Raw genomic sequence first — 56,694 nt, forward strand, 5'->3', positions numbered from 1 at the left:
CCTCGGGCTGGTCTCGATACTGGATACGATAAACCGACTTAACCGTATAACCTGAACCGCCGTATACGGAACCGTACGTACGGTGGTGTGAGAGGACGGCGGATGTGAATCCGCCTCCTACTCGATCGTGGCTTATTTGCGGGCCTTGAGAATCACGAATTTAGGGGTTGCCGCCACCTGCTCCACCCCGCGGAACAGCCGCGCCAGCTTGCTGTGATAACCCAGGTGACGGTTGCCGACGATATACATCGCGCCGCCAACTACCAGCGCTTCGCGGGCCTGCTGGAACATGCGCCAGGCAAGGAAATCCCCCACCACCTGCTGCTGGTGGAACGGTGGGTTGCACAGCACCACATCCAACGATTGCGGCGCCTGGTCCGCCAGGCCGTCGCCGGGGCGAATGGTCACGGGGCGATCACCCAGGGCCGTGTGCCAGTTCTCGGCGGCTGATTGCACGGCCATGTAGGACTCGTCCACCAGGGTGTACTGCGCCTCGGGGTTTTGCAGGGCGCTGGCAATCGCCAATACGCCATTGCCGCAACCCAGGTCTGCCACGCGTGCGCTGCCCAGGTTGTGCGGCAGGTGCGGGAGAAACACCCGAGTGCCGATGTCCAGGCCCTCGCGGCAGAACACATTGGCGTGGTTGAGCAACTCGATGGCTGGGGTGTCCAGGCGGTAACGCGTGGGGTAGGGCGATACCGCCTGGGGCCGGTCGGCCAGGGTGGCAATCAGCAGCCGTGCCTTTTTCACCGCCAGTGACGCGTGCATCGGCCCGATGTAGCGCTCCAGCAGTTCACCGGCGGCGCGCGGCAGATGCTTGACCATCGCGCCGGCGATCACTTCGGCGCCGGGTGCCAGTTGGCCTTGCAGGCGGATCAGCTGTTCTTCCAGCAACGCCAGGGTTTTTGGCACCCGGATCAGCACACGATCGAAGGGCCCGCGCGGCACCTGGCTGGCTGGCACGATCGACACGGCATCGAAGGTCTTGTGGTTGCGCACCAGGTTTTTTTGCAGGGCCTGGGTGCCCAGGAACGAATCGCCGCTGGTGGTGACACGCACATGCCCCTCAAGGCTGGCCGCCAGTGCGCCGAAACTGTCATTGAGCACCAGCACGCGGGTACTGCTGGCCGGTTGCTGCTCGGCCAGGTAGGCGAGCATATATTCGTCGGCCGCATCGAAGGCTTGCAGTGGTTCGTTTTGCTGCTCGGGCTGGCGGATCAGGTCGAGTTGGGCGAAGGGGCTATCGAGCAGGGGCATGGCGGGGGAAACTCTGGATAATCGACGGGTGTTCCGGGCCTGGGCGAGGAACCTTCTGAGTGGACTGCGACGCAGGCTTTGATGGGCGGCGTCATCACTCAGAACTGGTCGTAAATGTTACGTTTTTTTCACGGGGATTACATTCGGTGTTTTCAGTCGGATCGATGCAGGGGGCACTAGAAAAGGCCATGCCTCATGGCCGTGAACACGGCGGCAATCTTATTGGTGACCCCCAGCTTTCTCATGGCGCTGCTGATATGAAAGCCGACGGTACGCTCTGAAAGGCACAGGATCGTTGCGATATCGGCTGCGGTCTTGCCCATGGCCGACCATTGCAGGATCTCGGTTTCGCGGTTGGTGAGTTTATTGGGGCACTGGAACACCGGCTCCTTGGCATAGGTCTGGGCGACCACGGTATGCAGGGCATGGCATATCCACAGGACCTGGCCCGCTTTCTCGTAGAGTTCATGGGCGCACACCGGACGCTCGCGCCGCCCCAGGCGGATCATGCTGAAAAAACCCCGGAAGTCATGCACCGACTGGGCCCAGCCATAACTCAGCCCTTGGGTTTGTACGTGAACCCACATGTCAGGTACTGCTGAAAAGGTCTTCTCTTCCCAGACGAGCGGTAGCACATCGCGTCTACAGTGAGAGACCAAGGGATCTATTTCAAAGTAGTTTTCTGCTTTGTAGATTCTGTTCCATTCATCTGGATAGTTGTTGAGGTGGATGTTCCTGTTCGGCCGGTAAAGAGCATTGGAGCCCATTATAAAACCGCAATATTCAAAGCCTAGCTCATATGTAATGTTCAGAGCGGCGTCAAACATCGTGGTCACCTCATCCTCACCTTCAAGTTTGGGTACGCGTGTGTTTCGCCAGTTGACCATCGATCACACTCCATGAGTCATATCCTGATTGTCTGTAACGAACGTCCTGATAGCGTTACCGGATCGAGTGTAGGACAGCATCCAAAACCAGGATGGGAATTTTCGCACTTAGCAGGGCGTTTCTTAGCGGAAATGATCGTTGGCGTGTTGTTGAACAAATGTGCTTGGGTGGGCGCGCAAGCTAGAGGTTTTTATATTTTTCATAAACTTATTGAAGGTCGCTAACGCATGCGGCACATGAAGGATAGTTGGAGGTAACGCCTATGGGCAGGAGCTAATAGCTAAATAGTTTTAGTTGGCGTCATATTGCCATCTCTTTATGTTCAGCCTATTGACCCTACCGCGAATCGGGTTTTTTGCCCCCCGTAAACAACCTCAATGGCACACTTGGCTGGATGTCACTACAAACCAGCGGTGTTTCCGGGCGACGCTTTGGGGGACACTAGGGGTTACCTGTAGAGCGGAGCCCCCCATGACGGCCAGTGCGGAAAAATTCACACGCCAGACCCTGATCGATGTGCAGTCATTGACCCCCAGCCTGTTTACCCTGCGCACCACCCGCGATCCGGGTTTTCGTTTCACCGCCGGGCAGTTCGTGCGCCTGGGCGTGACCAAGCCCGATGGCAGCCTGGTGTGGCGTGCCTACTCGGTGGTGTCGTCGCCCTTCGATGAGTTCCTGGAGTTTTTCTCTATCGTGGTTCCCGGCGGGGAGTTCACCAGTGAGCTGAGCCGCTTGCGCGTGGGCGATGAGCTGCTGGTGGAGCGTCAGTCCACCGGCTTCTTGACCCTGAATCGATTTGTCGATGGCCGCGACCTGTGGTTGCTGGGCACCGGCACGGGGATCGCGCCGTTTCTGTCGATTCTGCAGGACTTTGAAGTCTGGGAAAAATTCGAGCGCATCATCCTGGTCTACAGCGCCAGGGAAGCCCGGGAGCTGGCCTACCAGAGCCTTATCAAGCAATTGGGCGAGCGTGAGTACCTGAGCGAATACGCCCATAAACTCACCTACCTGCCCCTCGTGACCCGTGAGCAGCATCCAGGTGCATTGAATGGGCGGATCACCACCCTGATCGAGAATGGCGAACTGGAGCGTGCAGCAGGCGTGGCACTGACGCCGGAGCATTCGCGGGTGATGATTTGCGGCAACCCGCAGATGATTGATGACACCCGGCAATTGCTCAAGCAGCGCGATATGCAGTTGAGCCTGACGCGTCGGCCAGGGCAGGTGGCGGTAGAAAACTACTGGTAAAAAAAGGCGCCCGGTGAGAGGCGCCTTTTTGATTCAACGGCCGACAGGGGTTGCGGGCCGGCTACAGGGGCTTGTTGTTCTGGGCCTTGAGCAGATCGCGGATCTCTCCCAGCAGTTCCTCTTCCTTGGTGGGCACCGGTGGCAGGCTTGGCGCGGCAGCTTCTTCACGCTTGAGACGGTTGATGGCCTTGACGCCCATGAAGATTGCGAACGCGACGATCACAAAGTCGATGATGCTCTGGATGAATTTGCCGTAGGCCAGGACCACCGCCGGGACGTCGCCCTGGGCTGCCTTGAGCGTTACCGCCAGATCACCGAAGTCCACACCACCGATCAACAGGCCGATGGGAGGCATCACCACGTCGCCTACAAAGGATGAAACAATTTTGCCGAAGGCTGCGCCGATGATAATACCGACGGCCATGTCGACCACATTACCTTTGACCGCGAAGGCCTTGAACTCACTGATCACGCCCATAGGTTATTCCTTGTTACAGTTGAGAGGAGAGGAAGTCAGTGTAAGTCAGTCTGCAGTGGCCTGCTTGATACAACTGCTAACACTGTTCGTTGTAATCGACACATTAAATCGCAAATAGTTTGCAAAGTGCCATCAATCGCGCGCGAAATAGCCGGCATTTCAACGCTTTACCACACTATTTTTTCAATCGGCTTGGTATGTGTTTTCTATTTATCTTCTGGCGCCAGGATCACTAGCCTCTGGCAAGCACCTGTAAAAGTGCATTACAAAAAACCAGAGGATTGCTTGATGAAAAACCTTACTAGCCGCAGGTCTATTGCTGCGCGCAATCTGCTGTTGATTGCCAGTACCAGCCTATTGTCGTTGTCGGTCAGCGCCGCCAACCTGACCCGCGATAATGGCGCGGCCGTAGGCGACAACCAGAACTCGCAAACCGCCGGCGCCAACGGCCCGGTCCTGCTGCAGGATGTGCAACTGATCCAGAAGTTGCAGCGCTTTGACCGTGAACGCATCCCCGAGCGTGTGGTGCATGCCCGTGGCACCGGCGCCCACGGCACCTTCACCGTCACCGATAACCTCAGCGACCTGACCAAGGCCAAAGTGTTTGCCGCCGGCGAGACCACGCCGGTGTTTGTACGTTTCTCCGCTGTAGTCCACGGCAACCACTCCCCGGAAACCCTGCGTGACCCCCGTGGTTTCGCCACCAAGTTCTATACCACCGAAGGTAACTGGGACTTGGTGGGCAATAACTTCCCGACGTTCTTTATCCGCGATGCCATCAAGTTCCCGGACATGGTGCATGCCTTCAAGCCGGACCCGCGCACTAACCTGGATGACGACTCCCGTCGCTTCGACTTCTTCTCCCATGTTCCAGAGTCCACCCGTACCCTCACCGAGTTGTATTCGGACTCCGGCACCCCGGCCAGCTATCGCGAGATGGACGGCAATAGCGTACATGCCTACAAGTTGATCAACGCCAAGGGCGAAGCGCACTACGTCAAGTTTCGCTGGAAGAGCCTGCAAGGCATCAAGAACCTGGATCCCAAACAAGTTATCGACGTCCAGGGCCGTGATTACAGCCATATGACAAACGACCTGGTGACCCATATCAACCAGGGCGACTTCCCCAAGTGGGACTTGTACGTGCAAGTACTCAAGCCCGAAGAACTGGCCAAGTTCGATTTCGACCCGTTGGACTCCACCAAGATCTGGCCCGATGTTCCCGAGCGCAAAGTCGGGCAAATGGTGTTGAACCGCAACCCGGGCAATGTATTCCAGGAAGTCGAGCAAGTCGCCATGGCCCCGTCCAACCTGATACCGGGTATCGAACCGTCGGAAGACCGTATGCTGCAAGGCCGGTTATTCTCCTATGCCGATACGCAAATATACCGTCTGGGCGCCAATGCCCTGCAACTGCCCATCAACGCGCCACGGGTCACCGTCAACAACGGTAACCAGGATGGTGCAATGAACGTGGGCAAGACCAGCACGGGCGTGAACTACCAGCCAAGCCGCCTGGAACCCCGGCAAGAGCCGCAAGGCGCGCGCTACAGCCAGATGCCCCTGGCCGGTAGCACCCAGCAGGCGAAGATCCAGCGCGAGCAGAACTTCAAGCAAGCAGGCGATCTGTACCGCTCCTTCAGCAAGAAGGAACGCCAGGACTTGATCGAGAACTTCGGTGGTTCCCTGGCGACCTCGGATGACGTCAGCAAGCACATCATCCTGTCGTTCCTCTACAAGGCCGACCCGGAGTACGGCACGGGCGTGGCCAAGGTGGCCAAGGGCGACCTGGCGCGGGTCAAGGCCCTGGCGGAAAAACTGACGGACTGATCCAGCCCTTCTGTAGGCGCGAGCACGCTCGCGCCTACAGAAGCCGTAGAGGAGGTTGAAGATGCGTAGCTTTATAGGGGCACTATTGACCTGCTGGTCCTTGAGTGTGTTCGCCGACCCGCAGGCCCTCAAGGCGCAGTTACAGGATTACTACTTCGACGCCGCCCGGCGTGGCGACGTGGAAATGCTCACGACCTTTATCGAATCGGGCTATTCCTTGAATACCGTCGATGACAAGGGCTACACCGCGCTGATCCTGGCCGCCTATCACGGGCACGAACCGGTCGTGGAGCAACTGCTGGCCGCCGGTGCCGATGCCTGTGTCCAGGACAAACGTGGCAATACGGCACTGATGGGTGCGATCTTCAAGGGCGAGCTGAGCATTGCCCGACGCTTGCTGGGCACCGCCTGCAACCCCGACCAGCGCAACGGCGCCGGACAGACGGCGGCCATGTACGCCGGGCTGTTCAAGCGCGTCGAATTGCTCGACGCACTCAAGGCCCAGGGCGCCGACCTGGACGCCGAAGACCCGCTGGGCAACAGCGCCACACGATTGGCCAACGGTGAAATCCGTACCGCAGCGCCACGCTGAGCTATCATCGCGGTTTTTCGGTTGGAGGTTCTCAGATGGCAAAGGCCAAGCGCATGTACGGCTGCACGGAGTGCGGCGCGACCTTTCCCAAATGGGCGGGCCAGTGTGGCGAATGCGGGGCGTGGAACACCCTCACTGAAACCATGATTGAAAGCGGCGGCGCAGCGGCACCCAGCGGTCGCTCCGGCTGGACCGGGCAACAAGCCCAGATCAAGACCCTGGCAGAAGTCAGCGTCGAAGAAATCCCGCGTTTTTCCACGGCGTCCGGCGAGCTCGACCGGGTACTCGGCGGTGGCCTGGTGGACGGCTCGGTGGTACTGATCGGCGGCGATCCGGGCATCGGCAAGTCAACCATCCTCCTGCAGACCCTGTGCAGCATCGCCAGCCGCATGCCGGCCTTGTACGTCACCGGCGAAGAGTCCCAGCAACAGGTGGCCATGCGCGCTCGCCGCCTGGGCTTGCCCCAGGACCAACTGCGGGTCATGACCGAAACCTGTATCGAAAGCATCATTGCCACCGCCCGTGTGGAAAAACCCAAGGTGATGGTGATCGACTCGATCCAGACAATCTTCACCGAGCAACTGCAATCGGCGCCGGGCGGGGTGTCCCAGGTGCGTGAGAGTGCAGCGTTGCTGGTGCGCTACGCGAAGCAGAGCGGCACGGCGATTTTCCTGGTGGGCCATGTCACCAAGGAAGGCGCGCTGGCCGGCCCGCGGGTGCTGGAGCATATGGTCGATACGGTGCTGTATTTCGAGGGTGAGTCCGATGGACGCCTGCGCCTGTTGCGGGCGGTAAAAAACCGGTTTGGCGCGGTCAACGAGCTGGGGGTGTTCGCCATGACGGACCGGGGGCTGAAAGAAGTCTCCAATCCTTCGGCGATCTTTCTGACCCGCGCCCAGGAAGAAGTGCCGGGCAGTGTGGTGATGGCAACGTGGGAGGGCACCCGGCCGATGCTCGTGGAAGTCCAGGCCCTGGTGGACGACAGCCATCTGGCCAACCCGCGCCGGGTGACCCTGGGCCTGGATCAGAACCGCCTGGCGATGCTGCTGGCGGTGCTGCATCGCCACGGCGGGATTCCGACCCATGACCAGGACGTGTTCCTCAACGTGGTCGGCGGGGTCAAGGTGCTGGAAACCGCGTCGGACCTGGCCTTGATGGCGGCCGTGATGTCGAGCCTGCGCAATCGGCCGCTGCCCCATGACCTGCTGGTCTTTGGCGAGGTGGGCCTGTCGGGTGAAGTGCGCCCGGTGCCCAGTGGCCAGGAGCGGCTCAAGGAAGCCGCCAAGCATGGCTTCAAGCGCGCCATCGTGCCCAAGGGCAATGCGCCGAAGGAGGCGCCGCCGGGGTTGCAGGTGATTGCGGTGACGCGGCTGGAGCAGGCACTGGATGCCTTGTTTGAATAGCCCGCAACACTAGAAAACCAATGTGGTTGGGCGGTCAGAGGATCAGCAGCTCGCCCAGCTCCCGATGCAGCTCTTCCTCATCTCCCAGGTTCAGCTCGATCAACCTGCGCAAATGGCTGATCGAATCCAGGTCGATATGCGTGCACACAAACCCCAGTTGCCCCTTGTCGTCATGGGTCAGCCGCACTTGCATGCTCACGTCCGTGTCGGCGTCCAGGTGAATGTCCACCTCAAAGGGCTCGTCGTCCTTGCCCAACCAGGGCGCAGGCTTTTGCACCAGCAGCCCCTTGAGCGATAAATCCACCAGTTGCACCTGCCATTGCTGGCCGCCTTGCTTAAGCTCGGTCTTGGCATTGAAGGCAATCCGCCGAAAACGGCGGCGATCTGACGGCTGGTCGCTCATGGTGAAGCCCTCTGGAGATACAAGGATTGTAGCCTTACCGCATTATCGGGCGTTTATTTCGTTTTTTTCGCCCCGGCAAGGCTCTAGACCAACGTAGGGGGCTGGTCTTTAGGGCCCAGCGCGCTAAACTCGGACTGGCTGTCTTTCTGTCCAACCTGGCTGGAATATAAAAATGAAAAATAATAATAGCCTGCTCCGCCACCTACCCTGGCTGTTGCTGGCAATCGTAGGCGCGTGCGCCCTGGGCGTCGTGGCTTTGCGGCGCGGCGAGGCGATCAACGCCTTGTGGATTGTAGTCGCGGCAGTCGCCATTTATCTGGTGGCTTATCGTTACTACAGCCTGTTCATCGCCAATAACGTGATGCAACTCGATCCACGGCGGGCCACCCCCGCAGTGATCAACAACGACGGTCTGGACTATGTGCCGACCAACAAACATATTCTTTTTGGTCACCACTTTGCCGCCATTGCTGGTGCGGGGCCTTTGGTCGGCCCGGTACTGGCGGCGCAGATGGGCTACCTGCCAGGTACCTTGTGGCTGATTGCCGGCGTGGTGTTGGCGGGTGCGGTGCAGGATTTCATGATCCTGTTCCTCTCCACCCGTCGCAACGGCCGTTCCCTGGGGGACATGGTCCGCGAAGAGATGGGTCGCATTCCCGGGACCATCGCGCTGTTTGGCTGCTTCCTGATCATGATCATCATCCTCGCGGTGCTGTCGCTGATCGTGGTCAAGGCCCTGGCCGAAAGCCCGTGGGGCATCTTTACGGTGATGGCGACCATCCCGATCGCGATGTTCATGGGCGTGTACATGCGCTACATCCGCCCGGGCCGCATCGGCGAGATCTCGGTCATCGGCGTGCTGTTGCTGCTGGGGTCGATCTGGCTCGGCGGGCAGATTGCCGCTGATCCGGTATGGGCCAAGGCCTTCACCTTCACCGGGATCCAGATCACCTGGATGCTGGTCGGCTACGGCTTTGTGGCGGCGGTCTTGCCGGTGTGGCTGATCCTGGCGCCGCGTGACTACCTGTCTACATTCCTGAAAATCGGCACCATCATCGCCCTGGCGATTGGCATCCTGGTCACCATGCCCGACCTGAAAATGCCGGCGCTGACCCAGTTTATCGATGGTACTGGCCCGGTGTGGAAGGGCGGCCTGTTCCCGTTCCTGTTCATTACCATCGCCTGTGGCGCGGTATCGGGTTTCCATGCGCTGATTTCCTCGGGCACCACGCCCAAGCTGTTGGCCAATGAAGCCCACTCGCGCTATATCGGTTATGGCGGCATGTTGATGGAGTCGTTCGTGGCCATCATGGCCATGGTTGCCGCCTCGGTGATCGAGCCAGGCGTGTACTTCGCCATGAACAGCCCAGCGGCGATTGTCGGCACTGATGTGGTGACCGTGGCGCAAACCGTTAGCAGCTGGGGCTTTGCGATTACCCCCGAAGCGCTGCAGGCAGTGGCCAACGATATCGGTGAAACCACCATCCTGGCCCGTGCCGGCGGTGCGCCGACCCTGGCGGTCGGTATTGCGCAGATCCTGCACAGTGTGCTGCCGGGTGAAAACACCATGGCGTTCTGGTACCACTTTGCGATCCTGTTTGAAGCGCTGTTCATCCTGACCGCCGTTGACGCCGGGACCCGTGCCGGGCGCTTCATGCTCCAGGACCTGCTCGGCTCCTTCGTGCCGGCGCTCAAGCGTACCGAATCCTGGACCGCCAACCTGATCGCCACCGCAGGCTGCGTGGCGATGTGGGGCTACTTGCTGTACCAGGGCGTGATCGACCCGCTGGGTGGCATCAACACCTTGTGGCCGCTGTTCGGCATCTCCAACCAGATGCTGGCCGGTATCGCGCTGATGCTCGCCACCGTGGTGCTGATCAAAATGAAGCGCCAGCGCTATATCTGGGTGACCCTGCTGCCGGCGGTCTGGCTGCTGATCTGCACCACCACCGCAGGTTTCATCAAGCTGTTCGACGCCAACCCGGCGATCGGCTTCCTGTCGCTGGCCAAGAAGTACAGCGATGCGCTGGCCAACGGCCAGATCCTGGCCCCGGCCAAGAGCATCGACCAGATGCAGCATGTGATCTGGAACGCCTACACCAACGCGACGCTGACGGTACTGTTCCTGTTCGTGGTCTTCAGCATCCTGTTCTATGCCATCAAAGTCGGCGTGGCCGCCTGGGGCACCAAGGAACGTACGGATAAAGAAGCACCATTCCAAGCCATGCCGGACGCGTGATAGAGGGTTGCAAGCATGTTCAATGACATCGGTCGCCTCGGTAAATACCTCGGTCAGGCTGCGCGCCTGATGGTCGGCATGCCCGACTACGACACCTACGTCGAGCATATGCAAACCAAACACCCGGACAAGCCGGTGATGGACTACAAGGCGTTCTTCCGCGAGCGCCAGGAAGCCCGTTACGGCGGCAAGGGCGGGCCCAAGTGCTGTTGATCCAATAGCGTTGGGCCTATGTAACCCCCTGTGGGAGCGGGCTTGTGTGGGAGCGGGCTTGCTCGCGATAGCATCACCTCGGTATACCAGGTAGACCGAGTTGCCTGCATCGCGAGCAAGCCCGCTCCCACACAAGCCCGCTCCCACATTTGTTTTGTGTTTCCTCAAGGAGAATATTTTGTCCTCTCCCATCCCCGTCACCGTCCTCAGCGGCTTCCTCGGCGCTGGCAAGACCACCTTGTTGCGCCACCTGCTCAAGGCCGAGCACGGCTTGAAAATTGCCGTGATCGAAAACGAATTCAGCGACGCTGGCATCGACACCCAGCTGCTGGGCGATGAACCGGTCCAGGTCATGACCCTGTCCAACGGCTGCGTGTGCTGCACCATCCACACCGACCTGACCAAGGCCCTGTACCTGCTGCTCGAACGCCTGGACAGCGGCGAGATCGCCTTCGACCGCCTGGTGATCGAATGCACCGGCCTGGCCGACCCGGCGCCGGTGGCCCAGACCTTTTTCATCGACGAGGAACTGCGCGAGCGCTATCTGCTTGACGGCATCATCACCCTGGTGGACGCGGCCCACGCCGAACACCACCTGAGCCAGACCATCGCCCAGGCGCAGATCGGCTTTGCTGACCGCCTGCTGGTGAGCAAGCGCGACCTGGTGGATGACGCCAGCTTCGAGGCCCTCAGCCAGCGCCTGACTCGCATCAACCGCCGTGCGCCGATCCGCGTGGTGGAACATGGCAAGATCGATTTGGCGGAACTGCTGGATGTGCGTGGCTTCAACCTCAACGCCGGCATGACCTTGCGCCCGGTCAGCCAGGCGCCGTCCATCGACCGTATTTCCAGCCTGGTACTGCGCACCGAGCAGCCACTGGATATCGACCGTCTCAGTGAGTTCATGAATGAACTGCTGGAAGAACATGGCAAGCAACTGCTGCGCTACAAGGGCGTACTGAACATCGTCGGGGAAGACCGGCGCATGGTGTTCCAAGGCGTGCTCAAGCTCTACGGGTTCGATTGGGACACCGAATGGGCCGAGGGTGAGCTGCGGGAAAGCGTGATTGTGTTTATTGCCGATGAGTTGCCGCAAGAGAAGATTCGCGCGGGCTTTGCGCGGGTTTACCAATCCTGACTTGAAACGCGACCAGTGTAGGAGCTGGCTTGCCTGCGATAGCGGTAGACCAGTCAATGATGAGTTGGCAGACCCACCGCTATCGCAGGCAAGCCAGCTCCCACATGTTGACCGCGTTCCAACAGGCATAAAAAAGCCCGGCTCAAGCGCCGGGCTTTTCATTCAAGCAACTGCAATCAAGCGCCGTATACCGGCAGCTTCTTGCAGATGGCCTTGACCTTCTCACGTACCGCGTCAATCACGGCTTCGTTGGAAAGGTCAGCCAGGATGTCGCAGATCCAGCCAGCCAGTTCCTTGCACTCTGCTTCCTTGAAGCCACGAGTGGTCACGGCCGGGGTGCCGAAGCGCAGGCCCGAGGTGACGAATGGCGAACGTGGGTCGTTCGGGACCGAGTTCTTGTTCACGGTGATGAAGGCTTTGCCCAGGGCCGCGTCAGCATCTTTACCGGAGATGTCCTGCTTGATCAGCGACAGCAGGAACAGGTGGTTCTCGGTGCCGCCGGACACCACGTCAAAACCGCGCTCGATGAACACAGTGGCCATGGCCTTGGCGTTTTTCACCACTTGTTGCTGGTAAGTCTTGAACTCAGGTTGCAACGCTTCCTTGAAGCAGATGGCCTTGGCCGCGATCACGTGCTCCAGCGGGCCGCCCTGGGCGCCCGGGAAGACTGCGGAGTTCAGCTTCTTCTCGATCTCGGCGTTGGCGCGCGCCAGGATCAGGCCGCCACGTGGACCGCGCAGGGTTTTGTGGGTGGTGGTGGTCACGACGTCAGCGTAAGGCACCGGGTTCGGGTAGATGCCTGCGGCGACCAGACCGGCCACGTGGGCCATGTCGACGAACAGGTAGGCACCCACTTTGTCGGCGATTTCACGGAAACGTGGGAAGTCGAGGATCTGCGAGTAGGCAGAGAACCCGGCCACGATCATTTTTGGCTTGTGCTCGACCGCCAGGCGCTCGACTTCGTCGTAGTCGATCAGGCCGTTGCCGTCGATGCCGTACTGGACGGCGTTGTACAGCTTGCCGGAGGAGGATACGCCAGCGCCGTGGGTCAGGTGACCGCCGTGGGCCAGGCTCATGCCCAGGATGGTGTCACCGCCTTGCAGCAGGGCCAGGTAAACGGCGCTGTTGGCTTGGGAGCCAGCGTGTGGCTGGACGTTGGCGTAGTCGGCGGCGAACAGTTCCTTGGCACGGTCGATGGCCAGTTGTTCGACGATATCGACGAATTCGCAACCGCCGTAGTAACGCTTGCCCGGATAACCTTCGGCGTACTTGTTGGTCAGAACCGAACCTTGAGCCTCCATCACCGCAGGGCTGGTGTAGTTTTCCGAAGCGATCAGCTCAATGTGCTCTTCCTGGCGCACGGCTTCTTGCTCCATGGCGGCAAAGAGATCGGCGTCGTACTTGGCAATAGTCAAATCACGGCTGAACATGGCGGTCCTCAAGGATCGGGGGCAGAAAAGAGGGGCATTCTAACCCAATGGGTTTTAGATGGCATATGAAAGGACATCATGTCGCAGACAAGTGGCGTTCATGGTAGCCAGATCGTTCCCACGCTCTGCGTGGAAATGCATCCAGTGATGCTCTGCGTCAGGGCTTAAAAGCGGACGCGGAGCGTCCAGGGTGGCGCTCCCACGCAGAGCGTGGGAGCAATCAGTTTTGTGTAGATACCTATGCCGCGATGAGGCCATCTGCCCCACCACATGATTTTCAGTCGAACATGAAAAGCGCATCGTTACAGAACTGCGCCTCAAACCGATTGGCCGGCATCGGCCGCCCGAACAGGTAGCCCTGCACCTCGTCACAGCCATGCTCGCGCAGGAAGTCCAGCTGCTCATGGGTTTCCACGCCCTCGGCGATCACCGCCAGGTTCAGGCTGTGGGCCATGGCAATGATTGCCCGGGCAATCTGCGCGTCTTGCTCGCCGGACGGCAGGCCGTCGACGAAGGTGCGGTCGATCTTCAGCACGTCGATGGGGAATTGCTTGAGGTAGTTGAGCGATGAGTAGCCGGTGCCGAAGTCGTCCACGGCGATGCTCAGGCCGAGGTTTTTCAGGCTGGCGAGGATCTGCAGGGCCTCGTTGACCTCGCGCATCAGGATGCTTTCGGTCAGCTCCAACTCCAGGCACGCCGGCGGCAGGCCGGTTTCCTTGAGGATGGTGGCGATCCGCGTGCCCAACTGCCCGTCGGAGAACTGCCGCGCCGAAATATTCACCGAGACCTTGGGCACCCGCACCTTGTTCTGGTGCCAGGTCTTGAGTTGGCGGCAGGCCTCGTCGATCACCCAGTCGCCCACATCCACCACCAGGCCCAACTCTTCGAGCACTGGGATGAAATCCCCCGGCGGCACCAGGCCACGGCGTGGGTGACGCCAGCGCAGCAGGGCTTCGGCGCCGGTCAAACGTTTGCCATCGCCACTGAACTGCGGCTGGTAATAGAGCACGAATTCGTTCTGGTCCAGGGCATGGCGCAGGTCGCTTTCCAGCTCCAGGCGCTCCAGGGCGCTGGCGTTCATGTCGGCCTGGTAGAACTGGAAGTTGTTCTTGCCGCGTTCCTTGGCGTGGTACATCGCCGTGTCGGCGTTTTTCATCAGTTGGCTCAGCTCGTTGCCGTCCTGGGGGCTCAGGGCGATACCGATACTGGCGGTGACAAAAAACTCGCGACCTTCCAGCACAAACGGCCTCACCAGGCTGGCGAGGATTTGCTCGGCCACATGAATCGCCCGGTTCAGTGCCATTTCGCGGCTGACCCGTGGTTGCAAAAGCAGGGTGAACTCGTCACCGCCCATGCGCGCCACGGTATCGTCCTCGGCCACGCAGCCGAGCAGGCGGGTGGCCATTTCCTTGAGCATGCGATCGCCGGCGGCGTGGCCCAGGGAGTCGTTGATCGGCTTGAAGCGGTCGAGGTCGAGGAACATCAGCACCACCCACGACTTCTGCCGTTCGGCCGACTGCAAGGCGGTGTGCAGGCGGTCCTGGAACAGCGTGCGGTTGGGCAGGTGGGTCAAGGCGTCGTAGTAGGCCAGGCGGTGGATGCGTTGCTCGCTGGCCTTGCGCTCGCTGATATCGCTGAAAAAGCACACGTAGCTGGCCAGGTCGCCTTCGTCATCGAGCACCGCCGTAATGCCGACCCAGGCCGGGTAATGCTCGCCGCTGCGGCGCTTGAGCCACACTTCGCCTTCCCAGGTGCTGTGCTGGTGCAACTGCTTGAGTACGTAGCGCAGGTGGGCTTCCTGTTGTTCGTCGACTGTGAGCATGTTCGGCAACTGGTCGAGCACATCGGCCACGGCATAACCGCTGACCCGGCTGAAGGCTTCGTTGGCTTGCACGATATAGCCGGCCGGGTCGGTGATCAGGATCGCCGACGTTGAGTGCTCGAATACCGTGGCCGCCATGCGCAGGTCTTTCTCGGCGCGGCGTTGCTGGCTGATATCGCGGCCCACGCCGAGGATGCCCTCGAACGCGCCGTGCTCGTCCCACACCAGCACCAGGCGCAGCTCGATCGGCACCTTGCGCCCGTCGGCCCGCAGGCAATCGAACAGGAACAGCTGGGTCTGCACATCATCGCGCAGCAGGGCCAGGGCTTCGGGCTGGTCCAGGGCGCGGCTGACCCGTTCGACCAGGGTGTAGATGCCGGTCAGTTGCTGCGGGTTGGCGATGGTCGATTGCCAGCCGTTCTTGAAAATCCAGTCGACTTCATAGCCCAGCACCGCATTCACCGACGGGCTCACGTAGTTGAGGGCCAGTTTGCTGTCGGTGGAGAAAATCACGTCGCTGATGCTTTCGGCCAGCATGCGGTAGCGCTGCTCGCTGTCGCGCAGGGATTCGCTGGCTTCGATCTGGTCGGTGATGTCCTTGGCCACGCCGATAATCCGTGTGACCTGGTCGGTCTTGTCCCGGGCCAGGGCCTGTTCGCGGATCTCGAAGCGCCGCCACTGGTTGTTGCGGTGCCGAAAGCGCAACTGGCATTGCAACTGCGCCAGGTAACCGGCAGTGCGTTGTTGCTGGCGCAGGTCGTGATAGTGCTCGGCGTCTTCGGGGTGCAGCAGGATCTCCCAGAAATACTCGCCCATCTGCTGCAGTTCGTGCTTGTTGTAGCCCAGGGTGTGGCCCAGGTGGTGGTTGCTGAAGATCATGCGCTGGCTGATCACATCCTGCACATACAGGTGGTCAGGCACGGTGCGCACCACGTCCGACCAGAAGGCCTCGCGCTCCACCAGCGACAGCTCCACCAGTTTGCGGCTGGTGATATCGCTGATGCTGAGGATCACCGCCTTATAGTCGTGCTGTTCTTCCGGCAGGCGCATGACCAGCCACAGGTACTGGTCGTTGCCCTGGATGTCGCTGATTTGAATCTCCAGCTCTAGTTGTTTGTGCTCGGTCAACACAGCCTCAAGCACCTGGTAGCCAATGGCGCTGGTGTTCAGCGGGCAACCGTCGATCAAGCGTTCCCAGGCCTGTTCGCAGGACGCCACGTTCAGCAGGCGCACGGCGACCTGGTTGACCTCGGTGATACGCAGCTCCTTGAGCAGTTGCTGGCGTTGCTCGGGGCTGTTTTGCAACCAGTCCTGCAATTGCTCGCGGGTGTGCAACTGGGCTTTGTCGAAGAAACCGCGCAGGCCCGACAGGTCGAGCACGCACAAGGCCACGCCGGTGCCGTCGAAAATATCCTGGTAGCGGCGCCGGCCCTCGTTGACCTGGCGCTGGCGGCGCCGCATGTTCAGCAGCACCAGCACCGGGATCAGCGAAAAGGCCAGGCCCAGCAGGCATTTGCCGATAAACGCCGGCAGCAGTTGCTCCAGCACGGCGGCGCGATCGAACAGGCCGCGCAGTTGCCAGTCGCTTTTGCTCAAGGGGGTGACCAGAACGGTCTTGTTCAGCTCTTCGGGGGTCAGCCCGGCCGACCACTGGCTGGGCATGCCGCTGTCGCGGCTGACAACCTGATGGTTAAACTGGTTTTCAATCACCCACATCGGCCGTGGGCCCTGGCCGTCCTGGCGGGTCAGGTTGGCCAGGTAATTGGGGGCCAGGCGCAACGCCCAATAGAGCTTGGTGCCGCCGCTGGGTTGGTGCAGTAGCAGGTAGATGACCGAGCCATCGCTGTTATTGCTTAGGTAATAGGACTGGGCATGGCTGTGCTTGACCAGCTCTTCGAGCCAGGCGCTGTCCTGGCTGTTGTCGGCCGTGTCACTGATGATTGCGCCGCTGGGGGCAAGCAGGGCGACGCTGCGCAGCTCCGGCAATGAGCGCTGCAGGCTGCGCATCAAGGCCTGGTGTTGTTCTGCGTTGCGCGGCGGCTCGATGATCGGCAGCAGGTTGAGGGCGATTTGCGCGCTCAGGGCCATGTTCAGGCTGATCTGTTCGGCCAGATCGGCGCTGTAGTCGATGGTGTATTGCTGCTGGTTCTTCTGGTTTTGCTGCAGTTGGTCCAGCAGTTGCCAGAACAATAGAGCAAGCAACAGCAGGACCAGCGTCGCCAACGCGCCCTTGAGAGTTCCGTGCAGGGGGGCACCCGGCGCAATATGGGCTGCGCGCAAGGGGCTTGGCTTTGTTACGTTGGTCAAGCTGTGATCCTGCGGTTTGGCTGGACTGGCGCGCGACGTGCACTATAGGCCGGACGCCCGGAGGGCGGTTAGCATGCCCTGAGTTGTGGCAAAGTGCCAGTCCCGCCTGGCGGGACTATCAGGTCGGGCCAGTACTGATCAAGGCATCCGCCAGTCTGAATAGAATCCCTAGTGCAAAGCAACTGATAACCACAGCAGCTGTGCGGTTTATTGTCCGCGGCGTCAGCCAGGCATGCCCGCTGCGTCTGAGGCGCGCGCCGAACAGCACCCAGGCGCAGCCAACGGGGATCACCACCGCCGTGAATTGCATGACGAATTGCCCATTTTTTGGGTGGCGCGTTGCCGGGTATTGTGCCCTATCTGGGCTACAGCCGGAAAAAGCGCGGCTCAAAAGCGCCTGTCAATCTGCCCGCCGCCGCTGACTTAGGTTAACCTTGATCATTCGATGTGCTACGTACAGCGCCATGACGCTACGCAGGCCCTGTTCTCATCTTTTTACGAGGTCCACATTTTGGCTCAATACGTTTTCACCATGCATCGGTTGGGCAAAGTTGTTCCACCGAAGCGGGAAATCCTGAAAAACATTTCGCTGTCCTTCTTCCCGGGCGCCAAGATCGGCGTGCTCGGTCTCAACGGTTCGGGTAAGTCCACGCTGCTGAAAATCATGGCCGGCGTCGACACCGAATTTGAAGGCGAAGCCCGCCCGATGCCCGAACTGAACATCGGCTACCTGCCGCAAGAGCCGATCCTGGACCCGTCCAAGACCGTGCGTGAAGTGGTCGAGGAAGCCGTCAGCGTGATCAAGGACGCCCAGGCCCGCCTGGACGAGGTCTACGCCGCCTACGCCGAGCCGGATGCCGACTTCGACAAACTGGCCGCCGAACAGGCCAAGCTCGAAGCCATCCTGCAGGCCGGCGACGGTCACAACCTGGAGCGCCAGCTGGAAGTCGCCGCCGATGCCCTGCGCCTGCCGGCCTGGGACGCCAAGGTCGAGCACCTGTCCGGTGGTGAAAAGCGCCGCGTGGCCCTGTGCCGCCTGCTGCTGTCGGCCCCTGACATGCTGCTGCTCGACGAACCGACCAACCACCTGGACGCCGATTCCGTGGCCTGGCTGGAACACTTCCTCCATGACTTCCCGGGCACCGTGGTTGCGATCACGCACGACCGGTACTTCCTGGACAACGTCGCCGGCTGGATCCTGGAACTCGACCGTGGCGCCGGTATCCCTTACGAGGGTAACTACTCCGGTTGGCTGGAAGCCAAGTCCGACCGTCTGGCGGCCGAATCCAAGCAGCAGTCGGCCCATGAAAAGGCCATGAAGGACGAACTGGAATGGGTGCGCAAAGGCGCCAAGGCCCGCCAGTCGAAATCCAAGGCCCGTCTGCAACGCTTCGAGGAAATGCAGTCCCAGGAATTCCAGAAGCGCAGCGAGACCAACGAAATCTACATCCCGGCCGGTCCGCGCCTGGGTGACAAGGTCATCGAGTTCAAGAACGTCTGCAAGGGCTATGGCGACCGCGTGCTGATCGACAACCTGTCGTTCTCCATGCCTAAAGGCGCCATCGTCGGCGTGATCGGCGGTAACGGCGCGGGTAAATCCACGCTGTTCCGCATGCTGATGGGCAAGGAACAACCGGATTCGGGCACCATCGAAGTCGGCGAAACCGTGCAGTTGGCCTGTGTCGACCAGAGCCGCGAAGACCTCGACGGCAGCAAGACCGTGTTCCAGCAGATTTCCGACGGTTCCGACCAGATCCGTATCGGCAACTATGAAATCCCGTCGCGCACCTACGTGGGACGTTTCAACTTCAAGGGCGGCGACCAGCAGAAGTTCGTCAAGGACCTGTCCGGTGGTGAGCGCGGTCGCTTGCACCTGGCCCTGACCCTGAAAGAGGGCGGCAACGTCCTGCTGCTCGACGAACCGTCCAACGACCTCGACGTTGAAACCCTGCGTTCCCTGGAAGAAGCCCTGCTGGACTTCCCGGGCGCCGCGATTGTGATCTCTCACGACCGGTGGTTCCTTGACCGCGTGGCCACGCACATCCTGGCGTACGAAGACGACTCGCAAGCGGTGTTCTTTGAAGGCAACTACACCGAGTATGAAGCCGATCGCAAGAAGCGCCTGGGCGAAGCGGCTGCCCAGCCGCACCGGGTACGGCACAAGAAACTGGCCTGAATCGGGTCGGTGGTTTGAAAAGCGGAGCCTTCGGGCTCCGTTTTTTTTGGCGCAATAGAGAGGGGCCGAGGTGACTTCATCGCAGGCAAGTCAGCTCCCACATCAGATCGAGTACCTCTGCTACGACCCGGTCAAATGTGGGAGCTGGCTTGCCTGCGATAGCGGTTTAACTATTGGTGCATCTCTGGCATTGAAATCCCTGTTGGAGGGCAGAAAATCAGGGTTATTTATATCTATTGCACCATTTAAATTCACAAAAGCGACATTTTGCCCTGTCACGGTGCGACATGAATTGATAAAGTCCTGGGCAAATCGCCATTAACGACAATAAATCTGCCGAGACTTTTCATGATCGAATCCGTCGAATCCTTCCTTGCCCGCCTCAAAAAACGCGACCCGGACCAGCCGGAATTCCACCAAGCTGTGGAAGAAGTCCTACGCAGCCTGTGGCCTTTTCTTGAAGCCAATCCCCACTACCTGACCTCGGGCATTCTGGAGCGTATCTGCGAGCCGGAACGGGCCATTACCTTCCGGGTATCGTGGGTCGATGACCAGGGCAAGGTCCAGGTCAATCGCGGTTTCCGTATCCAGATGAACAGCGCCATCGGCCCCTATAAAGGCGGCTTGCGCTTTCACCCGTCGGTCAACCTGGGGGTGCTGAAATTCCTCGCTTTCGAGCAGACCTTCAAGAACTCCCTGACCTCGCTGCCCATGGGCGGCGGCAAGGGCGGCTCGGACTTTGACCCCAAGGGCAAGAGCGACGCCGAAGTCATGCGTTTCTGCCAGTCGTTCATGAGCGAGTTGTACCGCCATATTGGCGCGGACGTGGACGTACCGGCCGGCGATATCGGCGTGGGTGCCCGGGAAATCGGTTTCCTGTTTGGCCAGTACAAGCGCCTGAGCAACCAATTCACCTCGGTATTTACCGGCAAGGGCATGAGCTACGGCGGCAGCCTGATCCGCCCGGAAGCCACCGGTTTTGGTTGTGTGTACTTTGCCGAGGAGATGCTCAAGCGCCAGGGCCAGCGCGTCGAAGGCAAGCGTGTGGCGGTTTCCGGCTCAGGCAACGTCGCGCAATACGCGGCACGCAAGGTCATGGACCTGGGCGGCAAGGTGATTTCCCTGTCCGACTCCGAAGGCACCCTGTACTGCGAGAGCGGCTTGACCGAGGAACAATGGTCGGCCCTGTTGGAGCTGAAAAATGTGCAGCGCGGACGCATCAGCGAACTGGCCTCGCGTTTCGGCCTGGAATTCCGTGCCGGCCAGGCCCCCTGGGAACTGGTGTGCGACATCGCCCTGCCATGCGCGACCCAGAACGAACTGGACGCCGAAGCCGCCCGCACCCTGCTGCGCAACGGCTGCATCTGCGTGGCCGAAGGCGCCAACATGCCCACCACCCTGGAGGCTGTGGATATCTTTATCGAAGCGGGCATCCTGTTCGCCCCGGGCAAGGCGTCGAACGCCGGCGGCGTGGCCGTGAGTGGCCTGGAAATGTCGCAAAACGCCATGCGCCTGCTGTGGACCGCCGGTGAAGTGGACAGCAAGCTGCACAACATCATGCAGTCGATCCACCATGCCTGCGTGCACTACGGTGAAGAAAACGGCCGGGTCAACTACGTGAAAGGCGCGAACATCGCCGGTTTTGTGAAAGTGGCGGATGCGATGCTGGCGCAGGGCATTGTCTAAGGCGCGACCTGAGCGACACCGATGATCCCTTGTGGGAATTGTCGAGCCCCAGCGAGGCTGCGATAGCGGTAGGTCAGTTACAGGTTGACTGCCTGGCCCAGCGCAATCGCAGCCTCGCTGGGGCTCGACAGCTCCCACATTCGTTACTGGCTGCGATAGGCCCGTGCCGCGTCGCGATCCTTCTCCTGCTGCCAGGCGCGTTCGCGCTCATCCCAATGGCGTTCCCTATACTCATTGCGGTCTTCGTTCTCACGCATGGCCTTGCACTGGCGAAAGCCATCTTCCCAGCCTTCGGCATAGGCGCGGTCTTTCAAATAGCGCGGGACGTTTTTGCGAAACGTCCCGGTGATCACCCCGGCGGCCTGGCGCCCACTGGTGCAGCCATCGTCAAACCCGTCGGCGAAGGCCGGTGGATACCCCTTGGCCAGTAACTCATCATGGGTGGATTGGCAGCCTGAAAGCGCCATCACCACCCCCAGCATCACCGCGAACCGCCACATCTCATACTCCCTGGCCATTAAGTGGCCCATATGGGAAGTCTAGAAGGGGATTCGTCGGGGAGATGTGAAGGCCGGGTGAGCAATTTGTTGGGGGGATATTTTTTGTGGTGAGCGAGCAAGCCCGCTCGCCACAGGGATCCCAGGCCGTCTGCTCGTCAGTCGTAATACCCTACGGTTTTTTTCAGGTGATCTGAGTATTCGTAAATCTCATCGATGGATGAAATTGCATGCCGGGTTTCATTCTTTTCTTCATCAAAAATACCGATGTATTTCTGACTGCGGTTGAAGTGAAGTCGGCAAATGGGCTTGCGATTATTATCGTCGAGCAAAATCCCGAAGTAGCTTTGTGTATCTCGTTGTACGATCCGCTTGGCATCGACCACTGAGCGCACGACCGCTCTTACGATGTGATAGCCCTCAAGTTCTTCAAGTGTTGTCAGAACTTTTTCCTCTGACTCGTCGCGTTCAGTGCTGGCTGTATTGGCGCTGGCAGAGACGGGTAGAGAGGTTATGGTTGGCTGGATAGCGCCACTCATGGCTGATTTGAGTCGATCATTGATTTGGTCGTTGAGAAACTGGCTTAAGGCTTTTCGGGTCAGCTCATAAAATTGCTCACGGACTTTTTGTGTAATGACGCCTTCATACACCCGAGACGCGAACACTTTGACAAAGTCATCCTCGGGCTTGCTGACCTGTGATGCGATGACCTTTTTGATTTGACTGACGTACTTCAGCTCACCAGCTGCATTGATGATTGAGTCGACATCAAAGGCAGACTTCGTCAGTTTGGTCAGTTCCGGGACTGAGTACTCATCGATGTCTAGAAGGTCCAGCTCGAGAAACGGCTTTTCATCCATTTTGTTAGGCGCATCCAGGTCCGTAAAAAACTTATAGACCTGACCGTTGGTGAGAATTGAGATTCGTGCACTCGTAACATGAAAGTAGCGAAACAGCTGCGACGCGTGATTGAGGTTCAATGGCTCACCGATTTTTTTGCATTCGATGAGTATTTGAACCTCGCCTTCCTTCATGATTGCGTAATCAATTTTTTCACCCTTTTTTGTCCCGATATCACAGACAAATTCGGGGGTCACTTCCTGGGGATCAAAGACGTCGTAACCCAACACCGTGTTGATAAATGGCATGACAAACGCATTTTTTGTAGCTTCTTCTGTTTGAATGGCAGGCCCCTGCAAGCGAACTTTTGCGGCCAGACTGGTGAGCTTTTCGAAAAATTCCATATAAGCCTCTTACCTATTCAGATCCGTGTATAGACATGGTGGCAATTTGATTGCTAGCCGATACTAGACACAAAACCCCACAAAGAGAATTGAGTAAGAGCAACTTTGTGGTAACCACAGAAAAGCTAAAACTTTCCTGAAATTTCCTTCTTATATATCAATGAGTTGGGATCTGACGAAAAATATGATTGTGTTTGCAGCGAGAACTGTTCGCTGGACCGGGATGAGTTCGTCCGACAATGAGCCCGAAAGGCACGGGTGGGGTTATGCGGTGGGTTGCGCGAGGGCAGCGTGTTCGGCCAGTTCCTGCTGGATGAAGGCGGCAATCATCGCGCGATACACCTGCTCGGTGACGTCGGGGTTGGCGCCAAGGGTTTGCGCCAAATCGCGAACCTTGCTGATGACCTGTTCGACGCGCTGGGGCGCCTTGACCCCATCGCTGTCTTTTTTGAAGTAGGCGGCCTGGGACACGAAACTGCCGCGCTCGGCCAGCAGGGCGACGATCTGGCGATCAAGGCGGTCGATGTTTTCCCGGACGTGTTCAAGGCTGGTGCAGGTAACGGCCATGTCGTAAGAACTCCTGGATGTTAAAAATGTGGGAGCGGGCTTGCCCGCGATGGCGGAGTGTCAGTTAACACGTGTGCTAGCTGACCCTTGGTCATCGCGGGCAAGCCCTAATGCCAGTCAGTTAAGCGGATTCTGCTTTCTGTAGGAGCGAGCTTGCTCGCGAAGGACGTCAACGATAACGCGTGTTTGCTAGGTAAACGCGGCGCTCTCAAGTTCTTCGCGAGCAAGCTCGCTCCTACAAAAAGGCTTAACTGACTGGCATTAGGGCAAGCCCGCTCCCACACTGGAATTTCAGTGGCCTTTGGGGCCGCTCAGTAGTGATACCACTTCAGCTCAAGCATCACTTCGTTCACCGGCGTTGCCAAGTGGCTGAACTCGCGCTGCGCACTCAGGCGCACACCCAGGTTACGTGACACTTCCCACTGTTGATTGAGGCTGATACTACGCCGTACCTCGCCATTGGTGAAAAAGTCGCCCTTGGCCTCCAGGCTCAGGTTGCCCAGCGGGTTTTTCCACAGCAGGCCGGTGTTGAAGCCGGCAGCGGGGGAGATGAATTCGTTGAAGTCATTGTTATGTTCCACGCGCACGGTGCCGAGGGCGAAGCCGAGCATGTCGTCGTGCAATTGCCAGGTGCCGCCGGCGCCACCGTTGACGTGGCTGACCAGGGTTTCGTCGTCATGCTTGCCCGGTACGCGCTCCAGGCCGCCGGTGACTTGCCAGGACAGTGGCTGCAATAGCTCATTGCGTGGGGTCAGGGAGCGGATGGTCGCCAGGTCCAGTTGCTGCAATTGCCAGTTGTTGCCTTCGTACTGGCGCAGTTTCATCTGCAGGATTTCGATCTGCGCGCCCAGGGGGAAGCCTTCGGCGTTGTCGTTGAGGTCGTGGTAGGCCATGCGCAGGCCGTATTCGCCGAAGGCCTTGTCGCCACGGGTGCCGATACCGGCTTGCCAGGTGCGCGATTCATGGCCGTTTTCCGGCAGGCCGGGGCGCTCGATCTGTAGGTCCGGCGCCGGGTTCTGGTTGATTGCCCGCAGCAACTCGAAACTGCGCTGGGAGCGTTCGCTGTCGCGCTCCAGGCCGTTGGCGCGATAGCGGCCCAGGCGGTAGGCGGCGTCGATGATCAGGGCCTGGCGGTCTTTGCCCAGGCTTTTGAACGTCGGGTCTTGCAATTGCTTCTGGTCATCGCTGATCTTCAGCACCCATTGCTGCTCGGCACTGTCCAGGGGCTTGGCGCGCTCCAGCAACTCGCGCTCGCGGGATGGGCGGTAGTCGATCTTTTCCACCAGGCCCGCGTCTTTCACCGCCTTTACCGTGTCGGTGGGGATGGCAGTCAGCGGGAACTGTTCGGTCAGGCGCAGGCCAGGGCGGGCCACTTGCAGCAGTTCCAGCAGGCGGTACGAGCAGTTTTCGTCGAAGAAGAAGTAGTCGAACTGGATCTGCTTGAGTTCCCACACGTGCTCGACCATGCGCTCGGTCTCGACCTGGGTCAGGTTCAGGCGGTATTCCCACAGGTCGCGGTTCTCCAGGCTGCGGTATTCCGAGAGTTTTTCCTGGTAGGGCACCAGGGCGAACAGGCCGGGATAACCGCCCATCAGGCCTTTCCAGGCATAGAGGATGCTGTTGTCCGAGCCTTCGATGTAGGCGCCGAAGTTGATCGCGTAGCTGAGCAGCGCAGTCTTGTTGCTTTGCACGTCAGCCTGGTCAATGCGCAGCAAGGTATGGCCGAACATCGATGACGGGCTGTTGAGATAGGCCGCCGGGAAGATCATCACCGCGCTGTGGGGCGCGACGTCCTTGAACCATTGCTTGAACTCGGCGCAGTCCACGGCGGGCAGGTCGGTCAGCTGCAACTGGTCCTTGAGCCAGCGGGTGCGGGCCGGGTACACGCATTGGGCATGTTTTTCGCCGAGGTTGGCCGGGGCGTACAGCGCATCCACGGTGGCCTTGAGCTCGGCGTCCGGGTGGTGCGCGCCGTCTTTGGCGAGGAAGAATTTCGGGTCGCTGACATAGCTGCGCCAGCCTTTGAGCTTGCCGGCTTCGTAGTGCCCCAGCGAGAGCCAGAACGGATCATTGGCCAGTTGCTGCAAACGTTGATCATCAAGGTGCGGCGCCGCAGATAGCGGGGCGCAGGCAAAGAGTGCCAGGCAGGCAAGGCGTTTGAGCATAGGGGGGCAACTTAAGTCGGAATAAATAAAGACCCGGGAAAGGGGCAGGTCCAAAAAATAAAACCCGCGCCGGGTAAGGGCGCGGGCAGGTCGAGCTTAAGCCTGGGTAGCGTATTTCGCCAGGCGGGCATCGCCCTTGAGAACAGCGATGGTGTTGGAGTGCACGTCTTCTGCGGTCACGTCAGCCTTGCTGAAGATTTGCTGGAAGTGTTCGTGAGTCACCGCGGCGAAGTGGTCGCGGTCTTCAGGGGCAACGCCCAGGACCACGGCATAGGTGGTCAGTGCTTCGCCATTGCCTTTGGCCATGTCTTCGGACAGCTCGTTCATCATGCCATTCATGGCAATCCACGATTTGCCGCCGTAAGTCAGCGCGCTGTTGGTGCTGCAACCGTTGGTGCCCGAGGTCATGCCGAAGGTGGCGTTACCGGAGGTGCCGTTGGTGGTAGAAGCCAGGAAGTGGGCTGGCGTGCCGCGCTGGCCTTCAAACAGCATGTTGCCCCAACCGCAGTTCGGGCCACCTGGCGCTTCGGCCATTGCATTGAGGGAGACAACGGTGAAGAGAGTACCGAGAAGGATCCGTTTCATAGCTTTGTTCTCTTAGTGTGCAAACCAATGGACAAGGGTTCAGGCGCCTCAAGGCGCCCTAGGGGCCAGTTATTTAGTCCAACCCGCGCAGTTTGGAGTTTAGGCATGTTCCAAGGGTTCCGTGGTTTTTTGTAAAACAATCAGTGCAGACTGGTTTTTTTGCAGGCGTCATCCCGTGTCTATGCTTTACCTCAGTCGTGCCTTGCCAGCCGGCTACGCACGGCGCCAGAATGCCGCCATTGCCCCGCCTGATGTAAGGAAGCCCGATGCCTGATCCTGTTGCTGCCAGCTTGCGTCTAGCGCCCGAAGCGCTGACCCGCCCTTTCTCCGCTGAACAGTTCAGCTTCTCGACCACCAATGATTTGGAGCCCTTTCGCGGTGTGCTTGGCCAGGAACGCGCGGTTGAAGCCTTGCAGTTCGGTGTGGCCATGCCACGCCCCGGTTACAACGTGTTTGTCATGGGCGAGCCCGGTACCGGCCGCTTTTCGTTCGTCAAACGCTACCTCAAGGCCGAAGGCAAGCGCCTGCAGACCCCGGCAGACTGGGTCTATGTCAATAATTTCGATGAGCCGCGCGAGCCCCGCGCCCTGGAGTTGCCAGCGGGCGGCGCGGCGCCCTTTATCGCCGATATCAGCGGCCTGATCGACAACCTGGTCGCCACCTTCCCGGCGGTGTTCGAGCACCCGACGTACCAGCAACGCAAAAGTGCGATCGACCGCGCCTTCAACCAGCGCTACGACCGCGCCCTGGATGTGATCGAGCGTCTGGCCCTGGAAAAGGACGTGGCGCTGTACCGCGACAGCACCAACATCGCCTTTACCCCGATGCTCGATGGCAAGGCCCTGGACGAGGCCGAGTTCTCGCAGTTGCCGGAAGTCGACCGCGAGCGTTTCCACACGGATATTTCCGAGCTCGAAGAGCGCCTCAACGAAGAACTCGCCAGCCTGCCGCAGTGGAAGCGCGAGTCCAACAACCAGATGCGCCAGTTCAACGAAGAGACCATCACCCTGGCCTTGCAGCCGTTGTTGGCGCCGTTGTCCGAGAAGTACGCCGAGAACGCCGGCGTCTGCGGCTACCTGCAGGCGATGCAGGTCTATCTGCTCAAGACCGTGGTCGAGCTGCTGGTGGATGACGCGAAAACCGACGCCCAGGCGCGCAAGTTGCTCGAGGAGCAATACTGCCCGAGCCTGGTGGTGGGCCATCCGCTCAATGGCGGCGCACCGGTGGTGTTCGAGCCGCACCCGACCTACGACAACCTGTTTGGCCGGATCGAGTACAGCACCGACCAGGGTGCGCTCTACACCACGTACCGGCAATTGCGCCCGGGGGCGTTGCACCGTGCCAACGGCGGTTTCCTGATCCTCGAAGCCGAGAAAATGCTCAGCGAGCCGTTTGTCTGGGACGCGCTCAAGCGGGCCCTGCAATCGCGCAAGCTGAAGATGGAGTCGCCCCTGGGCGAGCTGGGCCGCCTGGCTACCGTGACCCTCAACCCGCAAGTGATCCCGTTGCAGGTCAAGGTCATCATCATTGGCGCCCGTTCGCTGTACTACACCCTGCAAGACCTGGATCCAGACTTCCAGGAGATGTTCCGGGTGCTGGTGGATTTCGATGAAGACATCCCGATGGTCGATGAAAGCCTGGAGCAGTTCGCCCAGTTGCTGAAAACCCGGACCTCGGAAGAGGGCATGGCACCGCTGACCTCCGATGCGGTGGCGCGCCTGGCGACCTACAGCGCACGGCTGGCGGAACACCAGGGGCGTTTGTCGGCGCGGATCGGCGACCTGTTCCAGCTGGTCAGCGAGGCGGATTTCATTCGTCACCTGGCGGGTGATGAGCGCACCGATGCCGGGCATATCGAGCGCGCGCTGAAGGCCAAGGCCACCCGTACCGGGCGGGTTTCGGCGCGGATCCTCGACGACATGCTCGCCGGGGTGATCCTGATCGACACCGCCGGCGCGGCCGTGGGCAAGTGCAACGGGCTGACGGTGCTGGAGGTCGGTGATTCGGCATTCGGCGTGCCGGCGCGGATTTCGGCCACGGTGTACCCGGGCGGCAGCGGCATTGTCGATATCGAACGTGAGGTCAACCTCGGCCAGCCGATCCACTCCAAGGGCGTGATGATCCTGACCGGTTACCTGGGCAGCCGCTATGCCCAGGAGTTCCCTCTGGCGATCTCCGCGAGCATCGCCCTGGAGCAATCCTACGGGTACGTCGACGGCGACAGCGCCTCGTTGGGTGAGGCCTGCACGTTGATTTCGGCCTTGTCGAAGACGCCGCTCAAGCAGTGCTTTGCCATTACCGGCTCAATCAACCAGTTTGGCGAAGTGCAGGCGGTGGGTGGGGTCAACGAGAAGATCGAAGGTTTCTTCCGCCTGTGCGAGGCCCGTGGCTTGACGGGCGAGCAGGGCGCGATCATTCCCCAGGCCAACGTCGCGACGCTGATGCTTGATGAGAAGGTGTTGCAGGCCGTGCGGGCAGGGCAGTTCCATGTGTATGCCGTGCGCCAGGCCGACGAGGCCTTGAGCCTGTTGGTGGGGGAACCGGCCGGTGAACCGGATGCCGAAGGGCAATTCCCCGAGGGCAGCGTCAACGCCCGCGTGGTTGAGCGCTTGCGGGCCATTGCCGAGATGATCAGCGAAGAAGACCTCAAGGAAGCGGAAAAGGAGCTGGCGCAGCAGGCGTTGGCTGAGGCCAAGCCCACCTGATACGAGCGAGCTTGCTCACGAAGATCGTCAACGATAACGCGTGCCTTCCGGATTAACGCGTTGTACTTGAGAACTTCGCGAGTAAGCTCGTTCCTACAGAAAGCGTGTCATGATTTTGACTGGGTTTTCGTGGCAAACCACCGTTGGTCTCTACAACCTTGGTTTATAGCGGTTTTCTTCTATTCTCAGAGCAAGGATATCTGTAGGAGTCATGGGATAGAGACAGCCTTGTGTCTGGAGGCTGAACACCGGATCTACCGAGGGTCGCCGCCATGCCGCGCAACCTTTGCCTCACCCGCCAGTGCCTGGGCCTGGTCACTCGAATTGAATGTTCCATTCGCCCTCTTGCGGGGGATACCGGGATGTGGACGCTGTTGTTTGCCGCCGGCATGACGGGCGAGCAGCCCTCGACCATCAAGTCCCAAGGGCCCTTTCATGGGCCGTTCGTGGCGGAAAACATGCTTGAATCCATTGTGCAAAGCCTGACCCTGCACGGCTACGAGCTGGCCGACGACCCGCAGATCTGGTGCCTGCACCTGCAGGCCCACCTGCGCCAGCTCAATGGCGGGCAGCCCCAGGCGGTTCACCTGTAGGGCCACGGTTTATTTGGTTTCAGGCTTGTCCAGTTTGACCTCAAAGCCATATTGCACGGTGTTCAACGCCGTGCGCTGATAGGTTTCAAGTACGGTCGGCTGGCCATAAAAGTAATGCACGTCAAACAGCGCGGTGCCGTATTCCGCAGCGCGGTGGCTGACCCCAAGGATTTCCTTCAGGTAATGACCACTGGCGTCCTTGGCAAAGAACCGCCAGCTGTCGGAAGGGAAGAGTGCCTGGTCGACAATCAGCGCGTTGTCCTTGATCGACAGGCCCTTGGGCAATTGTGCGGTGTTGACCGTGTTTTTTTCGATGGTGGCCAGGAACATCGGGATCGATCCCACGGCAAACGCCGGGTTTTCCGGGAATAAATTGAGATCGTAGGTGATGGTGCCGCGCCATGGCTCGATGTCAAAGGCTTCGGTAGGCAACTCGATGGGCTCGCCGCGCTTGCCTGCGTCATCGGCGGCAAAGAAGGTCAGCGGGGCGTCGCTGCTGGCGCGGGTCGAGCCGATCAGGTCGTCATTGAACGTGAAGGGATGGTCAAAGGCGATGCGGGCGGCGCTGGCATCCTCCACCGACTGGCTGATCGTGACGCTGCTTTTCAACTGGTCTTCGGAGAGGCTGGCGCTTTGAAGCCATTGCGCAGCCTGGTCGTCATACACCGTGACCGGCATGGGCAGGGCCTGTACGGTTTTTTCCAGGCTGTTTTTGTCGAAGCGCCGTATCGGCAGTTCCAGCGCCTTGCGGGTGACGGTGGCCTCGGAAAAATCCAGCACATTGACTTGCAGGTTATCGATCACCCCGTTGAAGTAGACCTTGGCATAGTGGCTGGTCTGCTTTTGTTCAAAGGCTTTCTGCTCGTCTTCCAGCTGTTTTTCAACGGCCTCGGACCAGGTTTTCTGCTTGCGCATCTGCGCCAGTTGCTGCTCGTAGAAGGCCACCTGGGTGGCGCTCTCGTTGATCGAGCCGGAGCGTGAGAGGAACTGCCCGGTGGTGTCCCGGGCCTGGATCAGCAGCGGGTTGGGCGAGTCATCGGCCACTTGCGGCGCCAGGGCGGCGGTGTTGGTCAGTTCGATTTCGGCGTGGTTTTTCTCCAGGGCCAGCAGGGTCACCGTGACGTTTTCCTGGGTGCGCTTGTGGCCTACGTCGCTGCGGGTCAGCTCGAAGGTCAGGACTTTACGGGGGGCGATCACCTCGATCTGGCCCTTGAGCGTGACGGGCTGGGGCTGGCTCTTGTTATCCGTCTCGATGCCTTCGATAAACGGATAGGTGACAGTCAGGTCGTCCGGGTTGGTCAGGTTGGAGCTGCTGGGGCTCAGTTGGATGCCGGGGTCGGTTTCTGACCATTCCGGTTGGAATGCAATGGTCTTGTTGTTGCTCAGGGTCACCGATTGCCATTCCAGGCCATGGGGAAAGGGGAATGGGTCCGGCATATTGAAGCTGAACGGGAACACCGGTTGCAGATCGGTCAGGTAGTCCGAGTGCGAGTTCTTGCGCAGGACGAACAGCCCGTTGATGTAGGTATCCACCAGCGCTTGCGGCGTAGGGTAGTGCGCGAGCGCGGCCAGGGTGTTTTCCCCGTACTCGGTCTCGACAGGCTTGGTGTCGAGCTTGATGCGCGCACGCTCCAGCAACAGCAGCGAGCCGCCCAGCTCGGCGACGGCCTCTTTGAGGCGGGGATCCTGGATGGTGTCCAGGGACTGCTCGAACTGGGCGGTTTTTTCTTCGAGACTGGCTTGCTTGTGCTCGTCGCTGGGGGAGCAGCCGCTGGCCGCCAGCAATGCCACACACAGGCCAAGACTGGCCAAGGGAGATCGCACATCCATTATTTGAGGTTCCTGTCCGGCAGCATCGAGCCACATTGATGAACCCGACACTAGCAGAAAAATGGTCTTACAGAAGCGCTACAAGTCAGTTTCTGGGTGGTTATGGCGCAATGTGTGTGGCTGATATACTCGCCGCCATTTCTAGTCAAGCTGTGTGAGATTCCATGGAACGCTTTATCGAAAATGCAATGTACGCCTCCCGCTGGCTGCTGGCGCCGATCTATTTCGGCTTGTCCCTCGGGCTGCTGGCGTTGGCGCTGAAATTCTTCCAGGAAGTGATCCATCTGCTGCCCAATGTCTTTGCAATGGCCGAGTCAGAGCTGATCCTGGTGCTGCTGTCGTTGATCGACATGGCGCTGGTGGGGGGCTTGCTGGTGATGGTGATGATTTCCGGCTACGAGAACTTCGTCTCGCAACTGGATATCGATGACAACAAGGAAAAGCTCAACTGGCTGGGCACCATGGATTCTTCGTCGCTGAAGATGAAAGTGGCGGCGTCCATTGTGGCGATTTCCTCGATCCACTTGCTGCGTATCTTCATGGACGCCAAGAATGTCGATCCACAGCACCTGATGTGGTACGTGATCATTCACATGACCTTCGTGATCTCGGCGTTTGCCATGGGTTACCTGGATAAACTGACCAAGCATTGATCCGCGCCTGGCGCCTATTGGCCCGGGATTTTGGGCTGATCAAGCGTAGGGCGAGTGTGCTAGTCTGCTCGCCCTTTTAGTTTGGATGATCGGCAAGACACTGCGTTTTTGCGGGTTTTTGCGGTTGTCCTACAGCGGAGCCTTTCCATGTCCGAAGTCAATCTGTCCACCGACGAAACCCGCGTCAGCTACGGCATTGGCCGTCAGTTGGGCGACCAACTGCGCGACAACCCGCCACCGGGCGTCAGCCTGGACGCGATCCTGGCCGGCCTGACCGACGCGTTCGGCGGCAAGCCAAGCCGTGTTGATCAGGAGCAAATGGCGGCCAGCTTCAAAGTGATCCGCGACATCATGCAAGCCGAAGCCGCAGCCAAGGCTGAAGCCGCCGCCGGCGCTGGCCTGGCATTCCTGGCTGAAAACGCCAAGCGTGACGGCATCACCACCCTGGCTTCCGGCCTGCAATTTGAAGTGCTGACCGCCGGTGACGGCGCCAAGCCAACCCGTGAAGACCAGGTGCGTACCCACTACCATGGCACCCTGATCGACGGCACGGTGTTCGACAGCTCCTACGAGCGTGGCCAGCCGGCAGAATTCCCGGTTGGCGGCGTGATCGCTGGCTGGACCGAAGCCCTGCAACTGATGAATGCCGGCAGCAAATGGCGCCTGTACGTGCCGAGCGAACTGGCCTACGGCGCACAAGGCGTTGGCAGCATCCCGCCGCACAGCGTCCTGGTATTCGACGTCGAGCTGCTCGACGTTCTGTAAGACCTTCTGCTGAAATCACCTGTAGGCGCGAGCCCGCTCGCGCCTACAGGGTTGTACGTAATTGCTCATGGGTGAAACTTGCCATGCAGCTCCGTCACCGGGCGCAACGCTCGGGCATAGCAGAACAGAAACAGATTCCTCACCACCTCCTTCAAAACCCCAGGTTCACTGGAGCTCAGGCCGTTGACGTCCAGGTCGCCCTGGTCCTGCAGCTCATTCAGCGCTTCTTCTTCCAGTACTGCGCACACTTCCCCGGTTTCCCGATGAAGGATCCGCAGGTAAGGATGTGGACGGTCCAGCCAGGCATCTATCAAATAAGTCATGGGTCGCATCTCCTTGATGGGTTTCAATGAGAATAATTCTTATTCATAGAATAGCAAGTGCCTATTGGCGGTTTCAGGTTTTTTCTGGATGGGGATTGCGTTCGATCAACGGGAGGGCAAAACGCCATCCCGCGGCGGGCGCGGGATGGAAACAGCAGATTCAGACTTTGCGCACGAACTCGGACTTGAGCTTCATCGGGCCGATACCGTCGATCTTGCAATCGATATCGTGGTCGCCATCGCACAGGCGGATATTCTTGACCTTGGTGCCGACCTTGACCACCAGCGAGGTGCCTTTGACTTTGAGGTCCTTGATCACGGTGATGGTGTCGCCGTCTTGCAGGACGTTACCGACAGAGTCTTTCTTCACGGTTTCATCGCTGGCTGCCTCGGCTTCGCCGCCGACGGACCACTCATGGGCGCATTCCGGGCAGATCAGCTGGGCGCCGTCTTCGTAGGTGTATTCGGAATTGCATTTTGGGCAGGGTGGCAACGTGCTCACTAAAGCTCCTTGAAAGTCAGGATGGCTAAAAGTCGCACATTATATAGGGTTTTGTCGGGGGGAGGGGCGATGCGGTCTAAATGTGGGAGCTGGCTTGCCTGCGATGCAGGCACCTCGGTCTATCAGCAGCAGCGAGGTGATGCTATCGCAGGCAAGCCAGCTCCCACAGTGGGTTAGTGAGTACGGGCGACCGCAAACTCACTCAGCTCCACCAGGGCATCCCGGTATTCGCTGGCTGGAAGGGCTTCCAGGCATTTGATGGCGCGGGCCACGTAGTCACGGGCCAGTTGTGCGGTGTAGTCGAGCGAGCCCGAGGCTTCCACGGCGGCGCGGATGCTTTCCAGGTCTTCGATACCGCCTTTCTGGATCGCCTTGCGCACCAGTGCCGCCTGTTCCGGCGTGCCTTCGCGCATGGTGTAGATCAGCGGCAGGGTCGGCTTGCCTTCGGCCAGGTCGTCACCGACGTTCTTGCCCAGGGTTTCGGCGTCGCCGCGATAATCGAGCAGGTCATCCACCAACTGGAAGGCCACGCCCAGGTGATCGCCAAAGGTGCGCAGGGCTTCGGCCTGTTCGGCGGTCGCTTCGCACAGGGCGGCGGCGCTGTGGGTCGAGGCTTCAAAGAGCATCGCGGTCTTGCCGCGAATCACTTCCATGTAGGTTTCTTCGGTAGTGCTGGCGTCACGCACCTTGGACAGTTGCAGCACTTCGCCTTCGGCGATGATGCGCGTGGCCTGGGACAGGATCTTCATCACCGGCATCGAGCCCAGCTCGACCATCATTTCAAACGAGCGCGAGTACAGGAAGTCGCCCACCAGCACGCTGGGCGCGTTGCCCCACATGGCGTTGGCGGTCTCGCGGCCACGGCGCATGCCGGACATGTCAACCACGTCGTCATGCAGCAAGGTGGCGGTATGCAGGAACTCGATGGTGGCGGCCAGCAGGCGCAGGTCATCGCCTTCGCGGCCCAGGGCCTTGCCACACAGCAACACTAATAAAGGACGCAGGCGTTTACCGCCGGCCGAAGTAATATAGTCACCAATTTTGGAGACCAGTGGCACTTTAGAAGTCAGCTGCTTCTTGATGATGCCGTCGACGGCGCTAAAATCGTCCGCCACCGCGCGGTAGAAAGCTTGGGGTTGCATCAGCGACAGTCGCTCCAGAAGGGTTGCGCGGCATGCTAGGACCCGCGCCCCCGGGTGTCAAGGCGCGTCCAGTCACCGTGAAAGCTACTGCGCTCGGTAATCCTGCGTCAAAAACAGGCTCGGAATGCTCATTTACAACCAGTAAACTCCGCTTCCTCGCCTGTTTTTTCCTTGTCTTCCCTTCGCTCGCTACGCTTTCACGGCGACTGGCGGCTACTTGCAAGCCTTCCACAGCTTGCGTACAATCGCGCACCCTGAACTTCCTGGGCAGCACCTGCCTTACGCAATTGCATTCGGGACGTCCATCCCATGCAGCCATGCCAGCCAATACCTCTTCTTATAAAGCGCTGGGTGAGCAGGATTATCGGAGAAATACCATGTCGTACGCAGTAATTGTTACTGGTGGCAAGCAATACAAGGTCGCCCCAGGTGAATACCTGAAGATCGAAAAACTGGAAATCGCTACCGGCGAATCCGTTACTTTTGATCGCGTTCTGTTGGTCGCCAATGGCGATGACGTGAACATCGGCGCTCCAGTTGTTGCTGGCGCTACCGTTGTGGCTGAAGTGATCTCCCAAGGTCGTCACGATAAAGTCCGCATCATCAAGTTCCGTCGTCGTAAGCACCACATGAAGCGTATGGGCCACCGCCAGTGGTACACCGAGATCAAAATCACCGGTATTCAGGCTTAATTTCAGCCTAATTCCTCACTAGGAGAATTGACTCATGGCACACAAAAAAGCTGGTGGTAGTACCCGTAACGGTCGCGACTCAGAAGCCAAACGCCTTGGCGTTAAGATGTATGGCGGCCAGAAAATCATTCCGGGCAACATCATCGTGCGTCAGCGCGGCACCCAATTCCACGCCGGTTACGGTGTAGGCATGGGTAAAGATCACACCCTCTTCGCGAAAATCGAAGGCGTGATCAAGTTTGAAGTAAAAGGCGCGTTCAACCGCCGTTACGTGAGCGTTGTCTCGGCTTAATTGCGAGCTCGCTGGAAAAGCCCTGTCTTGCGACGGGGCTTTTTCGTTTGTGGGGTGAGTCTCTTGCAAAGCTGTTTGTAATGGGCTCAAGCGCTGGATTTGCGGTCGTTTAATTGAGGTCGCTGCGCTCATTTTTGCAAGAGTCTTATGTCTTGGTTTCTTAAGCTCGTCCATGCGGCGAGAGGCGTTTTGTTATGAAGTTCGTTGATGAAGTTTCCATCCGAGTAAAAGCAGGCGACGGCGGTAACGGTTGCATGAGTTTCCGTCGCGAAAAGTTCATCGAAAACGGTGGCCCGAACGGCGGCGACGGGGGTGATGGCGGTTCCATCTATATGATGGCTGACGAAAACCTCAACACCCTGGTGGACTACCGTTACACCCGGCACTTCGATGCCGAGCGTGGCTCCAACGGCGGCAGCACCGACTGCACCGGTAAAAAAGGTGAGGACCTGGTACTGCGCGTACCGGTTGGCACCACGATCATCGACTCTGCGACCCAGGAAGTGATTGGCGACCTGACCAAGGCCGGCCAGAAGCTGATGGTGGTGCAGGGTGGCTGGCACGGTCTGGGTAACACCCGATTCAAGTCCAGTACCAACCGTGCGCCACGCCAGACCACGCCGGGCAAGCCGGGCGAGCAGCGTGACCTGAAGCTGGAAATGAAAGTGCTGGCCGATGTGGGTCTGTTGGGTCTGCCCAACGCTGGCAAAAGTACCTTCATTCGCTCGGTGTCTGCGGCCAAGCCCAAAGTGGCGGATTATCCGTTCACCACCCTGGTGCCAAACCTGGGTGTGGTCAGTGTCGATCGCTGGAAGAGCTTTGTGGTCGCGGACATTCCGGGCCTGATCGAAGGGGCTTCCGATGGCGCGGGTCTGGGGATTCGTTTCCTCAAGCACTTGTCCCGTACCCGTTTGCTGCTGCACCTCGTCGATATGGCGCCGCTGGATGAAACCAGTGCCCCGGACGCGGCTGAAGTGATCGTCAATGAGTTGGCCAAGTTCAGCCCGTCCCTGGCTGAGCGTGACCGTTGGCTGGTGTTGAACAAGTGCGACCAGATCCTCGAAGAAGAGCATGAAGAGCGGGTCAAGGAAATCGTTGACCGCCTGCAGTGGGAAGGTCCGGTCTACGTGATCTCCGCCATTGCCAAAGAAGGCACTGAGCGCCTGACGCGCGACATCATGCGCTACCTGGAAGATCGTGCTGATCGCCTGGCTGCCGACCCGGCCTACAAGGCTGAATTGGCCGACCTCGATCAGCGCATCGAAGATGAAGCGCGCGCCCAGTTGCAGGCGCTGGATGACCAGCGTGCCCTGCGCCGCAGTGGCGTCAAGTCGGTCCATGATATCGGTGACGATGATTGGGACGAGGAAGATGTGGATGATGAAGATGGCCCGGAAATCATTTACGTGCGTGACTGATCTGTTGCGATAAACTTAAGCGCCGCTCAATCGAGCGGCGTTTTAGTATCTGGAAATCGGTAGTCACGAATAACGTTATGGGCGGCGCTGGGTCGCGTGGCCCTCAATCTAAGGTTGAAGATGATGCGGAGCAAAGTGACGGGTGCGCAACGCTGGGTCGTAAAGATCGGGAGTGCGCTGCTGACGGCGGATGGCAAGGGGCTGGATCGCGCAGCCATGAGCGTCTGGGTTGAACAGATGGTGGCCTTGCATGAGGCAGGTGTCGAGTTGGTGCTGGTGTCGTCCGGGGCGGTTGCCGCCGGGATGAGCCGCCTCGGCTGGACCGCGCGACCCAGCGCGATGCATGAGTTGCAGGCCGCTGCTGCCATTGGCCAGATGGGGTTGGTGCAGGCCTGGGAGTCCAGCTTTGCCGAGCACGGTCGCCACACGGCGCAGATTCTGCTGACCCATGATGACCTGTCCGACCGCAAGCGCTACCTCAATGCCCGCAGCACCTTGCGTGCCCTGGTCGAGCTCAAGGTGATCCCGGTGATCAACGAGAACGACACCGTGGTCACCGACGAGATCCGCTTTGGCGACAATGACACCCTGGCGGCGTTGGTGGCCAACCTGGTGGAGGCTGATCTGCTGGTGATCCTCACGGACCGCGATGGCATGTTCGACGCCGATCCGCGCAACAACCCGGATGCCCAGTTGATTTACGAAGCGCGAGCCGATGATCCGGCGCTCGATGCGGTGGCGGGCAGTGTCGGTGGTGCGCTGGGGCGTGGCGGTATGCAAACCAAGCTGCGCGCGGCGCGCCTGGCGGCCCGTTCAGGTGCTCATACGATCATCGTCGGCGGGCGCATTGAGCGTGTGCTGGATCGCCTCAAGGCCGGCGAGCGCATCGGTACGCTGCTGTCGCCTGAGCGCGGCATGCTCGCGGCGCGCAAGCAGTGGCTGGCTGGCCATTTGCAGACGCGCGGTACTTTGGTATTGGATGCTGGGGCTGTTTCTGCCTTGTCTCAGGGCAACAAGAGTTTGTTGCCGGTAGGCGTCAAGCTGGTCCAGGGCAGCTTCCGGCGCGGTGAAATGGTGGTGTGCGTGGCGCCGGACGGTCGCGAGATCGCCCGTGGCCTGGCCAACTACAGCGCCCTTGAGGCGCAGAAAATCATTGGGCAGTCGTCTGAGTCGATTGTCGGTCTGTTGGGTTATATGGCTGAGCCGGAACTGGTTCACCGCGACAACCTGATTCTGGTCTAAAGGGATAACTGCGATGGGTGTAATGAAGGGATTGCTCGGCTTGCTGATGGTCATGCCGCTGCTGGCTTCGGCTGAAGAGATTGGCCGGGTGTCGACGGTGTTCAAGTTTGTCGGTCCGAACGATCGAATCGTGGTTGAAGCCTTTGATGATCCCAAGGTGGATGGTGTGACCTGCTACCTGTCGCGGGCCAAGACCGGCGGGGTGAAGGGTGGCCTGGGCTTGGCCGAGGATCGTGCCGAGGCATCGATTGCTTGTCGCCAGGTGGGGCCAATCCACTTCAAGGGTGAACTCAAGGATGGCGATGAGGTGTTCAAGGAGCGCACCTCGCTGGTATTCAAGACCATGCAGGTGGTGCGTTTCCTCGACAAGAAGCGCAATACCCTGGTGTACCTGGTCTACAGCGACCGTCTGATCGAAGGCAGCCCGCAGAATGCGGTGACGGCGATTCCGATCCTGCCGTGGCCTAGCGCGCAATAAGCCTGGCAACTCTGCTCTGCTTTATGTGGGAGCTGGCTTGCCTGCGATAACGGTTTAACAGTCGACATCAATGTTGAATGTTAATACCCATCGCAGGCAAGCCAGCTCCCACATTTGTTATGGGGTGGGGCATAAATGGCAGGCAATAAAAAACCGACCCTGGGGTCGGTTTTTTAACAAGCTTATCGCTTAGGCTGCAGCAGCAAGGTTCAGAGCCTTGATGTGGCCATTCAGACGACCTTTATGGCGAGCAGCTTTGTTCTTGTGGATGATGCCTTTATCGGCCATACGGTCGATAACTGGCACGGCCAGAACGTAAGCAGCTTGAGCTTTTTCAGCGTCTTTTGCGTCAATGGCCTTAACTACATTCTTGATGTAGGTACGAACCATGGAACGCAGGCTGGCGTTGTGGCTGCGACGCTTCTCAGCCTGTTTTGCACGTTTTTTGGCGGAAGGTGTGTTGGCCACCGTCGAGCTCCTCGAAAGACTTTTTAGGAAATAGCAAACAAAATAGGCCGCGAATCATGCCGATGAGTTGAAGTCTTGTCAAGGGCGGCTGATGCGAACTGCTGAGTGGTCGATCTGAAGAGGCGGGTGATTTATTTCCGGCGCTTGACCTGTAAACTCGCGAGCTTTGGCTCTGTGCTGTTGCAGGCGCGCAGTATCGCATAAGTGGGCGCTTTGTACGCCTGCTCTTTATCTATAGGCAAAAACTCTTTCAATGAATCTGCTCAAGTCGTTGGCCGCCGTCAGCTCTATCACCATGATTTCCCGGGTTCTGGGGTTTGTGCGGGACACCCTTATTGCGCGTATCTTTGGCGCGAGCATGGCCACGGATGCCTTCTTTATCGCGTTCAAGCTGCCCAATCTGCTGCGGCGGATCTTCGCCGAGGGCGCGTTTTCCCAGGCCTTTGTGCCGATCCTGGCCGAGTACAAGACCCAGCAGGGCGAAGAGGCCACCCGTACCTTTGTCGCCTATGTCTCGGGCCTGCTGACCCTGGTGCTGATGCTGGTGACCATCGCCGGCATGCTCGCCGCGCCCTGGATTATCTGGGCCACAGCCCCCGGTTTTGCCAACACACCGGAAAAATTCGCCCTGACCAGCGATCTGTTGCGGGTGACCTTTCCTTATATATTGCTGATTTCCCTGTCTTCCCTGGCGGGCGCGATCCTCAATACCTGGAACCGCTTCTCGGTGCCGGCGTTTGTGCCGACCCTGCTTAACGTCAGCATGATCATCTTTGCCCTGTTCCTCACGCCGTACTTCGACCCGCCGGTGATGGCGCTCGGCTGGGCGGTGCTGGCCGGTGGTCTGGCGCAACTGTTGTATCAGCTGCCACACCTGAAGAAGATCGGCATGCTTGTGCTGCCACGCCTGAACCTCAAGGACACGGGCGTGTGGCGGGTGATGAAAAACATGCTGCCGGCGATTCTCGGGGTGTCGGTCAGCCAGATCTCCCTGATCATCAATACCGCGTTTGCTTCGCTGCTGGTCTCCGGCTCCGTGTCGTGGATGTATTATGCCGACCGCCTGATGGAATTGCCTTCCGGCGTGCTGGGCGTGGCGCTGGGCACCATTTTGCTGCCAACCCTGGCACGGACCTATGCCAGCCAGGATCGCCAGGAATACTCGCGCATTCTCGACTGGGGCCTGCGCCTGTGCTTTGTGCTGGTGCTGCCCTGTTCCCTGGCCTTGGGGATCCTGGCCGAGCCGCTGACTGTTTCCCTGTTCCAGTACGGGCAGTTCAGCGCCTTTGACGCCTTGATGACCCAGCACGCCCTGATCGCCTACTCGGTGGGGTTGCTGGGGATTATCGTGATCAAGGTCCTGGCGCCGGGCTTTTACGCCCAGCAAAACATCCGTACCCCGGTGAAAATCGCCATTTTCACCCTGGTGGTCACCCAGTTGTTCAACCTGGTCTTCATCGGGCCGCTGGCGCACGCGGGCCTGGCCCTGGCCATCAGTGCCGGGGCGTGTATCAATGCCGGCCTGCTGTTTTATCAACTACGCAAACAGAAAATGTACCAGCCGCAGCCGGGCTGGGGCCTGTTCGCCCTCAAGTTGCTGGTGGCGGTGGCGGTGATGTCGGCGGTATTGCTGGGGGTGATGCACTGGATGCCGGCGTGGGGCGAGGGGCAGATGCTTGAACGATTCCTGCGCCTGGGCCTGTTGGTCGTGGCCGGTGTGATCGCTTACTTTGGCATGTTGCTGCTGTTGGGTTTCCGCCTGCGGGATTTCAATCGCAAGGCGCTCAATTGATCGCAATCAACAATAAGCCGGCTGTTTTTTCGATTCGCATCATTTGGCCTGTGCTGTTGCCTGTCGTCCGGGGCCGGGTGTGGTTATAATCGACCACTTTATGAGCAAGAAGCGCGTTATGCAGCTGGTTCGAGGTCTTCACAACCTGCGCCCCGAGCATCGGGGGTGCGTCGCCACTATTGGCAACTTTGACGGTGTTCACCGTGGCCACCAGGCTATCCTGGCGCGGCTGCGCGAGCGTGCCGTGGAGTTGGGCGTGCCTAGCTGCGTGGTGATTTTCGAGCCGCAGCCCCGTGAGTTCTTCACCCCCGAGACGGCCCCGGCCCGTTTGGCCCGCCTGCGAGACAAACTGCAGTTGCTGGCCGAAGAAGGTGTGGACCGGGTGCTGTGCCTGGCCTTCAACCAGCGTTTGCGCAGCCTCAGCGCCACTGAGTTCGTCGACCGTATCCTCGTCGACGGCCTGGGCGTGCAGCATCTGGAGGTCGGCGACGACTTCCGCTTTGGTTGCGACCGGGTAGGGGATTTCGATTTCCTGCAACAGGCCGGCGTCACCCAGGGGTTTACCGTCGAAGCCGCGCAAACCGTCGAACTGGACGGCCTGCGCGTGAGCAGCACCCAGGTGCGAAATGCCCTGGCGGCTGCCGACTTCGGCTTGGCCGAGCGTTTGCTCGGCCGCCCGTTCCGGATTGCCGGGCGGGTCCTGCACGGCCAGAAGCTGGCGCGCCAACTGGGCACGCCAACCGCCAACGTGCAACTCAAGCGCCGTCGTGTGCCACTGACCGGGGTGTACCTGGTGAGTGTCGATATCGACGGCCAACCGTGGCCCGGAGTCGCCAACATAGGCGTCAGGCCAACGGTTGCAGGTGATGGCAAGGCCCACCTGGAAGTTCACCTTTTGGATTTTGCCGGGGATTTGTATGACCGGCGTTTGACGGTGGTTTTCCACCAAAAGCTGCGTGAAGAGCAGCGATTCGCCTCCCTGGAGGCGCTGAAAACGGCGATCAATGCGGATGTCGCCGCCGCCCGTGCACTAGCCGCACCTAGCGCCCATCGCTAATGAAGAGCCTTAAATGACCGACTATAAAGCCACGCTAAACCTTCCGGACACCGCCTTCCCAATGAAGGCCGGCCTGCCACAGCGCGAACCGCAGATCCTGCAGCGCTGGGACAGTATTGGCCTGTACGGAAAGTTGCGCGAGATTGGCAAGGATCGTCCGAAGTTCGTCCTGCACGACGGCCCTCCTTATGCCAACGGCACGATTCACATCGGTCATGCGCTGAACAAGATTCTCAAGGACATGATCATCCGCTCGAAAACCCTGGCGGGCTTCGACGCGCCTTATGTCCCGGGTTGGGACTGCCACGGCCTGCCGATCGAGCACAAGGTCGAAGTGACCCACGGCAAGAACCTGGGCGCCGACAAAACCCGCGAGCTGTGCCGTGCCTACGCCTCCGAGCAGATCGAAGGGCAGAAGTCCGAATTCATCCGCCTGGGTGTCTTGGGCGACTGGGCCAACCCGTACAAGACCATGAACTTCAAGAACGAGGCCGGGGAAATCCGTGCCTTGGCCGAAATCGTCAAGGGCGGCTTCGTGTTCAAGGGGCTCAAGCCTGTGAACTGGTGCTTTGACTGCGGTTCGGCCCTGGCCGAAGCGGAAGTCGAGTACGAAGACAAGAAGTCCTCGACCATCGACGTCGCGTTCCCGATCGCCGACGACGCCAAGCTGGCCGAGGCCTTTGGCCTGGCGAGCCTGGCCAAGCCCGCCGCCATCGTGATCTGGACCACTACCCCGTGGACCATCCCCGCCAACCAGGCGCTGAACGTGCACCCGGAATTCACCTACGCCCTGGTGGACATCGGTGATCGCCTGCTGGTGCTGGCTGAGGAAATGGTCGAGGCCTGCCTGGCCCGTTATGAGCTGCAAGGTTCGGTGATCGCCACCACCACCGGCTCGGCGCTGGAACTGATCAACTTCCGTCATCCGTTCTACGACCGCCTGTCGCCGGTGTACCTGGCGGACTATGTCGAGCTGGGTTCGGGCACCGGCGTGGTTCACTCCGCACCGGCCTACGGCGTGGACGACTTCGTGACCTGCAAAGCCTATGGCATGGTCAACGATGACATCCTCAACCCGGTGCAGAGCAATGGCGTGTACGCGCCGTCGCTGGAGTTCTTCGGCGGCCAGTTCATCTTCAAGGCCAACCAGCCGATCATCGACAAACTGTCGGAAGTCGGGGCGCTGCTGCACACCGAAACCATCAAGCACAGCTACATGCACTGCTGGCGCCACAAGACTCCGCTGATCTACCGCGCCACCGCGCAGTGGTTTATCGGCATGGACAAAGAGCCTGTCGCGGGCGAAACCCTGCGCAAGCGTGCCATCAAGGCCATCGAAGACACCGGCTTCATCCCGGCCTGGGGCCAGGCGCGCCTGCACTCGATGATCGCCAACCGTCCGGACTGGTGCATCTCCCGCCAGCGCAACTGGGGCGTGCCGATCCCGTTTTTCCTGAACAAGGAAAGCGGCGAGCTGCACCCGCGTACCGTCGAACTGATGGAAGTGGTGGCCCAGCGCGTGGAGCAGGAAGGCATCGAAGCCTGGTTCAAGCTGGACGCTGCCGAGTTGCTCGGTGATGAAGCGCCGCTGTACGACAAGATCAGCGACACCCTCGATGTGTGGTTCGACTCGGGCACCACCCACTGGCACGTGCTGCGCGGTTCGCACCCGATGGGTCACGAGACCGGCCCGCGCGCCGACCTGTACCTGGAAGGTTCGGACCAGCACCGTGGCTGGTTCCACTCGTCGCTGCTGACCGGTTGCGCCATCGACGACCATGCCCCGTACCGCGAGCTGCTGACCCACGGCTTCACCGTCGACGAGAACGGTCGCAAGATGTCCAAGTCCCTGGGCAACGTGATCGCGCCGCAGAAGGTCAACGACACCCTGGGCGCCGATATCATGCGCCTGTGGGTGGCTTCGACCGACTACTCGGGCGAGATGGCCGTATCGGAGCAGATCCTGCAGCGCAGCGCCGATGCCTACCGTCGTATCCGTAATACCGCACGCTTCATGCTGTCGAACCTGACCGGCTTCAACCCGGCCACCGACATCCTGCCGGCCGAGGAAATGCTCGCCCTGGACCGTTGGGCCGTGGACCGTACCCTGTTGCTGCAGCGCGAGTTGCAGGAACACTACGGCGAATACCGTTTCTGGAACGTCTACTCGAAGATCCACAACTTCTGCGTGCAGGAGCTGGGTGGTTTCTACCTCGACATCATCAAGGACCGCCAGTACACCACTGGCGCCGACAGCAAGGCCCGCCGTTCGGCGCAGACCGCGCTGTACCACATCACCGAAGCGCTGGTGCGCTGGATCGCGCCGATCCTGGCCTTCACCGCCGACGAACTGTGGGAATACCTGCCGGGCGAGCGTAACGAGTCCGTGATGCTCAACACCTGGTACGAAGGCCTGACCGAATTGCCGGCCGACTTCGAGCTGGGCCGCGAGTACTGGGAAGGCGTGATGGCCGTCAAGGTTGCGGTGAACAAGGAACTGGAAGTCCAGCGTGCGGCCAAGGCCGTCGGTGGCAACCTGCAGGCCGAAGTCACCCTGTTTGCCGAGGAAGGCCTGAGCGCCGACCTGGGCAAGCTGAGCAACGAACTGCGCTTTGTGCTGATCACCTCGACAGCCAGCCTGGCACCCTTCGCCCAGGCCCCGGCTGACGCGGTCGCGACCGAAGTGCCGGGCCTCAAGCTCAAGGTGGTCAAGTCAGCCTTCGCCAAGTGCGCCCGTTGCTGGCACTGCCGTGAAGACGTTGGCGTGAACCCCGAGCATCCAGAAATCTGCGGTCGTTGCGTCGACAACATCAGCGGTGCCGGCGAGGTTCGCCACTATGCCTAAAACCAGCCGTTTCGGACGTCTGGGTTGGCTCGTATTGAGCTTGCTGGTCCTGGTCATCGACCAGGTCAGCAAGGCTCACTTCGAGGGCACCCTGGAAATGTTCCAGCAGATCGTGGTGATTCCTGACTACTTCAGCTGGACCCTGGCCTATAACACCGGCGCCGCCTTCAGCTTCCTGGCTGACAGCGGCGGTTGGCAGCGCTGGCTGTTCGCCCTGATCGCCGTGGTGGTCAGTGCGGTGCTGGTGGTCTGGCTCAAGCGCCTGGGGCGCAATGACACTTGGCTGGCTATCGCCCTGGCCCTGGTGCTGGGCGGCGCGCTGGGTAACCTGTATGACCGCATTGCCCTGGGCCATGTGATCGACTTTATTCTGGTGCATTGGCAGAACCGCTGGTACTTCCCGGCGTTCAACTTTGCCGACAGCGCCATCTGCGTTGGCGCAATCATGCTGGCGCTGGATATGTTCAAGGGTAACAAGCCCGGAGAAGCCGTAAATGACTGAACAAGTATTGGCCGAACAGCGCATTGGCCAGAACACGGAAGTCACCTTGCATTTTGCATTGCGCCTGGAGAACGGCGACACGGTCGACAGCACGTTCGACAAGGCCCCGGCGACCTTCAAGGTCGGCGACGGTAACCTGCTGCCGGGTTTTGAGGCCGCCTTGTTCGGTTTCAAGGCCGGCGACAAGCGCAATTTGCAGATCCCGCCGGAAAACGCCTTTGGCCAGCCCAACCCGCAAAACGTACAGATCATCCCGCGTTCGCAGTTCCAGGACATGGAACTGTCGGAAGGCTTGCTGGTGATCTTCAACGATGCGGCGAATACCGAACTGCCTGGCGTGGTCAAAACCTTCGATGACACTCAGGTGACCATCGACTTCAACCACCCGTTGGCCGGTAAGACCTTGACCTTTGATGTTGAAATCATCGACGTTAAAGCGCTCTAACTGACGAAACCGGTTCCTGTAGGAGCCGGCTTGCCTGCGATAGCATCGCCTTGGAGCAACGGGTACACCGAGGCGGCGTTATCGCAGGCAAGCCAGCTCCCACAAAGACACGAGGCACAGCATGCAAATCAAACTCGCCAACCCCCGTGGCTTCTGCGCCGGCGTGGACAGGGCGATCGAAATCGTCAATCGCGCCCTGGAAGTCTTCGGGCCGCCGATCTACGTGCGCCATGAAGTGGTCCACAACAAGTTCGTGGTCGAAGACTTGCGGGCCCGTGGTGCTATTTTTGTCGAAGAACTGGATCAGGTGCCGGATGACGTCATCGTCATCTTCAGCGCCCATGGCGTTTCCCAGGCCGTGCGCACCGAGGCGGCAGGCCGTGGCCTGAAAGTATTCGATGCGACCTGCCCGCTGGTGACCAAGGTGCATATCGAAGTGGCGCGCTACAGCCGCGACGGCCGCGAGTGCATCCTGATCGGCCACGCCGGTCACCCCGAAGTCGAGGGCACCATGGGTCAGTACGACGCCAGCAATGGCGGCGCGATCTACCTGGTGGAAGATGAAAAAGACGTCGCCGAGTTGCAAGTGCATAACCCTGAAAAGTTGGCATTCGTGACCCAGACCACTTTGTCGATGGATGACACCAGTCGCGTCATCGACGCCCTGCGTACCCGTTTCCCCGTCATTGGTGGGCCGCGCAAGGACGACATCTGCTACGCCACGCAAAACCGCCAGGATGCCGTCAAGCAACTGGCCGACGAGTGCGATGTGGTGCTGGTAGTGGGTAGCCCCAACAGCTCCAACTCCAACCGTCTGCGCGAACTGGCCGAACGCATGGCCACCCCGGCGTACCTGATCGACGGCGCCGAAGACTTGCAGCGCAGTTGGTTCGACGGTGTCGAGCGCATCGGCATCACGGCGGGTGCCTCGGCGCCGGAAGTCCTGGTGCGTGGGGTGATCCAGCAATTGCAGGCGTGGGGCGCGACAGGCGCCGACGAGTTGGCGGGGCGTGAAGAAAACATCACTTTCTCCATGCCCAAGGAGTTGCGGGTTCGCTCGCTGCTCTGAGTCCCAGTTCGTCGTACCCGCGGCACAAGGCCTGCTCGGCCTTGTCGCTGCGCAGGCTGATCCGACCGGTGGGCGCCAGCACCACTTGATGCAGGCTCAGCGGCTGGTCCGTTGAGCACACATGCACGGTGCCGGCGCGAAACCCTCCCGCAGACAGCAGGGGTTCGCCCAACCCACTGAAGCGAATCTGCGTGCGCACCGGAGTATTGCCCACGATGGGAACCCGCCCATTGTCCTGGCGCTCCAGCAGTACCGGGTTGTCGTCGTCCAGATGGCCGCGCCCATTCATGTCTACCACCACCCTCCAGCCTCGGCTCCAGTCATCCTCCAGGGCATGGATGATCACCGTTCGATTGCGCGCAATGGCCTGGGTGCGGGCGTAGCGCAGGCCGGACGCCAATGTCTGCGCCGCGTTCAGTCGCATGTGGGAGTCCAGCAGGTTCTTGAAGCCGGGCACCGCCAATTGCGCCAGGATGCCGCTGACGAGCAAGCCGAGCAGCAATTCGATCAATGTGAAACCGTGTTGTTTCATACCTTGTCCCTCCGTGGACAGTTCATTCGACTGTGGCAGTACTAGTTATAGCGGCGGTCTACGCCCGTGCAGTGATGGCCTTTCTGTCCAAAGTATTTCCCTTTATTCCGAGGGGCAGCGCGGCTGCGGGAGCGGCGCTAGTCTTGGGTAACGCACGGCTCTCTCGGCCGTTTTGATGACCCTGGACAAGGATGACGATGGTTATGCGAGCTTGCTCGGCAACGTCTTGTACACCCCCTCCAACTGACCGGCAGGTTGGCATGAGCCTGGTCGAAGTGCTGGTCTCGCTGTTGATTCTCGGGGTTGGCCTGTTGGGGGCCGGGCTGATCCAGTTGAATGCGCTCAAGTACACCGACAGTGCCAGGATGATCAGCCAGGCGAGCTTCATCGCCTACGACATGCTCGACCGGATCCGCGCCAACTTCGGTGCCGACTACGCCTGGCAGAGCGGCGATGTGGCGCCCGCCACCAGTATGGCCGCGAGTGTCCGGGACCTGGATCTGCTCGACTTCGAGGCCAATATCAGCCAACTGGCCGGCGATACCGCCAAAGGTTCGATTGCGCTCGACCAGCGCGAGGTAACCATCAGCATCAGCTGGGATGATTCGCGTGTAGCCAATGCTGGCAATACCCGTGAAACATTCACCCTGACCAGTCGCGTCGCCGTTGACCCGAGGCCGGCACGATGAGGCGCTCCTGTGCGGGGTTTGGTCTGGTCGAAGCCTTGCTGGCGGCGACCTTGGGGTTGATCGTGGTCCTGGCGGCGGTCCAGGTGATGCTGGCCGCCCGCAGCACCGCTGCCAGCCAGCACGCGTCGGCGTTATTGCAGGACGATGGGCGCTTTGTCCTGGGCAAGATGATTCAGGAGATTCGCCTGGCGGGGATGTTTGGTTGCCTGTCCCTGCCTTTGATTGCCCAGGCGCCTGCTGACTTTTCCAGGCCGGTCAGCGTGGTGGTCAATGGTGCCTCGACCAGCCTGACGTTGGTCACCGGTGATGTCGGTGAGCAGGGCAGTCGTCCAGACTGGACGGTGCTCAGTAACTGTGTCGACAGCGCCCAGGCCTATTCGGGGGTGCCGCCCAGGCCTGGGCCCGGGCAGATCGCTTTTCCCGTGCGCAAACTGACCTACACCTTTGAGTCCGGGCAGGTGAAGCTCAGTACTCCGGCAACGCCGGCCAAGGCGGTGCTGGTGGATAACGTAGGGGCGTTCGAGTTGAGCTTCGGGGTGGCCAGCCGGCCTGGGTCCAATGTCGTGGCCCGGTATGAGGGCCACCCCGGCGATGAGTCGCTGATCCGCAGTGTGCGTGTGGCGTTGACACTTCGCGACCCGGCGGGGCGTGTGCGGGACCAGGTCTACAGCGCTGTCGCCGCCGTGCGTAATCGCCTTGAATAGCGAGTGCCGGATGCCGGCCCCCAGGCAGCGCGGCATGGTGCTGCTGATCAGCCTGGTAGTGCTGCTGTTGTTGACGGTTCTCGGGCTGTCATCAATGCAGGGGGCGACGTCGCAGGAACAGCTCGCCGGCAGCCTCTGGCATCGCAACCAATCGTTTCAGGCTGCCGAAAGCGGGCTCAGGCGTGGTGAGTCGGCTGTACAGGTGCATGGGTTTGGTTTGCCGTCCTGTCAGTCATGGGTTACCTGCGCACCGCCAAACGAGGCGTATGTCATCAGCCGACCGGGTGTCGATCCGGTCTCGGCTGTCACTTGGGTCGGCATGCAGGCGGGCTTCTACGGCATTCAAAACCTGGGAGTCGGTAGCGGGTTGGCCCATTTGCCGCCCGACACCCCGGCGACCTTGTATCGGGTCACAGCAGTGGGGATCAGCGGCCAGTCGCGCACCGTTCTGGAGAGCGTCTATGCGCGGGTAGCCCCGGATGCTGAGGCCGATGAGCGATTTCGACGAATCCTGTGGCGACAACTTCAGTAGGTGGGCATCACGATGAGTGGCAACAGCAAAGGGTTCACCCTGATCGAGTTACTGATCGCGCTGGCGATCATTGGCACCTTGGCCGCAGTGATTTATCCGGGGTACACCGCCCATGTGAAAAAGGCTTACCGCACAGAAATCGTCGGGCTGCTCATGGAGCAAGCCCAGCACCTGGAGCGCTATTACGTGAGAAACGGCACTTTTATTGATGCGGGCGGCATCAGCAGCGGCAATGATCGCTATAGAATCACGGTGACGCTGAACCCGCAGGATTTCACCCTGACCGCGACGCCTTTTGCCGCTGCGATGTTGGGCGATCCTTGTGGTGAGTTCAGTTTGACCAGCACTGGCGCACGGGCCAATCCCGGCGCAGCACCCGGCATCACACGTCAGGAGTGCTGGGGGCGATGAGGCGGGTGGGCGACGGGGTGCCTGGGGCACTCCTTTCTTTTTATGGGCTGGATCGAACAATGACCAAGCAACAGCAAGTCGTGGTTGTGGGTGGTGGTGTTATCGGGCTGTTGACGGCATTCAACCTGGCAACCCAGGGGCAGGCAGTGGTCGTGCTTGACCGTTCGTCGGTCGGTCAGGAGTCTTCCTGGGCCGGTGGTGGGATCGTGTCGCCGCTATACCCATGGCGCTACAGCCCGGCTGTCACGGCATTGGCCCATTGGTCCCAGGATTTTTACCCGCAACTGGCCCAGCGCCTGTTTGCCGCCACTGGCGTGGACCCGGAGGTGCATACCACCGGCCTCTATTGGCTGGACCTCGACGACGAGGCCGATGCCCTGGCCTGGGCTGCTCGGGAGGAGCGGCCATTGAGCAAGGTGGATGTCTCGGCCGCCCGTGACGCGGTTCCGGTATTGGGGCCGGGGTTTGCACAGGCCATTTATATGGCGGACGTGGCCAATGTGCGCAATCCGCGCCTGGTCAAATCCCTCAAGGCGGCGTTGTTGGCGTTACCTGGCGTGACCCTGCATGAGCATTGCGCAGTAGAGGGGTTTATCCAGGAGGGCGGCAGCATTGTCGGGGTCAATACCGCGCAGGGTGAGGTGCGGGGTGATGAGGTGGTGCTCGCGGCCGGTGCCTGGAGTGGCGAGTTGCTCGCCAGCCTGGGGCTGACGCTGCCGGTGGAGCCGGTCAAGGGCCAGATGATTTTGTACAAGTGCGCCTCGGACTTTCTGTCCTGCATGGTTCTGGCGAAGGGGCGTTATGCGATCCCGCGCCGGGACGGGCATATCCTGATTGGCAGCACGCTGGAGCATGAAGGCTTCGACAAGACCCCGACCGAGTCGGCCCTGGACAGCCTCAAGGCCTCGGCTGTGGAGCTGATTCCGGCCCTGGCGGATGCCGAGGTGGTGGGGCATTGGGCCGGTTTGCGGCCTGGTTCGCCGGAGGGCATCCCCTATATCGGCAAGGTGCCAGAGTTTGAGGGGCTGTGGCTCAACTGCGGGCATTACCGTAATGGTCTGGTATTGGCGCCGGCGTCGTGTCAGTTATTTGCTGACCTACTGCTGGGGCATGAGCCGGTGATTGACCCGGCGCCCTATGCGCCCGCTGGTCGGATATAGACCCGGCTCCTGAGTACTCAGCGCTCGATAGACTTCGGCCCCTGCTCCAGATGCGCCTGGGTGCAGTACCACTCCTGGCGCTGGCTCAATGCCCGGTCCTGAGGCAGATGCACGCCGCAGTGCGCACAGCGAACCATGGGCGCAGCGCCTTGTTCGCCGGGCTGTTGCTGCGTCGAAGCGGGGCGCTTGAACTTGCGCCAGAACCATACCGCAGCAGCAATCAGGGCAATCCAGAACAGTAAACGAACCATGGCAGGCAGCTTCTCGACAGGGAATCCGGCAGTTTAGCCAAAGGTATTGCCGGCGCACAGGGTAATAAAGTCGCGCCATAAAAAAAGGAGCCCTGGGGGGCTCCTTCTTGCGCTACCAGACGGGGCTTCAGTCAAAGACACCGAACGTCATGTAGCTGAACCACGAGCGATCCTGGTTGTTGCCCAGGGCTTCGGGGGCTTCTTCCTCGATCACGTCGCCGTTCTCGTTGTGCGGCTTGAGCTCGGACGGAATGGCGTCCTTGGCGTCCTGGTACTGCTTGAGGATGTCCTGGTTGGCGCGGGTTTCGCCCGGTGGCAGCGGTGGACGGGACTCGATCAGGCCCAGGGTGTACTTGCTCAACCACGAGCGGTTGTCCGCTTCGGCAACCTGCGGCACAAACTGGCCGTCTTGCAGGCTCGGGTGGTCCGGGTAGTTGAGTTTCAGGGTTTCCAGGCTAGTAGCCGCCAGGGTATCGAGGTGCAGGCGCTGGTAAGCCTCGGTCATCACGGCCAGGCCATCACCCACGGAAGGGGTTTCCTGGAAGTTTTCCACTACATAGCGGCCACGGTTGGCGGCGGCGACATAGGCCTGGCGCGTCAGGTAGTAGTGGGCCACGTGGATTTCGTAGGAAGCCAGCAGGTTGCGCAGGTAGATCATGCGCTGCTTGGCGTCCGGGGCGTAGCGGCTGTTGGGGAAGCGGCTGGTCAGCTGGGCGAACTCGTTATAGGAGTCGCGCGCGGCACCTGGGTCACGCTTGGTCATGTCCAGCGGCAGGAAGCGCGCCAGCAGGCCAACGTCCTGGTCAAACGAGGTCAGGCCCTTGAGGTAGTAGGCGTAGTCCACGTTCGGGTGCTGCGGGTGCAGGCGGATAAAACGCTCGGCAGCGGATTTTGCAGCTTCCGGCTCGGCGTTCTTGTAGTTCGCATAGATCAGTTCGAGCTGGGCCTGGTCGGCATAGCGGCCAAACGGATAGCGCGACTCCAGGGCCTTGAGCTTGGCCGTGGCACTTGTGTAGCTATTGTTGTCCAGGTCGGCCTGAGCCTGCTGGTACAGCTCGACTTCACTGAGGTTTTCGTCGACGACGTCCTTTGTTGACGAGCAAGCAGCAGTCATGGCGAGGATGGCGATCAGCAGCAGGTGTTTCACTTGCATGGCGGCTTGCGTCCCTATGACGGCCGCTGTCTTGGGCGGGGCCGTCCTGTTATGATGAGCGCCCCGATGAAAGCCTCGGGGCAAAAGACGCCGTATTTAACCACAAGCGCGCAGCCGAAACCAAAGGCTGTGCCACGCCTAGTCTGAGCATGTCCGATAAAATTGAACTTCGCGCAGAGGTGCCGTCCGAATTGGGCGGCCAACGCCTCGATCAAGTCGCCGCACAACTATTCGCTGAGCACTCGCGCTCGCGCCTTTCCGCCTGGATCAAAGACGGCCGCCTGACTGTGGATGGAGCGGTTATCCGCCCGCGAGACATAGTGCATGGCGGTTCGGTTCTTGAGCTGACTGCCGAGCAGGAAGCCCAGGGAGAATGGATCGCCCAGGACATCGAGCTGGATATCGTCTATGAAGACGACGACATCCTGGTGATCAACAAACCCGCAGGCCTGGTGGTTCACCCGGCGGCCGGGCACGCTGATGGCACCTTGCTCAATGCCTTGTTGCACCATGTGCCGGACATCATCAATGTCCCGCGCTGCGGCATCGTCCACCGCCTGGACAAGGACACTACCGGCCTGATGGTGGTGGCCAAGACCATCCAGGCGCAGACGCAGTTGGTCACACAATTGCAGAGCCGCAGTGTCAGCCGTATCTATGAGTGCATCGTGATTGGTGTGGTTGTAGCCGGTGGCAAAATCAATGCGCCTATCGGTCGCCACGGCCAGCAGCGCCAGCGCATGGCGGTGATGGAGGGTGGCAAGCAGGCCGTCAGCCACTACCGCGTGCTGGAGCGTTTCCGTTCCCATACCCATGTGCGGGTCAAGCTGGAAACCGGCCGTACCCACCAGATCCGGGTGCATATGGCGCATATCAACTTCCCGTTGGTCGGCGATCCGGCCTACGGTGGCCGCTTCCGTATTCCGCCGGCCGCCAGTGTGACCATGGTCGAATCGTTGAAATCGTTCCCGCGCCAGGCGCTGCATGCACGCTTCCTGGAGCTGGATCATCCGACGAGCGGTGAGCGGATGAGTTGGGAATCGCCACTGCCCGACGATTTTGTCTGGCTGCTGTCGCTGCTCAAGCAAGACCGCGAGGCCTTTGTCGGATGAATGGCTGGCTGATTCCTGACTGGCCTGCGCCGGCCGGGGTCAAAGCCTGCGTCACCACCCGTGCGGGCGGCGTCAGCCTGGCGCCGTTCGACAGCCTCAACTTAGGCGATCATGTCGAGGACAGCCCTGAGGCTGTACTGGAAAACCGTCGTCGCCTCACTGCCGCATTCGCTATCCAGCCGGCCTGGCTGCGCCAGGTCCATGGTGTGGTCGTGGTTGAGGCCGATCCGGGACAGATTGCCGAGGCGGATGGCAGTTGGACCGATACGCCCGGCATCGCCTGCACGGCGATGACCGCCGATTGCCTGCCGGCCTTGTTTTGCAACAAAGCCGGGACCCGGGTTGCCGCCGCCCATGCCGGCTGGCGTGGCCTGGCGGCGGGCGTGCTGGAAGCCGCCGCCGACAGCCTGGATGTTGCACCTGCCGACATACTGGTCTGGTTAGGTCCGGCGATCGGCCCAAAGGCCTTTGAAGTCGGTCCCGAAGTGCGTGAAGCCTTCATGCAGCAACTTGCGCAAACGGCCGAAGCCTTTGTGCCGAGCCACAACCCGGGCAAGTTCCTGGCCGACATCTACCAGTTGGCGCGCCTGCGCCTGGCTGCGCGGGGTATCACTGCCGTCTACGGTGGCGGTTTGTGCACCGTAACCGACCCACGCTTCTTTTCTTACCGGCGCAGCCCGCGCACCGGTCGATTTGCCTCCCTTATCTGGCTCGAACGCTAGACTCTGCTGATCCATATCAAGCATGGCCGGCTTGAATCTTCCAGAATCCACCCCATCTATAAGGGTATCTGGCAGGTTTCTTCATTCAGGATGCGTTAATCGCGAGCAAGCTCGCTCGTACCTAGCTCCGGCCTGCTCAAAAGGAAGGTGACTAATGCGTATTGATCGTTTAACCAGCAAATTACAATTGGCCTTATCGGATTCCCAATCCCTGGCGGTTGGCCTCGACCATCCGGCCATCGAGCCCGCGCACTTGATGCAGGCACTCCTCGAACAGCAGGGTGGTTCGATCAAGCCCCTGTTGATGCAGGTGGGCTTCGACGTCAACAGCCTGCGCAAGGAGTTGAGCAAAGAGCTCGACCAACTGCCGAAAATCCAGAATCCGACGGGCGACGTGAATATGTCCCAGGATTTGGCGCGCCTGCTCAACCAGGCCGATCGCCTGGCCCAGCAAAAGGGTGACCAGTTCATCTCCAGCGAACTGGTGCTGCTCGCCGCCATGGATGACAACAGCAAGCTCGGCAAGTTGTTGCTGGGCCAGGGTGTGAGCAAAAAGGCCCTGGAAAATGCCATCAACAACCTGCGCGGCGGCGAGGCGGTGAATGACCCCAACCATGAGGAGTCGCGCCAGGCCCTGGACAAATACACCGTTGACCTGACCAAGCGCGCCGAAGACGGCAAGTTGGACCCGGTGATCGGGCGTGACGATGAAATTCGTCGCACCATCCAGGTCCTGCAGCGTCGCACCAAGAACAACCCGGTGCTGATCGGTGAGCCTGGGGTGGGTAAAACCGCCATCGCCGAAGGCCTGGCCCAGCGCATCATTAATGGTGAAGTGCCGGACGGCCTCAAGGGCAAGCGCTTGCTGTCCCTGGACATGGGGGCGTTGATCGCCGGTGCCAAGTTCCGTGGCGAGTTTGAAGAGCGCCTCAAATCCCTGCTCAACGAGCTGTCGAAGCAGGAAGGGCAGATCATTCTGTTTATCGACGAACTGCACACCATGGTCGGCGCCGGTAAAGGCGAAGGTTCGATGGACGCCGGCAATATGCTCAAGCCGGCACTGGCCCGGGGTGAGTTGCATTGCGTCGGGGCCACCACGCTCAACGAGTACCGCCAGTACATTGAAAAGGACGCGGCCCTTGAGCGGCGCTTCCAGAAAGTCCTGGTGGAAGAGCCGAGCGAAGAAGACACCATTGCGATCCTGCGTGGCTTGAAAGAGCGCTATGAAGTCCACCACCGCGTGGCGATCACTGACGGCGCGATCATTGCGGCGGCCAAATTGAGCCATCGCTATATCACTGATCGTCAGTTGCCGGACAAGGCCATCGACCTGATCGACGAAGCGGCCAGCCGGATCCGCATGGAGATCGACTCCAAGCCTGAAGTGCTGGACCGTCTGGAGCGGCGCCTGATTCAACTGAAAGTCGAATCCCAGGCGCTGAAAAAAGAAGACGATGACGCGGCGAAGAAACGCCTGGAAAAACTCCAGGAAGAAATCCTGCGCCTGGAACGTGAGTATTCGGACCTGGAAGAAATCTGGACCTCGGAAAAAGCCGAAGTGCAGGGTTCCGCACAGATCCAGCAAAAGATCGAGCAGTCGCGCCAGGAACTGGAAGCTGCCCGGCGTAAAGGCGACCTGAACCGCATGGCCGAGTTACAGTACGGGGTGATCCCGGACCTGGAGCGCAGCCTGCAAATGGTTGACCAGCATGGCCACAGTGAAAACCAGTTGCTGCGCAGCAAGGTGACCGAGGAAGAAATTGCCGAGGTGGTGTCCAAGTGGACCGGTATTCCGGTGTCGAAGATGCTGGAGGGCGAGCGTGACAAACTGTTGCGTATGGAAAGCCTGTTGCACCAGCGCGTGATTGGTCAGGAAGAGGCCGTGGTGGCCGTGTCCAACGCGGTACGGCGTTCCCGGGCCGGGTTGTCCGACCCGAACCGCCCGAGCGGCTCGTTCATGTTCCTCGGCCCGACCGGTGTGGGTAAGACCGAGCTGTGCAAGGCCCTGGCCGAGTTCCTCTTTGATACTGAAGAGGCGATGGTGCGTATTGATATGTCCGAGTTCATGGAGAAACACTCCGTGGCGCGGTTGATCGGGGCGCCACCAGGCTACGTGGGCTACGAGGAAGGCGGCTACCTGACCGAAGCGGTACGGCGCAAGCCTTACTCGGTGATCCTCCTGGACGAGGTCGAGAAGGCCCACCCGGATGTGTTCAACGTGTTGCTGCAAGTGCTGGAAGATGGCCGGCTGACGGACAGCCACGGACGTACCGTGGACTTCCGTAATACGGTGATCGTGATGACCTCCAACCTGGGTTCGGTACAGATCCAGGAGATGGTCGGGGATCGTGAGGGCCAGCGTGCTGCAGTCATGGATGCGCTGACCAGCCACTTCCGCCCGGAATTTATCAACCGGGTCGATGAAGTGGTGATCTTCGAGCCTTTGG

The 56,694-nt window shown here is 60.1% G+C and carries 52 protein-coding genes (1 of these 52 only partly in view); 33 read left to right on the plus strand and 19 right to left on the minus strand.

All coding sequences use genetic code 11. The features are described 5' to 3' along the window. Nucleotides 1-132 precede the first annotated feature (132 nt). Entirely contained in the window at nt 133-1,257 is a 1,125-nt protein-coding gene (locus tag BLL38_RS16725) for a methyltransferase (RefSeq protein WP_076963556.1), read from the minus strand. A 176-nt stretch (nt 1,258-1,433) separates the two neighbouring features. Next, nucleotides 1,434-2,144 carry an autoinducer binding domain-containing protein gene (locus BLL38_RS16730; protein ID WP_076963557.1) on the minus strand — a complete coding sequence of 237 codons (711 nt, stop codon included), beginning with the start codon at nt 2,142-2,144 and terminating at the stop codon, nt 1,434-1,436. A gap of 12 nt (nt 2,145-2,156) precedes the next feature. Here BLL38_RS16730 and BLL38_RS30610 point away from each other — a divergent pair, with 12 nt between their 5' ends. Both BLL38_RS30610 and BLL38_RS16735 read left to right on the plus strand, forming a co-directional pair. Continuing rightward, the gene (locus BLL38_RS30610; RefSeq protein ID WP_130898234.1) at nt 2,157-2,369 is read left to right on the plus strand and encodes a hypothetical protein; all 213 of its coding nucleotides are present in this window, start codon (nt 2,157-2,159) and stop codon (nt 2,367-2,369) included. Nucleotides 2,370-2,616: 247 nt separating this feature from the next. Beyond that, the gene (locus tag BLL38_RS16735) at nt 2,617-3,393 is read left to right on the plus strand and encodes a ferredoxin--NADP reductase (protein ID WP_076963558.1); all 777 of its coding nucleotides are present in this window, start codon (nt 2,617-2,619) and stop codon (nt 3,391-3,393) included. Between the two features lie 61 nt (nt 3,394-3,454). On the opposite strand, the gene mscL is transcribed toward BLL38_RS16735, so the two are convergent. Further along, on the minus strand, nt 3,455-3,871 hold the full coding sequence (mscL, locus tag BLL38_RS16740) for a large-conductance mechanosensitive channel protein MscL (RefSeq protein ID WP_076963559.1): 417 nt from the start codon (nt 3,869-3,871) through the stop codon (nt 3,455-3,457). Nucleotides 3,872-4,159: 288 nt separating this feature from the next. Here mscL and BLL38_RS16745 point away from each other — a divergent pair, with 288 nt between their 5' ends. The 3 genes from BLL38_RS16745 (at nt 4,160) to radA (ending at nt 7,696) form a co-directional block, all read left to right on the plus strand. Further along, entirely contained in the window at nt 4,160-5,701 is a 1,542-nt protein-coding gene (locus BLL38_RS16745; protein WP_076963560.1) for a catalase, read from the plus strand. A 61-nt stretch (nt 5,702-5,762) separates the two neighbouring features. Next, complete coding sequence (locus BLL38_RS16750) at nt 5,763-6,293, plus strand: ankyrin repeat domain-containing protein (RefSeq protein ID WP_076963561.1); 531 nt, start codon at nt 5,763-5,765, stop codon at nt 6,291-6,293. Nucleotides 6,294-6,328: 35 nt separating this feature from the next. Further along, nucleotides 6,329-7,696, plus strand: coding sequence for a DNA repair protein RadA (gene radA, locus BLL38_RS16755; protein WP_057441136.1), 1,368 nt, complete (start codon nt 6,329-6,331; stop codon nt 7,694-7,696). 34 nt (nt 7,697-7,730) lie between these two features. On the opposite strand, the gene BLL38_RS16760 is transcribed toward radA, so the two are convergent. Beyond that, nucleotides 7,731-8,099, minus strand: a complete 369-nt coding sequence (locus tag BLL38_RS16760) for a PilZ domain-containing protein (RefSeq protein ID WP_076963562.1) — start codon at nt 8,097-8,099, stop codon at nt 7,731-7,733. 172 nt (nt 8,100-8,271) lie between these two features. Here BLL38_RS16760 and BLL38_RS16765 point away from each other — a divergent pair, with 172 nt between their 5' ends. The 3 genes from BLL38_RS16765 (at nt 8,272) to yjiA (ending at nt 11,689) form a co-directional block, all read left to right on the plus strand. Further along, nucleotides 8,272-10,338, plus strand: a complete 2,067-nt coding sequence (locus BLL38_RS16765; RefSeq protein ID WP_076963563.1) for a carbon starvation CstA family protein — start codon at nt 8,272-8,274, stop codon at nt 10,336-10,338. A gap of 15 nt (nt 10,339-10,353) precedes the next feature. Continuing rightward, the gene (locus BLL38_RS16770; RefSeq protein ID WP_032861855.1) at nt 10,354-10,551 is read left to right on the plus strand and encodes a YbdD/YjiX family protein; all 198 of its coding nucleotides are present in this window, start codon (nt 10,354-10,356) and stop codon (nt 10,549-10,551) included. Between the two features lie 178 nt (nt 10,552-10,729). After that, on the plus strand, nt 10,730-11,689 hold the full coding sequence (gene yjiA, locus BLL38_RS16780) for a GTPase (RefSeq protein ID WP_076963565.1): 960 nt from the start codon (nt 10,730-10,732) through the stop codon (nt 11,687-11,689). Nucleotides 11,690-11,865: 176 nt separating this feature from the next. Here yjiA and glyA read toward each other — a convergent pair whose 3' ends face one another. Together glyA and BLL38_RS16790 are read right to left on the minus strand one after the other, a co-directional pair. Then, nucleotides 11,866-13,119 carry a serine hydroxymethyltransferase gene (glyA, locus tag BLL38_RS16785; RefSeq protein WP_076963566.1) on the minus strand — a complete coding sequence of 418 codons (1,254 nt, stop codon included), beginning with the start codon at nt 13,117-13,119 and terminating at the stop codon, nt 11,866-11,868. 277 nt (nt 13,120-13,396) lie between these two features. Beyond that, entirely contained in the window at nt 13,397-17,248 is a 3,852-nt protein-coding gene (locus tag BLL38_RS16790) for a bifunctional diguanylate cyclase/phosphodiesterase (protein WP_076963567.1), read from the minus strand. A 511-nt stretch (nt 17,249-17,759) separates the two neighbouring features. Between BLL38_RS16790 and ettA the strand changes: the two genes are divergently transcribed. Continuing rightward, complete coding sequence (gene ettA, locus BLL38_RS16800; protein ID WP_029292090.1) at nt 17,760-19,424, plus strand: energy-dependent translational throttle protein EttA; 1,665 nt, start codon at nt 17,760-17,762, stop codon at nt 19,422-19,424. A 348-nt stretch (nt 19,425-19,772) separates the two neighbouring features. Next, entirely contained in the window at nt 19,773-21,110 is a 1,338-nt protein-coding gene (gene gdhA, locus BLL38_RS16805) for an NADP-specific glutamate dehydrogenase (RefSeq protein ID WP_076963568.1), read from the plus strand. A gap of 143 nt (nt 21,111-21,253) precedes the next feature. Here gdhA and BLL38_RS16810 read toward each other — a convergent pair whose 3' ends face one another. The 5 genes from BLL38_RS16810 to BLL38_RS16830 all read right to left on the minus strand — a co-directional run bounded on the left by BLL38_RS16810 (nt 21,254) and on the right by BLL38_RS16830 (nt 26,168). After that, entirely contained in the window at nt 21,254-21,610 is a 357-nt protein-coding gene (locus BLL38_RS16810; RefSeq protein WP_076963569.1) for a hypothetical protein, read from the minus strand. A gap of 155 nt (nt 21,611-21,765) precedes the next feature. Further along, nucleotides 21,766-22,851: a type I restriction endonuclease gene (locus BLL38_RS16815; RefSeq protein ID WP_076963570.1), complete on the minus strand. Its 1,086-nt coding sequence runs from the start codon at nt 22,849-22,851 to the stop codon at nt 21,766-21,768. 264 nt (nt 22,852-23,115) lie between these two features. Next, nucleotides 23,116-23,418, minus strand: a complete 303-nt coding sequence (locus tag BLL38_RS16820) for a chorismate mutase (protein WP_076963571.1) — start codon at nt 23,416-23,418, stop codon at nt 23,116-23,118. 311 nt (nt 23,419-23,729) lie between these two features. Next, nucleotides 23,730-25,583, minus strand: a complete 1,854-nt coding sequence (locus BLL38_RS16825) for an Lnb N-terminal periplasmic domain-containing protein (protein ID WP_076963572.1) — start codon at nt 25,581-25,583, stop codon at nt 23,730-23,732. Between the two features lie 96 nt (nt 25,584-25,679). Beyond that, nucleotides 25,680-26,168: a DUF3015 domain-containing protein gene (locus BLL38_RS16830; RefSeq protein WP_029292080.1), complete on the minus strand. Its 489-nt coding sequence runs from the start codon at nt 26,166-26,168 to the stop codon at nt 25,680-25,682. A gap of 266 nt (nt 26,169-26,434) precedes the next feature. Here BLL38_RS16830 and BLL38_RS16835 point away from each other — a divergent pair, with 266 nt between their 5' ends. Both BLL38_RS16835 and BLL38_RS16840 read left to right on the plus strand, forming a co-directional pair. After that, nucleotides 26,435-28,873, plus strand: a complete 2,439-nt coding sequence (locus BLL38_RS16835) for a Lon protease family protein (RefSeq protein WP_076963573.1) — start codon at nt 26,435-26,437, stop codon at nt 28,871-28,873. A gap of 272 nt (nt 28,874-29,145) precedes the next feature. Then, nucleotides 29,146-29,466: a PA4575 family protein gene (locus tag BLL38_RS16840; RefSeq protein WP_076963574.1), complete on the plus strand. Its 321-nt coding sequence runs from the start codon at nt 29,146-29,148 to the stop codon at nt 29,464-29,466. Nucleotides 29,467-29,475: 9 nt separating this feature from the next. On the opposite strand, the gene BLL38_RS16845 is transcribed toward BLL38_RS16840, so the two are convergent. Next, nucleotides 29,476-31,296 (minus strand): hypothetical protein, encoded by a 1,821-nt coding sequence (locus BLL38_RS16845; protein ID WP_076963575.1) that lies wholly within the window; start codon nt 31,294-31,296, stop codon nt 29,476-29,478. A gap of 164 nt (nt 31,297-31,460) precedes the next feature. Between BLL38_RS16845 and BLL38_RS16850 the strand changes: the two genes are divergently transcribed. After that, nucleotides 31,461-31,949: a TIGR00645 family protein gene (locus BLL38_RS16850; RefSeq protein WP_057441112.1), complete on the plus strand. Its 489-nt coding sequence runs from the start codon at nt 31,461-31,463 to the stop codon at nt 31,947-31,949. Nucleotides 31,950-32,096: 147 nt separating this feature from the next. Beyond that, nucleotides 32,097-32,714, plus strand: coding sequence for a BamJ family beta-barrel-assembly machinery protein (gene bamJ, locus BLL38_RS16855; RefSeq protein WP_038443496.1), 618 nt, complete (start codon nt 32,097-32,099; stop codon nt 32,712-32,714). A gap of 65 nt (nt 32,715-32,779) precedes the next feature. Here bamJ and BLL38_RS16860 read toward each other — a convergent pair whose 3' ends face one another. The 3 genes from BLL38_RS16860 to BLL38_RS16870 all read right to left on the minus strand — a co-directional run bounded on the left by BLL38_RS16860 (nt 32,780) and on the right by BLL38_RS16870 (nt 34,681). Next, nucleotides 32,780-33,037, minus strand: coding sequence for a PA4570 family protein (locus BLL38_RS16860; RefSeq protein ID WP_029292069.1), 258 nt, complete (start codon nt 33,035-33,037; stop codon nt 32,780-32,782). 160 nt (nt 33,038-33,197) lie between these two features. Then, nucleotides 33,198-33,539, minus strand: coding sequence for a zinc ribbon domain-containing protein YjdM (locus BLL38_RS16865; protein WP_032861873.1), 342 nt, complete (start codon nt 33,537-33,539; stop codon nt 33,198-33,200). Nucleotides 33,540-33,712: 173 nt separating this feature from the next. Then, on the minus strand, nt 33,713-34,681 hold the full coding sequence (locus BLL38_RS16870) for a polyprenyl synthetase family protein (RefSeq protein WP_032861875.1): 969 nt from the start codon (nt 34,679-34,681) through the stop codon (nt 33,713-33,715). A 377-nt stretch (nt 34,682-35,058) separates the two neighbouring features. Here BLL38_RS16870 and rplU point away from each other — a divergent pair, with 377 nt between their 5' ends. From rplU to BLL38_RS16895, 5 genes are all read left to right on the plus strand, one after another. Further along, nucleotides 35,059-35,373, plus strand: a complete 315-nt coding sequence (gene rplU, locus BLL38_RS16875) for a 50S ribosomal protein L21 (protein ID WP_003176051.1) — start codon at nt 35,059-35,061, stop codon at nt 35,371-35,373. 34 nt (nt 35,374-35,407) lie between these two features. Then, a complete protein-coding gene (gene rpmA / locus BLL38_RS16880) occupies nt 35,408-35,665 on the plus strand; it encodes a 50S ribosomal protein L27 (protein ID WP_029292052.1) in 258 nt (85 codons plus the stop codon). Nucleotides 35,666-35,859: 194 nt separating this feature from the next. Beyond that, the gene (gene cgtA, locus BLL38_RS16885) at nt 35,860-37,083 is read left to right on the plus strand and encodes an Obg family GTPase CgtA (RefSeq protein ID WP_029292050.1); all 1,224 of its coding nucleotides are present in this window, start codon (nt 35,860-35,862) and stop codon (nt 37,081-37,083) included. Between the two features lie 123 nt (nt 37,084-37,206). Continuing rightward, nucleotides 37,207-38,325 (plus strand): glutamate 5-kinase, encoded by a 1,119-nt coding sequence (proB, locus tag BLL38_RS16890; protein ID WP_032861877.1) that lies wholly within the window; start codon nt 37,207-37,209, stop codon nt 38,323-38,325. 13 nt (nt 38,326-38,338) lie between these two features. Continuing rightward, nucleotides 38,339-38,803, plus strand: coding sequence for a CreA family protein (locus tag BLL38_RS16895; RefSeq protein WP_076963576.1), 465 nt, complete (start codon nt 38,339-38,341; stop codon nt 38,801-38,803). Nucleotides 38,804-38,992: 189 nt separating this feature from the next. On the opposite strand, the gene rpsT is transcribed toward BLL38_RS16895, so the two are convergent. Then, nucleotides 38,993-39,271: a 30S ribosomal protein S20 gene (rpsT, locus tag BLL38_RS16900; RefSeq protein WP_003215870.1), complete on the minus strand. Its 279-nt coding sequence runs from the start codon at nt 39,269-39,271 to the stop codon at nt 38,993-38,995. 253 nt (nt 39,272-39,524) lie between these two features. Here rpsT and murJ point away from each other — a divergent pair, with 253 nt between their 5' ends. The 6 genes from murJ to ispH all read left to right on the plus strand — a co-directional run bounded on the left by murJ (nt 39,525) and on the right by ispH (nt 46,981). Next, a complete protein-coding gene (murJ, locus tag BLL38_RS16910; protein ID WP_076963577.1) occupies nt 39,525-41,063 on the plus strand; it encodes a murein biosynthesis integral membrane protein MurJ in 1,539 nt (512 codons plus the stop codon). Nucleotides 41,064-41,181: 118 nt separating this feature from the next. Next, nucleotides 41,182-42,120: a bifunctional riboflavin kinase/FAD synthetase gene (gene ribF / locus BLL38_RS16915; RefSeq protein ID WP_076963578.1), complete on the plus strand. Its 939-nt coding sequence runs from the start codon at nt 41,182-41,184 to the stop codon at nt 42,118-42,120. A gap of 13 nt (nt 42,121-42,133) precedes the next feature. Continuing rightward, complete coding sequence (ileS, locus tag BLL38_RS16920) at nt 42,134-44,965, plus strand: isoleucine--tRNA ligase (protein WP_076963579.1); 2,832 nt, start codon at nt 42,134-42,136, stop codon at nt 44,963-44,965. Further along, nucleotides 44,958-45,467 carry a signal peptidase II gene (lspA, locus tag BLL38_RS16925; protein WP_076963580.1) on the plus strand — a complete coding sequence of 170 codons (510 nt, stop codon included), beginning with the start codon at nt 44,958-44,960 and terminating at the stop codon, nt 45,465-45,467. Before ileS ends, lspA begins: the two co-directional genes overlap by 8 nt. 7 nt (nt 45,468-45,474) lie before the next feature. Beyond that, nucleotides 45,475-45,912, plus strand: a complete 438-nt coding sequence (gene fkpB / locus BLL38_RS16930) for an FKBP-type peptidyl-prolyl cis-trans isomerase (protein ID WP_169851210.1) — start codon at nt 45,475-45,477, stop codon at nt 45,910-45,912. A 121-nt stretch (nt 45,913-46,033) separates the two neighbouring features. Next, entirely contained in the window at nt 46,034-46,981 is a 948-nt protein-coding gene (ispH, locus tag BLL38_RS16935; protein WP_076963581.1) for a 4-hydroxy-3-methylbut-2-enyl diphosphate reductase, read from the plus strand. On the opposite strand, the gene BLL38_RS16940 is transcribed toward ispH, so the two are convergent. Next, nucleotides 46,935-47,513, minus strand: a complete 579-nt coding sequence (locus BLL38_RS16940; protein ID WP_076963582.1) for a GspH/FimT family pseudopilin — start codon at nt 47,511-47,513, stop codon at nt 46,935-46,937. The two genes, ispH and BLL38_RS16940, sit on opposite strands and share 47 nt — an antisense overlap. Nucleotides 47,514-47,716: 203 nt before the next feature. On the opposite strand from BLL38_RS16940, the gene pilV reads away from it, so the two are divergent. The 5 genes from pilV to thiO are packed head-to-tail and all read left to right on the plus strand — an operon-like array spanning nt 47,717 to nt 51,009. After that, a complete protein-coding gene (pilV, locus tag BLL38_RS16945) occupies nt 47,717-48,202 on the plus strand; it encodes a type IV pilus modification protein PilV (protein ID WP_076963583.1) in 486 nt (161 codons plus the stop codon). Continuing rightward, nucleotides 48,199-48,906, plus strand: coding sequence for a PilW family protein (locus BLL38_RS16950; protein WP_076963584.1), 708 nt, complete (start codon nt 48,199-48,201; stop codon nt 48,904-48,906). Before pilV ends, BLL38_RS16950 begins: the two co-directional genes overlap by 4 nt. Before the next feature lie 34 nt (nt 48,907-48,940). After that, complete coding sequence (locus BLL38_RS16955) at nt 48,941-49,438, plus strand: pilus assembly PilX family protein (protein ID WP_083743073.1); 498 nt, start codon at nt 48,941-48,943, stop codon at nt 49,436-49,438. A 12-nt stretch (nt 49,439-49,450) separates the two neighbouring features. Further along, nucleotides 49,451-49,849, plus strand: a complete 399-nt coding sequence (locus tag BLL38_RS16960; RefSeq protein WP_076963586.1) for a type IV pilin protein — start codon at nt 49,451-49,453, stop codon at nt 49,847-49,849. A 59-nt stretch (nt 49,850-49,908) separates the two neighbouring features. Continuing rightward, nucleotides 49,909-51,009 carry a glycine oxidase ThiO gene (gene thiO / locus BLL38_RS16965; protein ID WP_076963587.1) on the plus strand — a complete coding sequence of 367 codons (1,101 nt, stop codon included), beginning with the start codon at nt 49,909-49,911 and terminating at the stop codon, nt 51,007-51,009. 17 nt (nt 51,010-51,026) lie between these two features. Here thiO and BLL38_RS16970 read toward each other — a convergent pair whose 3' ends face one another. Further along, nucleotides 51,027-51,260, minus strand: a complete 234-nt coding sequence (locus BLL38_RS16970) for a PP0621 family protein (RefSeq protein ID WP_057958399.1) — start codon at nt 51,258-51,260, stop codon at nt 51,027-51,029. Nucleotides 51,261-51,387: 127 nt separating this feature from the next. Beyond that, entirely contained in the window at nt 51,388-52,413 is a 1,026-nt protein-coding gene (locus BLL38_RS16975; RefSeq protein ID WP_076963588.1) for an outer membrane protein assembly factor BamD, read from the minus strand. Nucleotides 52,414-52,562: 149 nt separating this feature from the next. On the opposite strand from BLL38_RS16975, the gene rluD reads away from it, so the two are divergent. The 3 genes from rluD to clpB all read left to right on the plus strand — a co-directional run. Further along, nucleotides 52,563-53,525 carry a 23S rRNA pseudouridine(1911/1915/1917) synthase RluD gene (gene rluD / locus BLL38_RS16980; protein ID WP_029292014.1) on the plus strand — a complete coding sequence of 321 codons (963 nt, stop codon included), beginning with the start codon at nt 52,563-52,565 and terminating at the stop codon, nt 53,523-53,525. After that, complete coding sequence (gene pgeF / locus BLL38_RS16985; protein WP_076963589.1) at nt 53,522-54,247, plus strand: peptidoglycan editing factor PgeF; 726 nt, start codon at nt 53,522-53,524, stop codon at nt 54,245-54,247. Before rluD ends, pgeF begins: the two co-directional genes overlap by 4 nt. A 154-nt stretch (nt 54,248-54,401) precedes the next feature. Continuing rightward, nucleotides 54,402-56,694: the 5' portion of an ATP-dependent chaperone ClpB gene (gene clpB / locus BLL38_RS16990; RefSeq protein WP_076963590.1), read on the plus strand. The gene runs 272 nt beyond the window's last position; 2,293 of the gene's 2,565 nt are visible here — the first part of the coding sequence; the start codon lies at nt 54,402-54,404; the stop codon falls past the right edge of the window.

It is taken from the genome of Pseudomonas gessardii (assembly GCF_001983165.1).
Classification (GTDB): Bacteria; Pseudomonadota; Gammaproteobacteria; order Pseudomonadales; family Pseudomonadaceae; genus Aquipseudomonas; species Aquipseudomonas gessardii.

Bases quoted from the DNA above. Each gene is read 5' to 3' on its own strand.
- BLL38_RS16750 (WP_076963561.1), top strand. From the start codon at position 5,763: ATGCGTAGCTTTATAGGGGCACTATTGACCTGCTGGTCCTTGAGTGTG.
- BLL38_RS16810 (WP_076963569.1), bottom strand. From the start codon at position 21,610: ATGTGGCGGTTCGCGGTGATGCTGGGGGTGGTGATGGCGCTTTCAGGC.
- rpmA (WP_029292052.1), top strand. From the start codon at position 35,408: ATGGCACACAAAAAAGCTGGTGGTAGTACCCGTAACGGTCGCGACTCA.
- mscL (WP_076963559.1), bottom strand. From the start codon at position 3,871: ATGGGCGTGATCAGTGAGTTCAAGGCCTTCGCGGTCAAAGGTAATGTG.
- BLL38_RS16970 (WP_057958399.1), bottom strand. From the start codon at position 51,260: ATGGTTCGTTTACTGTTCTGGATTGCCCTGATTGCTGCTGCGGTATGG.
- pgeF (WP_076963589.1), top strand. From the start codon at position 53,522: ATGAATGGCTGGCTGATTCCTGACTGGCCTGCGCCGGCCGGGGTCAAA.
- ileS (WP_076963579.1), top strand. From the start codon at position 42,134: ATGACCGACTATAAAGCCACGCTAAACCTTCCGGACACCGCCTTCCCA.
- BLL38_RS16825 (WP_076963572.1), bottom strand. From the start codon at position 25,583: ATGCTCAAACGCCTTGCCTGCCTGGCACTCTTTGCCTGCGCCCCGCTA.
- radA (WP_057441136.1), top strand. From the start codon at position 6,329: ATGGCAAAGGCCAAGCGCATGTACGGCTGCACGGAGTGCGGCGCGACC.
- BLL38_RS16760 (WP_076963562.1), bottom strand. From the start codon at position 8,099: ATGAGCGACCAGCCGTCAGATCGCCGCCGTTTTCGGCGGATTGCCTTC.
- BLL38_RS16765 (WP_076963563.1), top strand. From the start codon at position 8,272: ATGAAAAATAATAATAGCCTGCTCCGCCACCTACCCTGGCTGTTGCTG.
- BLL38_RS16725 (WP_076963556.1), bottom strand. From the start codon at position 1,257: ATGCCCCTGCTCGATAGCCCCTTCGCCCAACTCGACCTGATCCGCCAG.
- BLL38_RS16940 (WP_076963582.1), bottom strand. From the start codon at position 47,513: ATGAAACAACACGGTTTCACATTGATCGAATTGCTGCTCGGCTTGCTC.
- BLL38_RS16815 (WP_076963570.1), bottom strand. From the start codon at position 22,851: ATGGAATTTTTCGAAAAGCTCACCAGTCTGGCCGCAAAAGTTCGCTTG.
- thiO (WP_076963587.1), top strand. From the start codon at position 49,909: ATGACCAAGCAACAGCAAGTCGTGGTTGTGGGTGGTGGTGTTATCGGG.
- BLL38_RS16950 (WP_076963584.1), top strand. From the start codon at position 48,199: ATGAGGCGCTCCTGTGCGGGGTTTGGTCTGGTCGAAGCCTTGCTGGCG.
- cgtA (WP_029292050.1), top strand. From the start codon at position 35,860: ATGAAGTTCGTTGATGAAGTTTCCATCCGAGTAAAAGCAGGCGACGGC.
- BLL38_RS16770 (WP_032861855.1), top strand. From the start codon at position 10,354: ATGTTCAATGACATCGGTCGCCTCGGTAAATACCTCGGTCAGGCTGCG.
- gdhA (WP_076963568.1), top strand. From the start codon at position 19,773: ATGATCGAATCCGTCGAATCCTTCCTTGCCCGCCTCAAAAAACGCGAC.
- BLL38_RS16820 (WP_076963571.1), bottom strand. From the start codon at position 23,418: ATGGCCGTTACCTGCACCAGCCTTGAACACGTCCGGGAAAACATCGAC.
- rplU (WP_003176051.1), top strand. From the start codon at position 35,059: ATGTCGTACGCAGTAATTGTTACTGGTGGCAAGCAATACAAGGTCGCC.
- BLL38_RS30610 (WP_130898234.1), top strand. From the start codon at position 2,157: ATGAGTCATATCCTGATTGTCTGTAACGAACGTCCTGATAGCGTTACC.
- BLL38_RS16895 (WP_076963576.1), top strand. From the start codon at position 38,339: ATGGGTGTAATGAAGGGATTGCTCGGCTTGCTGATGGTCATGCCGCTG.
- bamJ (WP_038443496.1), top strand. From the start codon at position 32,097: ATGTCCGAAGTCAATCTGTCCACCGACGAAACCCGCGTCAGCTACGGC.
- BLL38_RS16860 (WP_029292069.1), bottom strand. From the start codon at position 33,037: ATGACTTATTTGATAGATGCCTGGCTGGACCGTCCACATCCTTACCTG.
- rluD (WP_029292014.1), top strand. From the start codon at position 52,563: ATGTCCGATAAAATTGAACTTCGCGCAGAGGTGCCGTCCGAATTGGGC.
- BLL38_RS16960 (WP_076963586.1), top strand. From the start codon at position 49,451: ATGAGTGGCAACAGCAAAGGGTTCACCCTGATCGAGTTACTGATCGCG.
- pilV (WP_076963583.1), top strand. From the start codon at position 47,717: ATGCGAGCTTGCTCGGCAACGTCTTGTACACCCCCTCCAACTGACCGG.
- ispH (WP_076963581.1), top strand. From the start codon at position 46,034: ATGCAAATCAAACTCGCCAACCCCCGTGGCTTCTGCGCCGGCGTGGAC.
- BLL38_RS16975 (WP_076963588.1), bottom strand. From the start codon at position 52,413: ATGCAAGTGAAACACCTGCTGCTGATCGCCATCCTCGCCATGACTGCT.
- BLL38_RS16835 (WP_076963573.1), top strand. From the start codon at position 26,435: ATGCCTGATCCTGTTGCTGCCAGCTTGCGTCTAGCGCCCGAAGCGCTG.
- BLL38_RS16745 (WP_076963560.1), top strand. From the start codon at position 4,160: ATGAAAAACCTTACTAGCCGCAGGTCTATTGCTGCGCGCAATCTGCTG.
- BLL38_RS16845 (WP_076963575.1), bottom strand. From the start codon at position 31,296: ATGGATGTGCGATCTCCCTTGGCCAGTCTTGGCCTGTGTGTGGCATTG.
- proB (WP_032861877.1), top strand. From the start codon at position 37,207: ATGCGGAGCAAAGTGACGGGTGCGCAACGCTGGGTCGTAAAGATCGGG.
- BLL38_RS16955 (WP_083743073.1), top strand. From the start codon at position 48,941: ATGGTGCTGCTGATCAGCCTGGTAGTGCTGCTGTTGTTGACGGTTCTC.
- murJ (WP_076963577.1), top strand. From the start codon at position 39,525: ATGAATCTGCTCAAGTCGTTGGCCGCCGTCAGCTCTATCACCATGATT.
- glyA (WP_076963566.1), bottom strand. From the start codon at position 13,119: ATGTTCAGCCGTGATTTGACTATTGCCAAGTACGACGCCGATCTCTTT.
- BLL38_RS16870 (WP_032861875.1), bottom strand. From the start codon at position 34,681: ATGCAACCCCAAGCTTTCTACCGCGCGGTGGCGGACGATTTTAGCGCC.
- BLL38_RS16735 (WP_076963558.1), top strand. From the start codon at position 2,617: ATGACGGCCAGTGCGGAAAAATTCACACGCCAGACCCTGATCGATGTG.
- ribF (WP_076963578.1), top strand. From the start codon at position 41,182: ATGCAGCTGGTTCGAGGTCTTCACAACCTGCGCCCCGAGCATCGGGGG.
- BLL38_RS16850 (WP_057441112.1), top strand. From the start codon at position 31,461: ATGGAACGCTTTATCGAAAATGCAATGTACGCCTCCCGCTGGCTGCTG.
- lspA (WP_076963580.1), top strand. From the start codon at position 44,958: ATGCCTAAAACCAGCCGTTTCGGACGTCTGGGTTGGCTCGTATTGAGC.
- BLL38_RS16830 (WP_029292080.1), bottom strand. From the start codon at position 26,168: ATGAAACGGATCCTTCTCGGTACTCTCTTCACCGTTGTCTCCCTCAAT.
- BLL38_RS16730 (WP_076963557.1), bottom strand. From the start codon at position 2,144: ATGGTCAACTGGCGAAACACACGCGTACCCAAACTTGAAGGTGAGGAT.
- BLL38_RS16840 (WP_076963574.1), top strand. From the start codon at position 29,146: ATGCCGCGCAACCTTTGCCTCACCCGCCAGTGCCTGGGCCTGGTCACT.